Origin of the sequence: Primorskyibacter flagellatus, assembly GCF_900176485.1 — a bacterium.
Lineage (GTDB): Bacteria > Pseudomonadota > Alphaproteobacteria > Rhodobacterales > Rhodobacteraceae > Primorskyibacter > Primorskyibacter flagellatus.
Map to the genome: position 1 here is coordinate 1 of NZ_FWYD01000020.1, position 57,671 is coordinate 57,671.

Consider the following 57,671-nt stretch of genomic DNA (forward strand, 5'->3'; position numbering starts at 1 on the left):
GAGATCATGTTCGGTCGCCTGAAAGATTGGCGACGTGTCGCGACGCGATACGACAGATGCCCGAAGGTCTTCCTGTCAGCCATCGCCCTCGCAGCAACCGTCATGTTCTGGCTATGAACCGACAACGAGTCCTGAGCCTAGGTCCAACTTATGACGAGGCCGTCGAAGCAATCAATGATCGGGGAAAGATAGACTTTACCTGCTCGGATGTGGAACTCGGTGATATCGGTTAGCCATTTCTCATTTGGCGCTGCCGGCTGGAATTCTCGGTTGATGATATTCTCAGGTGCAGGGCTAATCTCTCCCAGATATGAGCTGTAACGCCGCCGCTTCGGCTTTGGGACGATCAGAGCTTCCTGTTTCATCAGGCGCTGCACCACTTTTTCGGAGATCGAGATGGATTTCCGCGTCATATATGCTTTGAGGCGACGGTAGCCGTAGCAGCGATGGTTGCTTTCGAAAGCCTCCTTCATGGCCTGTCGAATGGGAAGATACTTATCTTCCAGATTCATGCGAGCGCGGTGGTAAAAGTAAGAGCTGCGCGCGAGACCCAGCCGAGCCAACAGCGCTGGTGTCTTATACCGATTTTTTAGGGCGACGATGAGCATGGCCTTTTCCCGATTGCTCAGGTTCCGCAGATCGCCGCCAAGTTCCTTTTTTATCATTTCACTCGCAGTCTTGAGCAGATCATGCTCAATCTGTAGTTCGCGGATGTCGCGCTGCAGGGCTTCACGCTGACGCTCCAACTCTTCAAGCTCTGGGTGAAGGGCGCTCTTCTTGCGTTTCATCATGGCAGGAGCCTCCGGGCCAAGGATCTGAGTTTTCCAAGCATAGAGCGTCGGCCGACTAACTCCGAACTTTTTGGCCAAGGCCTGGGCACTTTCTTGACGACTATATAGCCCGACCACGGCAGCCTGCTTCACGGCGTCAGAGTGATTTCCTGGGCCATATGTCGCATTGGAGATCGTCATCGTGTCAGGAAAGGCCTCGCGCACCCAAGCCGTCAGGGTGGCTCGGCCAGGATAGCCCAAAGCGCGCAGCGTCCATGAGATGCAGCGGCCATGGGTTGCATAATGCTCTAACGCCACCTGCTTCTGTGCCGCCGAAAACTTAGGCGTGCGCGGCGCCGATCGTATCGGCAAGTCCTGCAGACGTTCGTATTCACGATGCCACCCTTTCAGGGCGTTCTTCGTTGGATACCCCAATTCACGGATGGTGGCCTGCACGCGCTTGCCGAGCTTGATATAAAGCTTAACCGCGCGCAGTCGCTCTTCGTAGCTGTACATGGACTATCTCCAAAATAGTCCAACTTTTCGTCCGCACCCCCACCGGGTCAGTTCTCTGTGACATGCAACACCTTACAGGTCACAATTGCTGAACCAGCATTTGGAATATCCATCTCGGATCGCTAGGTTCCAATGCCTGATCTCGACACCACACAGTGCGGGCTTTGTCGAGTTTGCGGGCATAGCGGGCGGCTTCGCGTTCGGCAGCTTCGCCCACGAACTTTCCAGAACGAAGGTCGCCCCTGACTCGGCAGGCGTCGATGATGGCGGATTTCACGCGCTCGAGCTGTAGGTAGACATCCACCTCTTTCCTGATGTCACCAGGCGTCAGGGTCAACGGGCTTCGCTCGGCGTAGGCTTTGATGAATTGCGCCTCCTGATCCGGGGTGAAGCGTGTCTTGTGGAAATGCACGGCGATATCGTAGACCGGATCGCCCACAAGCACCAACTCCCAGTCGAGCAGGGTGAGGGTCTTATCGCGTGGTCGGATCAGAACGTTCTTGCGGTGAATATCGCTGTGGCAGAGGCAGAACGGTCGGGTGCCGATCGCGACGGCAAGTTCGTCGAGGCCAGCAAAAGGTGCATCCGGGATACCCAGGCTTCGATATATGTCCGCCATCTCAGGGAACAGACGGGCATGTACCGAACAGTCAAATTCATAGTGTGCTCGAAAGAAGGCCCCGCAATCGGGGGAAGCACCAAGATCGGCGCAAGCAGCGGCGAAAGGCTCCGGGTCAAAGCGATGCAGCGCCGCCATTTGCCGGGCGATCTCACGAGGTATCCAATCGGACATTTGTTCCTGGTCCGGATAGACATCGTTGAGCGACACGCCATCGATCCAGTCGTGGAGGAAGAAGCCTTCCGCGTCCGATTGATACAGCAACCGGGGGGCGTCGAAACCGACGCTTTCGAGAAAGCGCAGCACCGGGACTTCCGAAATGCAACGCAGGTCCATCACCGCGCTGTTCGGGATCGGTTTGCGGTAGAGATAGACGGTCCCGCCCTCCTCGACCCGGTAGTTGTGGTTGTAGTATCCCTCCATCCGGGCCCCAGAGCTCAGGTTGTTCGGGTCGATGCGGTCCGCCCAGGCAAAAGGATGATCTTCAACGGTCATGGCAGTCTCGTGATTTCCTGCTACCGGAACAGTTACGTATAGCTGAGACGATTGCCAATGTAGAAGTCGAAGACACTGCCAGGGATGGTCGAGGCTGCTTGATACAAGCGACAGGGGTTCAGCAGATCAGCTGTCGATGGCTTTGGCGGCCACAGGCGGCCTCCTTGCCCCGGTCCACAATGGAAGCCTCGTCATTCGAGTTCAATCCTCCGTGCTTTGACCTCTGTCAAGACATCTTCAGGAAGAAGTGAAACCGCCAGATCGAACAGCGCACGCCCTTTGGGTGTGCCTTCGCCACGGAACAGCGGTGCGCCAGGGGTCATGGCACCGCCTATCTTGATTTCTCCGCTCTCGTTGAAAACGAACTGATCGAACACGGGATAATCCTCAAGTTGCGGTGTAAGGTTTTCTCCTGTGAGAGAATGGATGGCCAGGCTCTTGCCGATATCGCCGCGGAGGTCCCGATAGGCAATCGCAGTTCCGTCGCGGACGAAATGCACATACCCGTCATGCCCCGTCGCAACAGCCCGCACCTGCCCGTCACCATCAAATATCACTGTCCGGTCATCGCTGGAGTCTCCATCTTCGGCAATGAGTGCGGAGCCTTGCCGTGATGCGTGCATGGAGACGGGCGTACTGCGCAAGCCGTCGGGATCGGACAGTATTTCGTGGATCGGTGTGACAGTCCTGCCATCGTGAATATACAATTGGGCCACCGGCCCGCCGCCCGGGGAGTGGATGGGCTCAATCATCACCAAGCGCCCGTCCGGCAGCCAGGAGGCATACGGTTTTGTCCGCCCTGGGAAGTCGAACTCAGCAACACTCCAATCCTGCGTCGACACAATGAAAAGAGCGTTGCGGGACAGGACGGCAAAGGCGTCTGCGTCATGAGAAAAGCCGACCGGGTCAAGCGTAGTAGAATAGGCGGAGGAGCCTGTGCCAACACCCGAGAATGTGATCGTGGTCACGATCGCGCCTGTCCGGCCGTCATGGATGTGCAGAACGGGCTGCTGGTTTTCTGCCAGCGCCAGAAGGTCGCCTGACGGTGAGAAGTGGGGATGGGTTGCCGAGACGTAGGTGCTTGCGTCGTCGCGCAGGAGCTGTGATATCAATCTGCCATCCGAGGTTGAATAGAGCGCCGGCGCTTCGCCGCTAATCGCCAGAACCTCGCCGGTCGGTGCAACAACCGTCCCTTTCGCCCTGTCCAATGGCAGGCGAAGTGTCCGAGATGCAACCGCCCGGTAGAGCAGGAGATGTGCGGCCTGATAGCGCACGAAATCGTCCTCCGCAGGGTCGGCAGGCAGACCTTTCAGCGCGGCGGCCATGGCTCCCTGACGGTCGCCGGATTGCAACAATCTCTCTGCCTTGCGGGCAAAATCCTCGGATATCTGAAGGGTGGCATCAACCTCAGGGTCCCCCTGGACTGTCGGTTTGCCAACCAGTGCGACCGCGGCCTCATGCAGATCAAGACCGGAGGGGCTGCTGATCCCTTCATAGGGTGAGCCTTGCATCATATGGCTGAGGGTACCGAGAATCTGACCGGTTGGTCCGTACAGGAATTGTTCGAATACCGCATGATCGGAAGGTTGTGTGTCCAGTCGGGTTCCATCGAGCGCGTAGGTCTCGACCTGCATATCGGAAATCCGCTCTGACTCCGGCCAGCGCGGAATGGCAACGACTGTTCCATTCCGGACAAAAGTGGCTCCGCCCGAGGCTGGCGGCAAAGTTGCCCGCCGCGTGCCGGTGATTTCAAACAGGTCCGTCCGTTGCTCGGATTGGATCAAGAATGCCGACATGGTGGGTGAAGCGATCACCCTGCCCATCGTAATTTCCTGATCATTGGCGATCGGATATTCTTCACCGGACGTATTGATCACCATGAGGCTGGCGCGGGCATTGAACGATATGTCGCCGGAGGGGGAGGCGACAACGAACTCCGATCCCGAAATCCAGGCCAACGACGAGTGGGGTGGCAATGACGTTTCAAAAACCACGGCACCGCTTTGCGTATCTCGAACTTCCAGGAGATGCGGCGCATTTGACAGCGATCCGGGCGGTACGGCGTTGAAAGCGATGGCGTGACTGTCAGGTGAAAACGCACCCCGGGAACTGATCGCCGGGAAGCTGGTCAGGATCACCCCGTCTGCGAGCCTGACTATATGAGTGGTCTTGTCGCCGACGAACGAGATCGCGACCAGTCGTCCGTCTGGCGAAACCGAAAGCCCAGCCGCCCCGATAAGGCCGCCGGGCATTGGGTTTTGCGACAGGATCGGAACACCGACCACGCTGCTGGTCAGCGGGTTAATGATTGTCGCTGACTGGCGCGTATTGGGCGTGATCGGATCAGACACCTCCGGGGAAACCACCGCGCGGATGCCGTCCGGGCTGAGCGCACCGAAGGTGGGCGTGGCGCCTGTCAATCTGATGCTCCGGGACGCAAACGCCCGCCACAACGCCGACCAGGCTTCTGGATAAGCTTCGAGATCGGTGTTCTTGGGCGTGCCGGGCAAGCCGCGCAAGGCTTCCTGAAGTGCTGCGAGACGATCACCCTCTTCCAACAGCAGTTTCAGAGCCTGGCGCGCATGCTCGCGGGATTGAACTTCTGTGGGTTGGGAATGAGCGGCCATGCCGATGATTGAAGCGACAGCAATACACAAGAACGCAAGTGTAATTCTTGGAACGGGCACGATAAATCCCCAGTCAATGAAATAGAAAATACCATTTCGACGTTACAAGATTTGTTGCTTTCGATCAAGGCAACCAGCGACGCCCCTACCGGATGCCGGTTATCTGAAACCGCCGGTCACGCTAGGGATGAACTGTCAGCGACAGCATTATTGTTGATATGTAAAATGAGCCGTACGAGGCGGGCTTAGCGCTATGTCAGCCCGCTTCATCGCCCGGCCATCCAGAAAACTTGACTGGTGCGTGAAACTACAGGACGTTGAGGATGGAAGCTTTTCACTAGAAAAGTGGCAAACCATATTGAGAAGGCATGGCTATGAGAGCGACTTTGTTTGGTTGTGCCGTCGTCGTGGCCCTTGCCGTCCCGGCCGCAGCACAGCATATCATCGCGGTTTACGACGCCAGGCTTGGCCCTCTGGACAGGGTTAACTCCAGTGGCCGACCTTTGGGTGATCTGTGTGCCGTGATTCAACAGGATCGGGCCAATTATCACCGTTTCGGCAAACGCGACAGGGTTGATGACTTCGACCCGATATTTGGTGACCCGGCAATGAGGTCGCTGATCCCGTCGAGTTGTCGTCTGGAATCGGGACATGAGTATTTGCGAGACGCTGTTTTCAACAATCAAGGATTTGGCATAATTGTGAGAGTTCGCGTTCTCAATAACAATGGAGCGCTACAACTCCTGGTCAGCGAGCGTGCCGGATAATCTCTGCCCTGACAAAGCGATCCTGCGCAAGAGTCCTGCAAAGGCTTCGGTCATGTTTCGCGCCGCAACATGCGCGCAGCGCCAACCGCGCGCCCAACAAGGCGTGGTGCACTTCACCTCTGCCCAACACAACATGCAGTTGCGCCAGCGCCGCGCCCGACAAAAACGCCACATCTTCAGAGGTTTCCGTCCGGGCAGTGGTGACCCAGGACGGCATTTGAGGTAGTGTCTCAAGGCTGTCTCAGAAGGTTGCGGGCACCCACCTCTTGCCACGGCACTCTTTCACAACGGCGCTTTTATCCAGATTATCGCCCCAATAACCGCCCCACCATTCCGTTCCCTGTAATGTCCGATAAGTTTGCCTTATCGGACATAATTGAAGGAACTGCAGGACAACTTCTGTCGCTTTAGGTTCATGGGCGGACTCAACCAAAATCAGCCTTCTCTCGCTCGAAGTTTCCATTCCATCAGTGGACTGGGCTCTTGCTCAATCTCTGGACTCGGTCACAGCAAGAGAAAAAAGCGATTACGAACAAAACCTTCCGCATGCATGCAGCATCGACAACTCGAAGCCATCATCTAAGCCCGCTCGACCGGCCAAGTTCTTGAATCCACCGATGAACCGAAAGTCCAAGAATTTAACAAGAACATGAGCGCAATGTTATCAATGCGTTAGAGTCCACTCATGGAACAAGAACGACAGACAAAAAAGGGGTCTGATGCCGGAGGGGGCAGAATTGTACGCTAAGGAGCTTTGTTCATCTTTTTGGCCACCTGTATTCGCCGGTGAGGAGGATATGGGCCCAACCGAGTGGAGAGATGTGTGCCAGAAGGTTGGGTGAGCAATCCAAGGTGGCGCAACGGCGCTCGGCGACAGCCTGACCGATGTGCTTGGTGTTCCAGTAAATGATGATGGCGGCCAGCAAGTTAAGCCCGGCCATATGGAAGTGCTGCCCCTCGGTTGTTCGGTCACGAATTTCGCCTTGGCGTCCGATGCGCAGGGCATTCTTGAGGGCGTGATGCGCCTCTCCTTTGTTCAGGCCGATCTGGGCGCGACGTTGCATGTCGGCATCAAGCAACCAGTCGATGATGAACAGCGTCCGTTCGACCCGTCCAATTTCCCGTAATGCCACCGCAAGTTCGTGCTGCCGGGGATATGCCGCGAATTTTCGCAAGAGTTGGCTTGGCGGCATTGCGCCGGCCACCATGGTGGCCACGCTGCGCAGAATGTCGGGCCAGTTCGAGCTGATGACGGGTTCCTTGACCTTGCCGCCGATCAAGCCTTTCAGCTCTTTCGGGCTGGATGCCGGATCAAAGAGGTAGAGGCGCCTGGATGGCAGATCCCGGATGCGGGGAATGAACTGGAAGCCCAGAAGGGCGGTGACTGCGAAGACGTGGTCGGTGAAGCCGCCTGTATCGGCATACTGCTCTTTGACCCTTCGCCCAGCTTCGGTCATCAACAGGCCATCGAGAATGTAGGGCGCTTCGTTCACCGTGGCCGGGATGGTCTGGGTGGCGAAGGGACCGAACTGGTCGGAGACATGGGTGTAGGCTTTCAGTCCGGGTTCATGGCCATACTTGGCGTTGATCAGATTCATCGCCTCGCCTTGGCGCGTGGTGAGGAAGAACTGCCCGTCACTGGATGCGGTCACACCTCCGCCCCAGAACTGGGCCATCGGCAAGGCAGATTGTCCCTCGATCACCATGGCCAGGGCGCGTGCCATCGCCTCACTTTCGACATGCCATCGCGATAGGCGAGAGAGCTGGAAATAATCATGGGTGTTGGTGGCCCCGGCCATTTTTTGCTGAGGCCAAGGTTCAGCCCTTCAGCCAGCAGCACATTCAGCATGTCGACCCTGTCCTTGCACGGAACACCCGTGCGCAGATGGGTGAAGGCCTCGGTAAAGCCGATCTCGTTATCCACTTCGAGCAGGAGGTCGGTGATCCTGATTTCCGGCAGGCGGTTGTAAAGGTCGAGCACCATAGCATCCGCCTCTTCGGGGACAGCGGCAGTCAGCCGATCTATTTTAAGGGTGCCGTCTTCTATCGAAGGAGAGTACCGTAAAGTGTGGGGCAATCATGCAGCCATTTCGGTTTCGGACGAAGGCTTCAACGCCGGATGCCATTGCTCGAACTTGGCGCGCAGGGTGCCATCGAGGGCTCTGGTTCGGGTTTGCAGCATGAGGTGCGCGCCTCGTTTTGACCAGCGCATTTGCTGCCGCTTGCCGAAGCGCTTTCCAACAACGGTGTTGACGGTGCTTTCGACAAAGCCGGTTGAAACGCGTTCACCGTACCGTCGTCTTTCCGCATAGTTCGGGATCATCAAGGCGTTGTTGGCGATGTAGGTCTCGAACTCGGACGCCGCCTTCCGAAGTGCCTTGATGCTGGCATAGTCCGTCTCGACAACTTCCAGATCGATGACAAGGTCTTCGATCGCTGCCTGACCATTGTGAAGGTTGCCATTCCAAAGGAACCCTTTGATCTGGCGCAGCAGGCGGGCAATGGCTTCGGCCTCTGCGGGATTGTGATGCGCAAGCCCTTTGACGTATTGCTGCATGACGGTGATGCGCATGGTGATGTGGAACCAATCCAGGATATGCTCAGAGGAAGGTGCCATGTGTCGCGCCATGTGGATGACGGTGTCTCCACCGTCAGTCATGAATGTCACTGGATGGTTTTCCTGCCAACCCTGATCCTTCAAAACTTCATGCAGTCGCCGCTTGGGCTTGTCATCATGACTTTGGACAAGCCCAAGATAGCGGCTCGGGCGATCTGTGGGGATGGATTTGCCGACGGTGACCTCGAAATGCGACTGACCCGCGTCGCGAGACCGAACATAGCCACCGTCGATACCGACGGTGATTTGGCCCTCAGGGTTGGGAAGCTGGGCGCGCTGGTGGGGACTGGTTTCAATGAAACTGTAACGCTCATCAGAAAGTTCGGCCTCCATCCGCGTGGCCACACGCCCCAGATGTCTGCGGATGGTGTCTGGATTTAGCCTCATATCAATCGGCAGGACATCTTTCAGCAGGTTAGTCGTGACCCCGAAAGATACAAGCGAAGCCCATTTCGTCTCAAGCCAGAGCAACTCCGGGGCGATATGGTCGGGCAAAAGTTCGTTCAGAGGACTGAAAGTTTTGGCTGGACCATTGTGGCACTGGCAGGAATAGAAGCGCGGACTTTCAACGGCGATGTCACCGAAGACCGTCCGGTATCGAATTTGCCGGCGCCCTTTGCCACGAAGCTTTCGATCACAGCACGTACAGCGGGCACGTTGGATACAAAACGCTTCGCATTGCGCGGCAACAACTTTCCGCTGGATGCCCAAAAGAACGGCTTTGCCTTCCTCTATGGACAGGCCGATGTCACCAGCAGCCTCAATGCCCTTGGAGAATGCGGCGATCCTATCCGTGTGAGCGGTGCCATCTGGCGCAGTTATTGTGACGCTGATTTCGATATCCATCTTCGGGGTCTGCCTGCTTGATTATATTGGTTCTGAATCTCTCGCCCGCATGATTGTCTGCCGACTGGTGCCCATTTCGCGTGCGATGGAGGAAACTGTCGCGCCATTGGCAATCTTTTCGCGGACCAACGCCTGCTGATCAGCCGAAAGGGTTGATGGGCGCCCCAGTGTTTTGCCTTGCGCTTTCGCACGCGCCAGCCCCGATTGCGTGCGTTCGATCAGAAGGTCTCGCTCGAACTGGGCAACTGCGTTGATCACACCCATCGTCAGCTTGCCCGCAGAACTGGTCAGATCCACGCCGCCCAAGGCGAGGCAATGCACACGGATGCCCAAGACTTCCAGCTTGGCCACGGTCGTACTGACATCGATCGCATCGCGCCCCAGCCGGTCCAGCTTAGTCACGACAAGAACATCGCCACGCTCCATCTTGTCCAGAAGACGCGCAAATCCCTTCCGCTGTGCGATGGCCTGTGAGCCGGAAACCGTTTCGGTAATGATCCGGTGTGGCTCCACCGCAAATCCTGCGGCAGCGATCTCCCGGATCTGGTTTTCGGGGTCCTGTTCGACGGTCGATACTCTGGCGTAGGCGAATGTTCTGGTCACAGCATTGCAATTCTGTCCGGAAATGTTGTCCAAAATAATACGCCTGTTCGATACAGGTTCAAGATAATTTATGGACAGATCATTACGCCCTGTCCGGAACCGAACCATTTCGGACGGCCCTTACCACATCTGCTGGCGCATCAGGTCGCGATGATCTCCGGATCGAAACCGCTTGTTCACAGCACCCCGTGAGAATTTCCCGTCGACGAACGGCTTGCGAGCAACCATCCGTTCCATCGCAGCTTCCACCTCGTCAGACATGAAATCAGATACCGGCCGATTGGGGGCGTTCGCTGCTACAACATCTTCAAGGAAACCAACCATGACGCCCATGTCATTCCAGGCATCATAGCCGTCAGCCTCATCCCGCCGTTCAAGATACCCATATACACCACCGCAATCTTCAGGCGGGCAGGCTCCGGAACCGCCTATGCAGGCCGGATAGGTTTTCTTTGGTGGCGGATTAATCGCTTCAACACGAATTTCGTGTTCCCAGTTATTCCCCATATCGTAAACGTAGGAAAATCGTTCGTTCTCGCGGAACCCAAACTGCTGCAAGGATACATCCGGGTTTCCAGCATGCAACTCCAACGAGCCGTATTGTACCGCGTGAACCTCGAAGAGGAACAGATGAATGCCCTCCCAGCCCATCGCAACCTGAAGAATGCCGTGCAGTTCACGCAGTGTCGTCGAATCCGATACCAAAACACGCCGCCAGATCATCGGGCTCAACCCAAGAAGGCGTACCTTTAGCTGATAGATTGGAGAAGCGGATGACATCCAAAATCCTTGCCAGCATCAATCCCAAAATTCAACTGCCCCACACTTTACGGTACTCTCCTCGAAGCTCCCGGAATAGCACCGGCCCTGGCCGCGCGGGCCAGTCGCTGTAGGCCATCGGCCAAGCGAGATTTCCGATCGGCCAGCCAGGCTTCTGGTTCGAAGGGCATGGCCAGTTTTGGCGTGGCGCGGGCGACTTCGGTAGGGACCAACGCGTCCTTGAGATCGCCATACCGGCGGGAATGTGCGAGCCAGATGTCACCAGATCGGAATGCATCGCGCAGGTGGCACAGGACTGCCACCTCCCACAGCCGGTTCCCGTCGTCGTCCTTCAGGTGCCGATGCCATTTTGAGGAGCGCCGCAGAAAGGTCAGTGGCCGGATGGCCGTCGTTTCCGTGCCCGCAACGATACTGGCCGCGGCCAGCAACGGCTCAGCCACCGGTGCGCCGTGAATATCGAGCGCCCGCAGCATGAGCGGCGCATAGCGCCGAAAGCGGTGATACCCGTGCACAACATGTGCCAGCGGATCGGCGGTCAACGTATTGGTGAGTTGGGCAGCAGTAGCGACAAGCCCCTTAAGGGATGACCAGCCGCCAGCGTTTTGAACGGCGTCGCTCAGAGGCGCCTGATCTTCATGCGCTTCCAGCAGCGCTGATCCGAGATTTGAGAATGCCTGCAATGTGTCCTTCAACGCAGCCTTCGCGTCATCCACCCGGGCATCGCATGCGCGTTTCGCCTCGCGCCATGTTTTTCCGACAATACGGTCATGGGTCTCGACCACCGCATCGGCAATGGCGCTACGCCATTCCAAAGTGCAGACCGCGAGGATGGCAAGGCGGCGGTCACCCGAAATGTCCCGCAGATCACCGGCGAAATACCGTTCCCCTTGTGGTCGGAGGCGGGCAATGCGGTGGGGTGGCACATGGGACAGGATGGATTCGTCCAACGCTATGCCTCGCAAGAATTCCAGCCGGTTGAGCAGGCGGTTCATGTCGGCTGAGTTCTGGCCCACCTCAAATTGGCGCAGCCAGACAAATCGGGTGACGGAGCCCGCCGCACTTTCGGTCAGCAGGGCATCAAGCTGGCTGCGCATATCATCATCAAGCTGGTCGGCAACCCGAGCGTCGATCCGTCGCTCAGCAGCAACAAGTGCATCTGCGCAAAGACGTTCGATAACCGTGATCCCGGGCAGAATGGTCTGGGTCGCCTGGCACTGCTCCACAAAGCGCCGCGCCAAGTCCTCGTTCGACCGAGCAGTTTCGGCTTGGCTCTCCAACCACGCTTTCAGAACGCGCGACCCTCTGCCTGTGAACATCTTGTAGCCGTAAAAGTCACGCAAGGCTGCCAGGTGTTCACGGCGTGTTTCGTCCCGTGTCGCATAGTCCACCAGATCATCGGATCGCAGCCCAAGTTGTGCAGCCAAAAAGCGCGTTACTGCCGCAGGGATGACCTCACCGGGTGCCAGCAATCGACCGGGGTATCGCAACACGCAAAGCTGGAGGGCGAAGCCGAAACGATTACGGGGGCGGCGACGGGCGTGGATGATTTCCAGATCATCGTCCGCCAAGGTGTAGTGGCGCAGCATGTCTGCTTCGTCGGTCGGCAGATCAAGCAGCGCCGCCCGCTGGCGGTCAGTCAGCATTATCCGGCGGGGCATGTGGTTCCTTCCAAGATCAGGGAGACGACTGTCCGTCCGTAAGAGGATCGATCAGCGGACGGTTTTGGAAACGGATCCCTGCTTCGTAAATCAGGCCTCAAACCCGTCTCATATAAATGGTACGGAAAGATTTGCAAAAGGGGAGCCTTATACGTACACATCATCCGATGAAAACTACCCTCATCGGATATGCCCGCTGCTCCACAGACAAACAGGACCTGTCAGCCCAACGGCAGGCTCTTTTGGAATTGGGTGTTATGGAGGATCGCATTTACACAGACCACGGCCTCACCGGCACCAACCGTGCACGTCCCGGCCTCGATCAGGCTCTTGCTGCCGTGCGGGACGGTGACACATTGGTTGTACCAAAGCTCGACCGCTTGGCACGATCCGTCCACGACGCCCGCGCCATCGCAGATCAGCTCCAGGGGAAGGGCGTGAAGTTGGCGCTCGGGGCCACCGTCCACGACCCCACAGATCCGATGGGAAAGATGTTCTTCAACATCCTGGCCACATTCGCCGAGTTCGAGTCCGACCTCATCCGCATGCGCACCCGGGAAGGCATGGCCAACGCCCGCGCTAAAGGAAAACTCCGTGGAAAACAGCCAAAATTATCTGAAAAACAACAGAAAGAACTCGCGCGCATGTATGCCACCGGTGACTATTCCATCAGCGATCTGGCAGAGTTGTTCGCGGTCTCGAGACCAACGATCTACAGAACCTTGCACCGTACAGGGGCAAAGGTCAGCCCTTAACGTACTATTCTGCCCCCTCCGGCATCAGACCCCTTTTACGTTTAGCTATGTTGGCCTCCTATCAGGCTAGGGTGGACGCGGCCCCGGCATGGGTGATAGCCTGCCGGGGCTGAATAACAAGTCAATTGGCTTATTCGACCTCAACCTCGATACGTTACAATAGGTCGAGTGAGGTACGCGCACGCGGATCAATCAGCAAAGCCAGCACCCAACCGATCAAGAAACCGCCGAGGTGGGTCTGCCACGCCAGTTGCCCGTCCATGGCCCACCACAGAACCAGGTTGAGCGTAACCAGCATCGCTGCGGCGCGTAACACCGGCCAGAGCGTTTCCTGCAACGTGTAGCGATCCACATAGGCCCAAGCGAGCAACCCGCCAGCCAGCCCGAACAGCGCCCCCGAGGCACCGACCATGGGGGCCGGACCGGTGGCCAGCGCCGCAAACCCGGCGCCGCCTCCGATCATCGCGCCAAAATAGAGAAGCGCGCAGCCCCAGTTTCCGACCCGTGCAATGACTTCGCGGCCCAAAGACCACAGCGTAACCATGTTGACGGCCAGATGTATCAGTCCGCCATGCAGGAACCCGTAGGTGAGAAACATCGTATAGGGCTGCGCGGCGTAATTGGGCTGCCAATTCCTGAGAAGGCCTGCCCAGAACCCGCCGTTCTCATAGGCCGTCGCGCGCAGACGAGGGCCGAGATCAAGCCAGTCTGCGATTTGCAGGGTGGCCTCAACGCCGCAGCACAGTACGATAATCGCAACAAGAAACCACAGGTTCAGAATCTGGCTCCGGTGAAAGCGTTCTGGCCATAACATGCAGAAGAAAGACCTTGTTTCCGGTGGCGTGGCAAGCCGAATCAAACGGGGCCGTCCGGACGGGTCAGGCGGTCCAGAGCGGCGCGCGGTCCTCTTCGATCTCGGCCACGGCGCGCGTCTTGCCCACCATCAGGGCGCGCCGTTGATAGGTCCGGATGAAGGCGCGCAGTTCGGCATCGCCGTGACGTTCCTCCCCGCGCAGCATGGCGCCAAGGTAGCCCTGAACGATGGCCAGCCCGCCCAGAACATAGGGTTTCTGGCGCATCTTGTTGACCGCCGAAGCCAGCAGGAACAGCGGCCCCGTTCCCATGTAATACTGCCCGAACCCGTGCCGCCGCCGTCCGGTGTATATGCCGGTCTGGCTTGATCCCATGGGGCGCAGGTGGTTGAAGCGCAGCTCGGGTACATCCCAGCTGACCGCCTTCCAGCCCAGCATACGTGCCTTGTGGCAGTCGATCCCGTCCCACATCACTTCGCGCACGAAGCCCCCCAATGCCTCGAAAGCGGCGACGCGGTAGAACTTGGTCATGCCCAGGGACATGTCGTCGGAGATGTTTTCCGACACCATCTGCCCGTCTTCATCCTCGAAATAGGCTTTGCCAGAGCAAGAGGCGATGCGCGGATCAGCCTCCATGCGTTCCATCAGCCCCTCGAAATAGCCATGCGGCAGATCGAGATCGAGATCGAGCTTGCACAGGTAGGTATAGTCCGCAGGTGTGATCGTGTCATAGCCCGCGTAGAACGCCTCTATCACGCCGGGGCCTACGGCGCGGTGGCCGCGGTCGGGCTTGGGAACCACGGTGATCCAGTCGTGCTGCGCGGCATATTCCGCAAGGATCTGCGGCGTCGCATCGGTAGAGCCGTCATCCACGATGATCCAGCGTGTCGGCCGGGCGGTCTGGGCCACGACGCTGTCAAGCGTACGGCGCATGTAGTCTGCCTCGTTCCGGCAGGGAGAGATTAGCACGTAGGTACGAGGATCGGGCATGGTCGGGAGGCTCCGTTTCTGCCAGTCTTACGGTCGCCTTGTGCCCAAACCATGCTCGCGCCGCAAGGGTGCTGGGCGCTGGCTTCTTATTTTGCTAAATTACCGATCAGTTATTTGTCTTACGTTCTAAACCTGCTAAAGCACCGCACGTGTATGTGGCACCGTAGCGCGTTGGCAAAGACATGACCGATTTTTTAAGGATAGGCCAACTTCGGTGAGCGATGTATCACACGGATCTTACCGCCCTGAAATTGACGGACTGCGAGCCGTGGCGGTGCTGCCCGTGGTGCTGTATCACTTCGGAATGCCGGGTCTGAGTGGCGGTTTTGTCGGCGTCGATATCTTTTTCGTCATCTCAGGTTTTCTCATCGGCGGCATCCTTTGGGCCGAACTCAACAGGACCGGCAGGGTGCGCCTTGGGGCATTCTTCCTCCGGCGGGTCCGGCGGCTGGCTCCGGCTTATCTGGCTATGGCCGCGATCACATTGGCCTGCGCATGGTTTATTCTTCTACCCTTCGATTTTCGCGAATTCGGACAGGAATTGGTGGCTGCGACAGTTTACCTGGCAAATGTGCACTACTTTGATAGTGCAGGGTATTTTGACCAGGCAAGCGATCAGAAGTTGCTGCTCCACACATGGTCTCTGGCGGTAGAGGAACAGTTCTATATCGTATTGCCGTTGCTGCTAATCGTGCTGGCGCGCTGGCGTGCGCATTTGCCTGCCGTTCTGGTTGGTCTCGGGGTACTGTCGCTGAGTGCGTGCCTATGGATGATGACAGTTTCTCCACCGGCCGCCTTCTACCTGTTCCCCTTTCGCGCATGGGAACTTCTAGCTGGGGTCTGCCTTGCGATCACGGGATATCAACGCGGGCTGAGTTGGCAGGTTCATCCGGCGCTGAGCTGGGTGGGGATCGCACTCATTGCGGTTGCAGTGTTCCTGTTCGAAGCCGGAGACCATTTCCCCGGCTTCTACGCCCTTGTGCCGGTTTTGGGCGCGACGCTGATCATCGCCAACGGCCGAGACAAAAATATAATCAACCGCGCCCTGTGTAGCCGTCCAGCCCTGTTCTTCGGCCTGATCTCTTATTCGCTATATCTTTGGCACTGGCCGATAGTGACACTGCTGCGGTACTATCAGGGCGAGCACGACCTAGCAGCTTGGCAGATCCTGCTGATGCTGGCGGCGGCAGTGGTCGTATCCTGGATATCCTGGCGGGTAGTCGAAACCCCCTTCCGGCGCGGGGTGTTACCCGGATGGCAACTAGTCGCAGGCTATGTCACGGCGGCCATGATGTTGGCGGGCGGCGCACTTTCCTTTGCCTTTTCCGAAGGCCTGCCCGGCCGCTTCACTCCAGAATCTCACCCCTATATCGCTGCAACGCGGGATTTCAATCAGGACTGGTCGCGCTGCACGCAACCCGTGACTGGCGTCTGGGGCGGTATCGAAATTTGCCCGATCGGTCCTGCCGGTCCACCGAAGGTTCTGATCTGGGGCGACAGCCATGCGCGCGCTTTCAAAGAAGGGATTGAGCGCGCCGCCTTCGAAGCCAATCAACCCGGGTTGCTTATCTGGCGCCCTGGCTGTCCGCCGCTCATTGGGGTGCTGAAGGATGAACTCGTCTCCAGCCCTTCCGAGGAAGCCGCCTGCGCAAGCTCGGTGGAGGTTGTGCTGCAGGGATTAGCCGCCACGGCCTCCATCCAGACGGTGCTGCTTGTAGGGCGCTGGAGCTATTACGCCGAGGGGACCGGCATCGGGGCAGATGATCGTAACCGGATCGAACTCAAGCCGGACCCCGCCGGTCCGCTCACCGTGAGGGACCGACAGAAGGATCTCTTCGCTGACGCACTTGCACTCACAGTCACGCGGCTCTCGCAACTGGCCAAGCAAATCTTCGTTCAACAGCAGCCTCCAGAAATCTTTGACTACACAGCTCGTAAGGCCGCACAGGCACTGGCCTATGGACAGATTGACCCGGACGTACTTCGCAATGGCTTGGGTACCACGACCCGCGAGGCCCTCCGGGTTCGCTTTGCCGGCGCCGATGCAGCACTCGCACGAGTGACCAACGTCCCCGGCGTTCGTGTGATTGATCTCTGGACCCGCATGTGTTCTCAGACAGCGTGTTCGGCTATCTTCAATGCCACACCAATCTATTTCGACAACAACCACGTAACCAACGCGGGAGCCTTGGCCTTGCGCGATCTTTACGCTCCGGTATTTGAAGGAGGGTAATTCATTCCACTTCCACGACTTTCACTGTCCGAAGCAAAATCCGGCATTTGGGACGTCATCATCATCGGTGCCGGCATGGGAGGCGGGCTTCTGGGGCGGAGACTGACCGAACATGGCCTGCGTGTTCTCTTCGTGGAGAAGGGGCCTGCGGGCTTTGATATGGATCGTCATTCTCCCCAGCATACCCCGCACGCGCCCCACGCGCGCCAAATCCGAGGGATGTGGCCGAAGCCGGTTGAATCCCGGCTTGAAGGTGTGGCGACGCGCTTCTTCGGGCCTTATGGCAGCGGTGTTGGCGGGTCCTCAGTTTTTTATGCAGCAGGGCTGGAACGGCCCGAACGCCATGATATCGACGACGCCCCTAATATACCGCACCCGACAGGTGGCTGGCCCGTGAGCTTCGATGAATATCGGCCATACCTTGATGAGGCGACAAAGATTCTTCGTCTGTGCGGCACGCCCGACCCACTCTCGCCGGAGGGACCTCAGGATGGGTTGAACACGCCTTTACCCGCCTCCGCCGCTGATGAAACTCTCATGCAGGAGATGCAAGCTCTCGGCCTGCATCCTTACCGATTGCATCTCGCGGTGCGTCATCCCGAGACATGTCGCAAGTGTTTCGGATCAAAATGTCCTTGGGGATGCAAGATGGATGGCCGCTCCGCCGGGGTCATACCTGCGCTCGAAACCGGGCGCGCAGCACTTCTGGATAATTGCGAAGTTCAGGAAATCCTAGATGACGGAACTCGCGTCACAGGCCTGCGTGTCAAGCATGATGACATGGTGGCGGAATTACATGCTTCTACTTACGCTTTATGTGCCGGATCTCTGGCGTCGCCCCGCCTGCTTCTGGCCTCAAACAGTCGGTGTCCCGAAGGCTGTGCCAATTCCAATGGTTGGGTTGGTCGCGGGTTGATGTTTCACGTCGATGAGATTTTTGTACTATGGCCGAAGGATAATTTGGCCAAGAGGGGACCTTTCGGAAAGTCGATCTCGCTTCGGGATCTCTACAGCCCGCAGGGTGAGCGTTTTGGGCTTGTCCAGTCTATTGGCCTCGACGCCAGCTACGGTAACATCGTCTATTACATGGGCCGGATCTTTGATCAGTCACCGCTGCGTCGTTTTCGCAGGCTGCGTGGGCTCATACGGTTTCCGGCCTTTGCGGCCAGCCGTCTTTTTGGCAAAGCGGCCGTCTTCGTTGGAATGATGGAAGATTATCCCTACAAGGACAATCGTGTGGTGCTCAATTCAGAAGACCCCGAGATTCTCACCTTTGAATACCGTTTCCACGCCGAGTTAATGCAACGGCGCAAACGGTTCCGGCGCATGATCTATCGGGCGTTCAAGGGGCACTGGAGGTTTCTTGTTTCGATGCGTCCAGTACTCAATTTCGGCCATCCGCTAGGCACGTTGCGTTTCGGGACGGATACGAAGAATTCGGTCTTACGCCCCGACTGCCGCACCCATGATCTCGACAATCTCTATGTTGCTGACGGCGCCTTTATGCCAAGTTCCATGGGTGTCAATCCAAGCCTCATGATTGCTGCCAACGCACTTCGCGTCGGCGATATCATCGCCCGCGTTCAGAACGAGACGGAGAAAACACAGCATGCAGCAGCAGAGTAACGCTTCTCCCCAAGTCGCTGTTGTAACTGGAGCTGGCCGGGGGTTGGGCCGGGAAATGGCGCTGCAGTTGGCAGCCTGCGGACTGCATGTGGCAGCGCTGGGGCGTAACAAAAAGGATCTCGACGAACTCGCCGCAGAGGCTGTCAGTGGTAAGATCCTAGCGTTGCAGGTAGATGTCGCGGATACGAACGCACTGCACGCCACGTTCAACCGCATCGACACAGAACTCGGGTCACCAGACATTCTCGTCAACAATGCGGCTGTCTATCCGCACCGGGATTTTCTTGAGGAAACGCCGGAGAGCTTTCGACAGGTGCTGGAAATCAATCTCGGCGGCATGGTGACATGCGCAATTCTTGCTCTTGAGCGCATGGTGGAACATGGCCAAGGACGAATTATCAACGTCGCCACGTTCGCGGGAAGTCGGCCTGCCCCTCTTGCCTCAGCCTATTCCGTTTCGAAGGGCGCTTGCCGTATTCTGACGCAGGCGATCGTTGAAGATCTGAAAGATCGGTTCCCCGACATTGTGATCACTGACTGGGTTCCTGGCGCTCTGAATACGCAGATGGGTATTCCCGACGGCATCGCGCCAGAGACAGCGGCACAATGGGGGGTGGCACTGGCACTTTGGCGCGATCCGGACCTCAACGGGGCAACCTTCGTACAGGATCAAGAGCACCTATCCACCTTGTCGCTGAAACGGCGTTTGCTGAACAAGCTAACTGGGCGGGCGAAGGCTCCAAGGCGTATCCTTCCAACTTCCAGAACGTGATCGTAAGAGAAAAGTGTCAAATCTGACCGGCGTTGAACTGATTCATGAGAGCGGCGCGGATGTGGATTTCGTTAGTCAGTGTTCTGCACCAACACCCCACCGTCGCGGTGGTCTGTCAGAAATTGCAACCACGCGCCCGGCTCAGAGCGGGACAAACCGAGGCAAGATGCCTTGAAGTTCCTCTAGAGCATCCTGCAGACGCTCCTCTGCTGCGGCATCTGGTTCGCCCGACGAAATGACGGTCGTCAGCCGCACCAACGCGCCGTCGGTTCGGCCTGTTCGGATGCCGTCCACCATCAGCCAGTATTTCGCGGCGAAGTCCCAGGCGATGCGTCGGCCTTTCTGTTCGAACCAGTAATAGACCATCATGCGCAGCTCACCCTTCTGGATGATCGCCCGGTTGATGTTGAATGGCATCGCGCTGTTCATTTGTGCGGTGATGTCTGTCCGTTCCAGCCAAGCGATTTCCCAGCCTGCCCCCGGCAAGCAGATCTCGGGGGAATGCACGCCATTTTGGCTCTGGTCGTTGTACCAGGCCATGAAAAGCCCAATCGGGGGGGTCGCATCGTCACGCACCAGATCGATCTGCAGGTAATCATCCGCCGCCAAAGCCTGCTCGACCCCCGGAGACAGGAACTGCCGCGGCCCCTGCTGCTGCCAGTCTCCCAGTTGTTGGGGAAATACTGCGAAACTGTCACGGGCGGCAAGCTGTTCTCCGCGCGACGGCAGCACCTGCCAGGCACCGGCCGCGACCAGGAAAATCAGCGCCGCCGAAATCAGCGCGGCAGAGGGCTGCACCAGGCGCAGGCGCATGGCCTGGGTGCCCAACCCGTGGGTGTCGAGGTCAAGCGCATCGACGAGCGTCATCCTTTTCCGGTTGAACAGCAGCATGATCCGGGCCAGCCCGAACAGCAGCAGGATGCAGATCAGGAAAATCACCCAGCCTTCGAAGAAATGGCTGAACCCGTCCACCCATTCCAGGCCCCAGGTGTTCACGATATACCCGGCCACCGCGATCCGGACGGAATTCATCAGCACCGTGATCGGCGCGGCAGAGATCAGCAGGATCGCCTTGTGCCAGGTGGGTCCCCGGTAGAGCACCGCAAAGACGTAGGAGAAACTGAGGATCGGAAACAGGTAGCGCAGCCCCGAACAGGCTTCGGCCACATGCAGTTTGGTGACGCCCAGATCGATAATGTTGCCGTCGAGGAAAACCGGAATCGCCAGGAGTTTGAGAAACCAAACCCCCAACTCGGAGGACACGAACTGCAGCCAGGTGGTCAGCTTGTAGTAAAGAACCCCCGGCAGCGGCAGCATGTAGACCAGATGCAGGACCGGCGGCCAGAAATGTTTGCCCGTGGACCAGCCGAAGCTGATCAGCAGCACACCGCCCACCCACAGGATCATCGCATAGGCCACAATGTCGGAAATCGTGGCGAGCTTGCCCAGAAGCCCAAACAACAGGGCGATCACGACGAGAACAACACCGATCCAGCGCCGGTCCGCAGAGCCATGATTTTCCGGCACTGTCTTCAATTGCCGCAAAAACAGCAACGCGGACAGGACGGGAATAAGAGGGCCATGGCTGTATTCGGGCAGTTGCCAGGCATCGAGAAGTGCCCTGACCCCATCGTCAAAAAAGACCAAGGCGGCAAGCGTGGCCACGATCAGCCAGAACATGCCCCAATTCACGAGACTTCCGAGCCTGATTTTGGAATCTGTTGCACTATCTGAAAATGACATACCTGAAACCCATAATGACCAATACTGCAGGCGATTGATCTGTACAGAGGCGTTTCATCCAGATCAAGCTTTCCAACTGACGAGTGCGTGAAAACCCGATAGTGATGTAAACCCCAATTATCGTTTTCTAGCCCCTGAACGAGGATAGTAGAACATGTCGAAACGCAGGAGCCGAGTGCTGGCGCCGTGCATCTGGACCACATTCTTCGCCAGATACTGGACCGTGATAATTTTCGACATGACTGCTCTTCTTTGTGAATCGTTGCGGGTCCACCTTGGCACACCAATACCGTCGGGGCCCGTCTCATCACCAAAGCCGCATCCCATACGAAAAACCTATTGTGCTCTCTCCAAAATAGGTCACAATGCTAAAGTCATATTTAATTCACACTGCTTTAGTGTTTCCATTTAACGGCATTGCAAGATGGGGTTTTAGCTGCCCAATGACATTATATATGTGACTCGCCCGACGCTACCCTCGCGCGAGGAGGTGCTTCCGTTTCTGGATGAGATCTGGAACAGTCGCTTCGTGACCAATCGTGGGCCTGTTCACCTGCGCTTTGAGACTGCCTTGGCGACCTATCTGGATGTGCCTTACGTCACCGTGACGGCAAACGCCACACTGGGATGTATGCTGGCATTGCGGCATCTGGGCGTCACTGGCGAAGTGATCACTCCCGCATTTTCTTTTGTAGCGACGGCGCATGCAGCAAGCTGGGTCGGGGCCGATCTGGTCTTTGCCGATATCGACCCGGAAACGCTGAGCATTGATCCTCAGGATGTCGAGCGGCGCATCACCCCGCGGACCCGCGCCATTTTCGCGGTCCATTGCTATGCCAATCCCTGCGATACGCAGGCTTTGGCAGATATTGCCAAACGCCACGGGCTGGCGCTGATCTATGACGCGGCGCATTGTTTCGCAGCAAAGGACGAAGGTGGCAGCCTGCTGCGCCATGGCGATCTGTCGGTCGTCAGCTTTCACGCCACAAAGGTCTTCAACACGCTTGAGGGTGGCGCGATCATCTCCCATGACCTCGAAACAAAACAGGCGCTCGACCGGCTGTGCAATTACGGGATCGTCGACGAAAACAACATCGAGAGTATTGGGCTTAACGCCAAGATGAGCGAGATGCACGCCGCGGTGGGCCTCGCGCAACTCCCGCATGTCGAGCACGACATCGCGCGGCGTGGGCAGGTGGTTCAGCGCTACTGGGACCGGCTGAAGGATATGGATGGGATCCGCTGCGTCTGCCCGCCCGATCGACCGGGTCGGAACAACTATGCTTTCCCGATACTTGTAGGGCCGGAATACGCGCTGTCCTGTATGGCGCTGTATGAGCGGCTAAAGGCGGCTGGAATCCATGCGCGGCGCTATTTCCATCCTCCGCTTTCGCAGCTTCCCCTGTATCGCGATCTGCCTTCGGCAGATCCGCGGGGCCTGACCTGTGCCATCGAAGCTTCCGAGCAGGTATTGTGTCTGCCACTCTACCCTGACCTCGCGCCGGAGGATCAGGTCCGTATCCTTGACGTGATCTGCACCCCATGGCGGTGAACACGGCTTATTTGGCTTGGGGAATACGTCGGCTTCTTGCAGGTCGAGCGACAGACATACGCGACATGGCCACGCGCAGCTGGGAGGTTTGCGCCGCCGAAACGTTAACCTGCCCGTCCGCGATCCACCTGCCTGACGCGCTCGACCGTGTCACCGCCTTATCACCTTGGCGTGATTGGGAAACCGAACGGCTCTATATTGAGGGTGGTCCCGTCATGCACGCAGCCACACGCGCCCACCTGATTCAGAATGTCGATATTAACGGAGCTTTTCTCTACTGCGGAGCGGCGAAATTACGGGCGGGCTTTGGCCCACAACAGCTGACCCACAGACACGCTGCGCCCAGACGGAACCTCCCCGAGGCACATCTCGTGTCGGACTGGGCCGGAAGCCACTATTTTGGCCTGTTCCTGCGTGCTTCTTTGCCGATGGAACTTCTACCGGATGCAGCCGAAAATATGATTTCCTTGCCAACGAAGGACTATACCCACGAGGCTGGCTACCGCAAAATACTGGAGCGGCCCCGCCCGCCCTGTGTGACCGCAGCGCGGGTCAACCGCTTGATCCTTTACAATGATTTCGGTCACAACCCCTCGAAGGCTGCGCGTTATGCTGAACTGCGAGCGGCCCTGCGTAGAAACCTTGGCGGAATCGCGCCACAAGGTAAAACAGGGGTTTATCTCAAGCGTGGTACCACCGGAGAACGCCGACGCCTTGCCAATGAGTCGCAAGTCGAGGCGACCCTGACAGCGCTTGGCTTCGACATCGTCGAACCGGCAGCCCTTGATGCCCGGACAATTGCGCAACGACTGCTTGATGCCCCCATTGTCGTCAGCGTGGAAGGCAGTCACCTATCGCACGCCATTTACTCGATCGCAGAAGGGGGCACCCTCCTCGTGTTGCAGCCACCTGATCGGTTCGCGATGGCTTTTAAGGAATTCACCAACCGAGGCGGGCTGAATTTTGCTTTCACGGTTGGTCATGCCGCCCCCGACGGATTCACCGTCAATCCTGATGACATTAAACGCACGTTGGATCTTTTGTCATGACCATAGGTACGCCACGGGAACTTATCATCCTGCCAAGCCTCAAGGCGCGTCAGGGAGCGCAGGGCGGGCTGGTCATGACTCAGAAATACCTAGACGGCGTCGCCGAATATGCCCGAACCTGGCCCGGCCCTGTCACCTCTCTTGTCTACATCGACACTCGCCCGGGCATCGATATGGATCAAGTCGAGACAGGGCCTGAACTTCCGACATCCAAGCTGGAATTGCGCCCCGAGGACATCAAGGCGTTAGCCGCGCATCTTGAACAGGCCGCCATCGTGCTGGCGCTTCTCTCACCCTACGAAGCCGAGACCGCAGCTATCTGCCACCGGAACGGTGTCCCTGTTGTATTCGTCAGCGAATACACGCCCCGGACCGAAATCCAGATCATTGATGCGACGACACCCAATCCGTTGCGCAGGCTGCGACGCAGATTTTATATCCAAGGGGTTGAGCGAAGGCGCCGCCAGATGCTGCGCGATCTTGCCGCCGGGCTGCAATGCAGCGGCACGCCGACTTACGATCTCTACAATTCGATCGCACCCAATCCAATGCTGTTCTTCGACAACCGGGTGCCGGCAGCGGATGTCATCGACGACGGCGCCCTGAAGGTTAAATGCGCCCGGATGGCCTCGGGCGCGCCTCTGCGGCTGGTCTTTGGCGGACGGATCACGGCAATGAAGGGCGTGCTTGAATTGCCGCGCGTGGCCAAGGCGCTTGACCGGCACGGCGTGCCCTACCAGATGGATATCTACGGCAGCGGCGATCTGGAGGAGGCGCTCCGCCGCGAGATCTCACAGGGCGCGCTGTCGGATCGGGTGGCCTTGCATCCCCCGATGGATTTCCGCAGCGGCTGGATTCCCCTGCTGAAACGGCAGGCCGATCTCTTCGTGTGCTGCCACCCCCAGGGCGACCCCTCGAGCACCTATCCCGAAGTCATGTCCTGCGGCGTGCCGATCGTCGGATATGCCAACGAAGCCTTTTCCGGAATCGTGCGCGAATCCGGTGCCGGCTGGAGCGTGCCGATGCGTGATGCAACCGCGCTCGCCGCCCAGATCGCCCGGCTTCACAGTGATCGCGGTGCGTTGCAGGATATGGCCCGGCAAGGGCGTGGGTTCGCGCAAGACCATTGCTTCGAGGCCACTTTCGAAAAACGCACCCAGCACCTGATCAGGGCCAGTCGGCTGCCCGAGGCCGAGAAGCCCTTGCACATCGCGTGACCCGCAGGAGAACCGCATGATCAGATCCCTTCTGGTGTTCATGACGACCCCCTCGAATTTCATGGTCCTGCTGGTCGTGGCGGGCCTCGCCCTGTTCCTGCTGCGTCTGCGCCGCCTGGGATTTTCGGCCCTCGTGCTGGGCACAGCGGGACTACTCGTCTTCGGCTATACCTCGGCAAACGAGTTGCTGCTGGCTCCGCTGGTGTCACGCTTTCCAGCCATGGCTCTGGAAGAGGCGCCAGAGCCTTTCGGCATCGTTCTCGTGGGCGGCGGTGTCAACGAGGTGCATGCTCAGCGCACGGGTGCGCTGATGGAGTTGACGGAAGACGGGGATGCGATACCTATTGCCGCCCTGCTGGCCCGCCGCTTTCCCGCTGCGCGGATCATCGTAAGTTCTGGCAGCGGCGCCAGCGGCCCCCCTGCCCCGCTACGCCAGGCCGACGGGATGCGACGCATCTTGCTGGAATTCGGCGTTGCGGATGACAGGATCGACGTCGAGGGCGACTCTGGCAGCACGTTCGAACGCGTGCGCAATTCCATCGCGCTGATCGGGGAGGACAAGGACGAAACATGGTGGGTTCTGAGCTCGGCTCACCGGATGCCCCGCGTGATCGGCACTTTCAGGAAACTTGGGATGGACCCGGTGCCCTACCCGGTCGACTTCCGGTGGATTCCGCCATTCGATCCCTTCTACACCTATCGCTTCACCGACGGGCTGCAGCTGACGGACCTCGCAGTCAAGGAATGGCTGGGGCTGGCATCCTACTGGTATCAGGGCAGGACGGCGTCCTATTTCCCCGCCCCCTGACCCAGTGAAATCGACAATCCGCCCGGCCAAGTCGGGCGATATGTTCGGTGCTGCCACAAAAGCGTGCTCCGGCCTCGTGCCTTTGTTTGCGCGAGCGGCGCAAACAAAGGCAACGTATGACCACGCATTTCGCACGCGAAATTTTTAATATTATAGCATTGATATAAAACGTTATTTTGAGATTCTTGGCGGAAACCTTAAAGCATAAGCTAGAGTTCAGCACGCACTGCCACGTTTCTTCACCCAGCCCAGAAAGGCGCGGTCGGGGGATTTCAGGCGGGGTGCGCCGGAGGCTATCCAGACGGCCTGCCATTGGGCCTCAAGCGCATAGACATCAAGACCGGGCATGAGCGTGCGCGCGACCGCAAGCGTCTCGGGGGCAAGCTGCGGGGCGCGGGCGGCGGGTTCTATCACGGTGGCCATGGGCCGCACGCAGATCATGTCACCCTCTTCCTCGGTCAGCGTGTAATCGGGCAGGTGCGCATCGCGGATGATCTCGCGCAGCATCGCGCGGAACACCCTTCGCGGGCTTGCCGAGCCGGACTTCTTGCACAACGTCTCGACCGACACCCGCCATTCCGGCTGCCGTCCGCAATGCTTGCGGCAAAGCTCGTAGATCCGACGTTCCAGCGGGCGGCGCAGGGTGAAATAGTCCCGGCTGAGCGTCAGCACGGATTTCGACAGCACCGCGCGGTAAAGCCATTCCGACAGCGTCACCGCCACGCTGACCATGCGGCCCCCACGGGTGCGGCGGACGATCTCCCAGCTTTCGATCAGGCCGAAACCGGTGGTGACTTCAAAAGGGTCCGTCTTTGGCCCGGTGGTGATATTGGTGGTGACGCGCGTGCCGGCCAGCCGCTCGAACGCATCGCGCAGCCGCCGGTAGCCATCACCGGAGGTCTCGCGCCCCGTGGCCAGCAGCAGATCATGCGCGGTCAGCGTCAGCGTGCGATGGGTGGGCCGTCCGGCATTGAGCGCCGCCATAAGCTGGGAGATACAGAAAATCAGGATATCGGCATCGAAGATCGTCGCCCTGCCCTTGACCGAGGGCGTGACCGTCACTTCGATATCGTTGTGGCGGTATTCGATGATGCGGCGATCGGGGCGCGTGGACAGCGAGAACAGCGGATGCTCCATCGAAGCAAGGTCGTGTTTGGGGACCGCCGCGAAAAAATCGCATACGAAAAAATCACCCGCCGCCTGTGGGGATCCGGTGTTCACCGCCGCCTTGCCGCGCAGTCGCGACTCCGGTTTTCATCTGCCATGCTCTGCTCGCTCTCGTACCTGGCGCTTTTTTCCCGTGGTCCGGAAACCTAGGGGCGCTCTTCGGTGTTTCAGTGACACCCACATTAGAAAGACCGCGCGATTCTGTCCACAAGCACGGCCGCCGGAATCGTGGGACCGGAGTCACCTGAGCGTGGGATCAGAGTCGCCTTTTCGTGGCATCAGAGTCACCGTACCTTTATCAGAGAGGCAAAACTATCTTTAAAACAGGGGTTTACGGTAAACCCTCTGATCCTGTAACCTATAAATAACCAAATAATAACTAAGAAGCGCCTTTAAGCGGTCCTGCTCATAGTTGGGACACACCCAGGCAAGCTATTGAATTTGCATAGAACCCCTGTGGATGAGCAATGTTTTCTTGCATGTAACGTGTTTTGCGGTATCTTGTAGAAAACACGGCATATCGAGAGGGTCATGAGCAGTACATCCTCCCCCCCACCCTATTTTAGAATCGCACCGGATGCTGCGATGTCGGCAATGGAAGACCCGGTCAGAACCACGGATTTCGCCGAGATCGCCGAGGCCTGCCTGCGTGGACGCAGCGACCTGGCCGGGCGCGGCATGAATCCGGACGGCTCCAAAACGCTACGGCTGTTTTCCACATGGGAGATCACCAAGTATCTCATCCCCGTGGCGCCTGCGCATTTCCGGCGCGTGCTTCGGGCCCATCCCGAACTGCCCCAGGGCCAGTCGGAAACCGATGGCGGCGCCAAATGGTTCACCTTCAGCGAGGTGTTGCAGCTTCGGACGCATTTCGGGGCGGAAGGGTCCAAGGCCAAGGAATACCTGCCCTACCGACCCAAAGGGTTGCCGGCCAAGACCGTTGCAGTGGCGAATTTCAAGGGCGGCGTCGGCAAGACATCCACTGCGGCGCATCTGGCCATGTCGGCAGCGCTGGACGGGTACAAGGTGCTGGTGATCGATCTGGACAGCCAGGGATCGATGACCTCAATCCTGAACGGGCAGGTGGCCGATGAATGGCAGACCGTCTTTCCGATGATTGCCAGGCATTACGCGGAATACCTGCGGGCCGAGAACCAGCGACGCCTTGACCGCGGAGAAGCCCCCCTGCCCCTGGACGACACGCTGAGCGAGGCGCTGGACATAGATCCTGCCGATCTTGTCCGGCCCACGCACTGGCCGAATATCGACCTGATCGGCGCACAGCTCAATCTCTATTGGTCAGAGTTCCAGATCCCGGTCTGGCGCATGGCCGGGCGCAGCTGGAAGCTTTGGGATGCGCTGAGCGAGACGCTGGAGACCAGCGGGCTGCTCGACAGCTATGATCTCGTGGTGCTCGATACACCGCCGGCACTTGGCTATCTGACGATCAACGGGTTGGCGGCGGCGGATATCCTGATCGTGCCCACCGGTGCCTCTTTCGTCGAGTTTGACAGCACCGGACGGTTCTTCGACATGCTGCATGCCGCCTTTCAGTCGATCGAGGAAGGCGAGAACATGGCGGCACGCGCCTTGGGGCGCCCCGAACTGCGTTTTGAATGGGATGCGGTGCAAACCGTGATCACCCGCTTCGATTCCAGTCAGCAGGCAGAGATGGCCGGGCTGATGCAGACCTATCTGGGCCACCGCCTGTCGCCTTTCCGGCAGGATTATACCGCGTTGATCGGACAGGCCGGCGAGCGGGTCCACGGGATCTACGAGGCCGATTACCGCGACTTCAACCGTGACACCTATGCGCGGGGGCGCGCGGCCTTCGACGAGACCTATGCAGCGTTCAAGCGGCTTCTTGTGGGCAGTTGGCGTCGGGATGAACTGGCCCGGGAGAAAGAGGGCAGGGCGGCGCGGGATGCGGCTCTGAACGCGGGTTAGGGCCTGCATATACAGGAGGAACGGGATCATGGCGAAACGCAGGCGGCTGGAACCGGCCAATCCGGCAATCGGGCAGCAGGGGCTGGAGACCAAGGGCTACGTGAATGGCTGGGCCGGGTCGCGACGCCGGGCGGCCCCGATTGCCGATGTTGCGGATGATGCGGCGGGGCAGGCGGCCTTCGAGGAGGTCGCAGGCGCGCTGCAATCGGCACGCGAGGAGGGGCGGCTGATCCAGCACATTCCTCTGAACGAAATCCGGCGCGATCATCTGCTGCGCGATCGCCTTACGCTCGATGAAGAAGAAATGGCTGCGCTGGAGGCGAGTATCGCGAGCCGGGGCCAGCAAACCCCGGTGGAACTGGTGGCGCTGCCTGCGGGTGGTTACGGGCTGATCTCGGGGCTGCGACGGGTCGAGGCGCTGCGCAGGCTGGGGCAGGGGACGGTGCTGGCGCTGGTACGTGCGCCCGAAAGCTCCGAAGCCGCCTATCTGGCCATGGTCGAGGAAAACGAGATCCGGGCCAACCTGTCCTTTTACGAACGCGCCCGGGTCGCGGCAGAGGCCGCAGGCATCGGGGTCTACCCCTCGCCAAAGGCCGCGGTACAGGCGCTTTTTGCGCATGCCAGTGCCTCGAAAAGATCCAAGATCCAGTCTTTCGTAACGCTGCATGAGGCGCTAGGACCCGCTTTGCATTTCCCGGAGACCATCCCCGAAAAGCTGGGCCTGGCGTTGGTCAAGGCCATCGACACAGTGCCTGCCTTCGGGGTGCGGTTGCGCGACAGTTTGCGCAAGACCGCCGCGACAGATGCTGCGGCAGAGCGAGCGGCGCTGGAACGTGCGCTGACGCGGGCCGAGGGCAAGGCGGCAGACAGGAAGGCTTCTTCCGGCCCGCGAGGCGAGGAAGTGGCGCAGGGTCTGTTTCTCGAAGCTGCGCGCGGAAAGATCGTGCTGCGGGGGGAGGGGCTGAATGCCGGCCTGGTGGAAGATCTGCGGAGTTGGCTGGCTGAACGCGAAGCCTGAATTTCCCGAGAAAATTCAGAAAAGTTAAACAAAAACAATATTTTGAAATATGGTGTTTCGCGTGCGAAACGACAGATAATCCGGTCGCCGCTTCGCTGCGGCGACCGGGTCTGACGATCAGACGAGGAAATCGGCGAACCGATCGTAGATCAGGTCCGAGGCCGTGCCGAAGATATCGCTGACATTCTGTTCGACCTCTGCCATGGTGACGTCGCGAAGCAGGATGTAATTGCCATTGTAGGAAATAACGGCATCGTCGTCCCGCTCAGAAAGGGTGATGCCTCTGAACCCCCGGAAGCCGTTATCGACATCACCAAGCACGAGCTTGTCCGTGCCAACCTGGAAGTCAGTGATGACATCGCCCCAGTCGCGCCCGTCAACGGCGAAAACGAAGACATCCTCGACATTGGCACCCGCGCCGCCGGTCAGGGTGTCTTCGCCCCATCCACCTTCGATCTGGTCGCTGTCTTGCCCGCCATCGATGACGTCATCGTCACTGCCGCCTCTGAGCCAGTCCTGGCCGGTTCCGCCCAGGATCGTGTCATTTCCAAGCCCGCCATATGCCAGGTCCCGGTCCGCTCCGGTATTGATGACATCGGCGCCTTCATGGCCGCAGGCGATGTCGATGCCAAAGCCGGTCCGGATGGTGTCCTGCCCACCGTAGCCTTTGATCAGGTCATGGCTTGCACCGGTGATAAACTCTTCGCCGATATTCGTGCCATTTATCTGGTTAACACTGTTCTCGCCCACCGTGCGTATAGAGGTGCCCGTGCCATTATCGATCTGAAACTCCACCACGTCGGTGGTGTAGTTGATGGTCAGGGTGGCGCTGCGATTGTTGGATAGCCCAATGACGTCGAAGGAATCGATGTTGCCGGTGATTTCATCGGCGCTCATCAGCGTGTATGTGCCGTTGGACAGGCCAGAGGTTGCGGACAGGTCGACGACCATATCCGTCAGGGCGAGTTCGATATGGGAATTGACGCGCGGGGCGTCCCCATAGGCGCCGGAGCGGAACTCGGAAATCGATCCGAGACCGGTGTCGTCGCTCATGAAGACCACTTCGGACCCGGCATCAAAGCTGATGACGCCCAACTGATTGTTGTAGCCGTCAAAGCCGACCTGGGCATCGGCCCCACGCACCACCAAGCTCTCTCCGGCGCCCAGAGTGAAGTCGCCCCCATCGGCGCTGAGAAGGGCCTGACCGTCATCGACGAACAGGTCGACATTGCCAGTAATGGCGCCGGTATTGGCAAAGCGCCCGCCATCCAGTGACACGTTCAGTGTCGCGGCACCGATATGGCCTGTGCCGAGCCAGAATTGGCCTGCGGAGCTCAGGTTTATGAAACCGCCATCACCGTCCGCGTAGGTGCGTGCTTTGACATCGAGCCGCCCATGCGAGATGTCGAGTTGCCCGCCATCCCCAAAGCCAAGCGCGCGGATTGTGTTGGTGCCACCATAGACCACCCAGTTGCCGCCCAGATCGACGCCGTCGCCAGCCACTGTGCCAGGCAGATCTTCGGTGCTCCAGTTGATGCGGTTGTCCCAACGCACCCCATCGCCAATTTCGTTGGGAATGAAGCGCAGCGTCGTCGCGCTAGCGCGCGTGCCATCCGATACACCGAAGGCCTCTTGGAAATAGGCGTTGAGCTCGTCGGCTGTTGCCTCATTCTCCTTCAGCCAGTCAACCAGCTCTTCGATTCCGGCATTTGGGTCGTTGAGGACGATCTTGGCGAGATTGGCAGCGGTGGTCTGATCCAGAAGATTGGTGTCTAAGCCATCGACGTTTTGGTTCTGACTGTCGACAGTGCCGTACAGAAAGTCGCGCGCACTGTTCCACCCGTAGATGGTGGTATCGTCGTAGAACGGATCTTTTTCGTGTAACACTGCGCCGTTGTTGAATATCTTGTAGTCTAGTTCTGAGGGATCATTGGGATCGGTCAGATGTGCGACGATGTTGCCATAAAGGGACGAATCCGCGCCTCCATTTCTAATGCCGAGAGACAGGGCGCCGATCAAGTTAGCGTTTTTGTACGCCGCAGACGTCACCACATTACCAGACAGCAGGGAAAAACCGCCCACCGGACCTTCTCCGTTATAGTCGCCCCCCCTGACGGTAACGCCCGCATTGTTGTCGAGGAACAGGTTATCCTCAATAAACCCGCCGCTACGTAGCTGCCCACCAAAAGATGCTGCTTGCGACGATATGTTATCCCGGAACGTCATGTCAGCTACGCGCGAGCTGACATAGATATTGTGAGTGTACATGCTCGGTGCTTGCGAGCTGCTTCCATCGTGATTGAAGTCATACCCTTCCTTCCAGCCGATCTCGGCAAAGGTCGTATGCTCAACCAGTAACCCGTCCACGTCTTGGGCAAAGACTGCAAATGTCCGGTCTTGGTGCGCGCCCCAATCTTCCCCGTACTGAGGTTCTTCTTCGCCGATGCTATAGAAGTTCGAGTTACGTACTGTTACTCGATCAACCTGCTGGATCGTGATGGTGCCTTGTTCTGTTCCCGTGATTGTGTCGAGGATGACGTTGTTGCCGCCTCCCCCGCCACTTCCCTCATACCCAATGATCTCTAGGCTGTCCTTGATGTGCAAATCGTGCATTACAATATCGGAGAAGGTATCGCGATGGAGTAACTGCCGTGAATCGATCACCGGCTGATCGCCTTCGCCATAGGAGGTGATCACCACCGGATGCAGAGGATCTTCCCCTTGAAGGCTGCGCGGGAACAGTTCGTCGCCGTCAATGTTGTCGTATGTGTATCCTTTCTCGAACCGCAGCCAGTGCGACGATTTCTGTTCACTGGTCAACTCTGCCCACAGCATCATGCCGACATCTTCGGCCAATGCCATGTTGGGGTTCGACCCGTATTCGGGATGGTCGACCAGCCATTCGCCGTCAATTGCGCCGATCGAAATTCTCTCAAGCGCTGCAATGTCGGACAATGTCAGGGCATCTTCGGAGCCCGAGACATAGACTTCACGGTGATTGTCGCCGGTTTCGATGACCAGTTCACCATTGGCATCGGTTTCCAGCATGTAGTGGTCCGCACCGGTGCCCCAGCCTGCCTCCTGTGAGGGTTCGGTGACTTGCAGATTCGCGGTCTGGCGTGATGTGGATCCATTCGCCGCGGTGATTTCGACGGTGAAGGAGAGCGAGCCGGTATAATCGCTTCCGGTCATAACCAACGCCAGAGAGTTGTCGGGGTTGACGGTGAGATGTCCCTCGTCCGGGGCGTCGATCACGCTGACATTGCGTGCGGTTTCGTAATTCCCGGGCAGAAGTGTTGTGACCCGTCCCCCCGAGATTTGGGCATTTCCGAGATTGAGTAGCGAAAGTGGCATGTGAGCAAGCCCCTAGGTTTTCATCTTGCGACAGATATCTGTCGACAAATCTGTTTCAGGGGTATGCAGAGCATGCCCCATTCGGCGCGCAAACGGCCTGTGCCAGAGCGCGGATGTAAACTTTAAACGGAGATACGCTCTCCTGTTCCCTCGTGACTTTTTACCGTCAGACCATGACCGGGGAGTGGCCGGGGAGTGTCCGCTTTAAGGTCTTTTAGGGAAATAAACGTTGCCGACAAGTTAACGAGCAGCGGAATTCAGCGCGAACCTTTGCGCCCGGCAAGATTCGGCTGATCAGTCGGCATAATGATGCAGAAACGAGCTTAGTCTGGCCGCTGATCTTGTAAAACAGGGCGGATTTCCGCTCCTGCGCGGCCCGATATCAGCAGTGCCAGCCTCTTTGCCTCACCGGCCACATCGAATTCTGCCAGCACCTTTTTGCGGCCTGTCTGTCCCATGCGGTCGCGTAACGCGGGGTCATGCACCAGTGTCTCGATATGGTTGCGGAGCGTTTTCACGTCGCCTGGTGGTGCGATCAGGCCGCTGACACCTTGCTCGATCAACTCGCTTACGCCTGCTACCTGCGTGGCAATGACGGGCAGGCCGCTTGCCATGGCCTCCATCAGGATCACTGGCACGCCCTCGGCGAAGCTGGGCAGCACGCAGATGTCGTGTTCAGCCAGCGTTTCGGCCACCTCCGCTTGCGACAGGTAGCCGGTAAAGCGTACCCGGTCTCCCAGTCGTGCAGCTTCGTGTTCCAGCCTGGCGCGGTCGGGGCCGTCCCCCACGAGTGTCAGCCGCAGATTTGGAATGCGCATGAAGAGATCGTCGAGCGCCTCGAACAGGACCCGAATGCCCTTCACCGGCGCCAACCGCCCCACGAAGATCAGCCGGATTTCCTTGTCATCGCGGGGCGTGCGTTCCCCGGCATAAAGGGCCGGGTTGACGCCACAGTGGATGATCCGAAATCGGTCCCAGTGTTCGGGTGCGGAAAACAGCATCAACTGGCTGCGGGCATAATGACTGATGGTTGCCACGAAACGCGCCTGTGCCGCTTTCTCGCCCAGCCGTTTGCCCTCGGGGTCATACAGGTCAGACGGCCCGTGCAGGGTGAAGCTGTAGGGCACGCCGGTCAGGTCCCGGGTCAGCATGGCCACTGCGGGCCCGTTGGTGGAAAAATGGCAGTGAATATGGCCGATGTCCTTCTGGCGGACGAAACGCGCCATCATCGTGGCCTCCAGAAAATAGGCCAGATGTGCCACCAGTGATTTCAGCCCCGGATTGCGCAGCCCCAGCGCCCGGCGTAGCGCGGTGAAGTAACGCCCGGGGGTGCGCAGCGCGGCGATCTGAGCAGAGAGCAGCGCCACCGGAGAACGGGCCGCGCGCAGCAGATAGTGGGTATTCCGCGCCGCCTCTTGTTCCGGAGCCCCGCTGAACTGATCGGCTGAGACAAAACGGCAGGAAACGGTTTCGATCTCGGCCCCAAGCGCTCGCAGCGCTGCGATTTCGCGCTGGATGAAGGTCAGTGATACAAGCGGGTAGATCCCGGTCAGATAGGCAATGCGCGGCATGCGGCCGGGGGTGTCCATGGCGAGGGAGGTCCTTTCTTGGGCCGACTTCAAGAGGCCGGAGGGGCGATCAGTTCCAGACGAGCTGTCTCTGTAGCCCGATGAAGACCGTGTTGGAATCGCGATCGGCTGTGCCGTCCTCTTCGACGCGCACCATGGAGATGCCGCCGGTGAAGTCCCAATCTTCTGTCACAGCATGCCGGTAGGTCAGGCCGAGATTGTAGCTGCGGGAGTCGGTGCCGCTATCGGCGCGCTCGTCGCTGTCACGCATGACAAACTCCAGCCCGAACCCGCTTCGGGTTGTCAGGTCCTGCTGGTAGCTCAACGACAACTGGCTGTTGACGACTTCTGCGTCATCGGTATCCGTTGTGGCAACCTGTTCCAGGTCGACGGAGACCGCTCCACGCGGCAATTCCCGACGCCAGGACAGCCCGAAGAGTGGCGCCGGGTCCAGATCTTCTGTCTGAGAGACGCCCAGCGAGTAGCGCAGGCTTCCAAGAGGTCGTTCAAGGCTGTGGATGAAGCGCAATTCGTTGCGCCGCCCGTTGGAGGTGATGCGCGACTGTGTCTGCAATTCCATGGTGGACCGGGGCAGTGCCTGGGTCAGGGACGCATCAAAAACCAGCCCATCCCGGGTAAGATCGCTGGTGCCGCTTTGCTCGATTTCCTGCCATCCCAGCCCGATGCGGCTGGTCAGTCGCGGGGTGACGTCCAATTCGAGATAACTTTCAACACGGGACGTGACAGTGTCGAGATCGCCCGGGCCTTCTTCGTCGAAATCCGTGTAGGCTGCGGCCAGGCCAAGGGTGATCCGCGGATCGAGTTCGAAATGCAGATCACCATCGAAGGACAGGCGGTCGGCATCCTGCAGGTCGGAGTCGGATGTATCGACATAGCGGACCTGCCGTTGCGACAGCCGGTAGCTGCCGCCGAACGGTGCCTCGATGCCGAAAGCGCCGGTCAGCGACAGATTGGCGGTCTGGCGCGCGCCGCTGTCCACGGTGATAAAATCGGTGCTCTGGGTGTCTTCGTCGAAGGTTGTGCTTGTGGTGTTGCCAAGCTCGACTTCGTTGAAGTCGAAGGCGGCGCCGATCTGGGAATGGCCGACATCACGCTGCCAAGCCAGAGACAGGCTGGGGCGCTCGAAGCCCGTGGCGTCGTCATTGGACACTTCCAGATCGCCGCCCAGCGAGAACGAAAGCCGGTCGATCCCGGTGCGGCGTTCCAGCCCGAAGCGCAGGCTGGTGCGTGCCAGCAGGCGGTCCTCGCCGTCAATCGCGAGATCGGGGTTGTCGCTCCATTCGAGGCGTTGTGCGACGTCGAGAGTGAACTGCCGGGCGCTGGCAGGGGTTTCCTGTGCCAGCGGCGTGCTGACACTCATCAGCACAGCCAGGCCGGCGCCTCCTGCTTTGTGATAAGCCCGCCAGTTGCCCGGGCGCCGACGAGGCTTACTCGAACAGGCGGCGTTCTGGAACAAGAATAACATCGCCATCCCTAAGTATGATATCCTGGCGGAGACCTGCGCCCTGCGACATGGCCCGGTAATTGATCGTACTCACGCCTTGGCGACCGGACCGCGGATCGGTGCGGCGCAGCTGGATGCGCTTGGTGGCGGCAAAGCGCGATGGTCCGCCGCCTATGGCGATCGCATGCAGGATGGTGCTGCCGGGTTCCAGTTCGACAAGGCCCGGCGCGCCGACCTCACCCAGAAGATAGACCTTGATCATCTCGGGTTCTTCGGGTTCTACCGGTTCACGTTCGAGCGGCTGAACCGAGACAAAAACGGTCGGCGGGTTGGCGAAATTGCTGGCGATGGCGCCGCGGATGGCGGATTCGATCTGCGAAACGGTTCGTCCGCCGGCACGCAGCGTGCCGGCATAGGGAAAGCTGAAATTGCCATCGGGCAGGACCGCGGTCGAGCGGTTCAGACCGGGATCTTCAAGCACCTCGATTACCAGCATGTCGCCCTGCTGTACCCGGTAGCTGGATTGTGCGTTTGCAACTGTAGCTATGATGAACAGGCAGGCGGCGCACAGGCCGGATAGAATAAGACGTATCATGATGGAAAAGACCCATGGTGACCGAGTTTCGATGACTGTCTAAAAGACGTTGACCTGACTGGTAAACAATCAAACACCTGAAGATGTCAACTTTCTGGTGGCTTGTTCTGTATTTGACACGCGCTGGTGGCACTGGCGAGAGATTACTTGACGTAGCGTTCCATTGCCGCATCCATCCGGCGCCGTGCGGGCTGTCCGAGCGCGGGCCAGCCCAAATGGCGCGAAAGCTTGTCTAACACCGGGTCCCGTAGGCCGAAGCGCTGGATTTGGACCGACCAAGTAGCCCGGCGTTGGCCAATCGCGAGACGTAGTCTTTCAAGGGGGCCGGGTACGACCGGGGGATGGTCGCTTTGTGGGTAGCCACGGGTTATTAGCAACTCACCCAACTGCGCCTCCACGAGGCCGATCTCGCGGGGGGTCTGCTTACGGCGCCACTGATAGGTTAACGATGGATCGGGTTTGGAATAGGTGCTGCTGCCATCATATTCCAGCATGCTAGAGGTGTAGGAAACGCCGAAGAAGTCGCAGATCCGACCAAGGGTTTCTTCGGGCGCCTCGATCAGGGCCTCGTACGTCACTTCCAGCACCTGCTCGGGCGCGAGACGAGGTGCGCAGGCGGACCATTCTCTTTCCGTGTCGAGCCAGTGTCGCACGCCGTAATACGTGGATCCAGCCCAGCCCATACCAATGCTGGAGCGGGCCACATCACGGGGGTCGCGGATCAGATGCAATATTTTCATGTCGGGTAGATGGGTCAGGGCAGTCTCGAGACTGCGGTGCAGCATCAGCACCACGGTGGCGTCTTGTGCCGCTTTCGGACCCTGCATTGTTTCCATCATCCCGTGCATGGTCTGCGGCGCAGACGGATCGAGCCCGAACTGATCGCAGAAAACACGGTAGATCCGGTTGTCGGCCATCGCCTCGACATCAAAGACGGGATCGCCCGGCACGCCGCCGGACACATGGTCAAACATGTAATCGGTCTCGCCGGGGCACGCTAGCCGGTCGTGCTCGTCGAGCATGAGGCGCAGCAATGTCGTGCCAGATCGCAATGCGCCGAAGACGGCGACATGTTGCGGTAGGTTCTGAGACATGCGGTTGTTTCCTTCGTGCATGCAGGGCATCGCAGAAATGCTTGTGACAGCGTATAATGATGTCCCCGTTTTTTCGCAATCACCGGGGATCATGATGGCCATTTCGATTGAGGCGGTGTATCCGACGCTGGAAGTGGCGAATACACTGTTTGTCGCGATCTCTGTCTGGAAAGTGCGCTGTTGGCTTGCACGACATAAACTTCGACTGTCGCCAGGTTAGCACCAAATAGCTGTATTAGCGGAGCACGGCACCCCAAAATAAACTAAGGTTTGGGTAAAGCGGCTTTAAGCAAAGAACAATTAAGACTATATTCAGGCATGGTGTGGGGGTGTAGTGACGCGTATCGCGTGACGTTCACTGCGGTGAGAAGTTTCACGTTTGTATTTGAGGTTAGTGTGAAGACGGATCTGTACCTGCAACATTTCGGTTTTTCGGAGCGGCCTTTCACGCTGTTGCCGGATCCGGATTTCATGTTCTGGTCCAAGGCACACAAGCGGGCGTTCTCGGTGCTTGAATACGGGTTGATGACCCGCGCGCCCCTGACGGTCGTGACCGGCGAGGTCGGTACCGGCAAGACGACACTTTTGCAGGCGATGCTTGCCGATATGAGCGAGGATGCCGTGGTCGGGCTGATTTCGAACGCGCAAGGGGGACGGGGCGATCTGCTGTGTTGGGTGCTCAACGCCTTCGACCTCGCTGTTGCGCCGGGCGCCGATTATGTGACCATGTTCCAGCAGTTCGTCGATTTTGTTCTGGAGCAATATGCGCGCGGACATTTCGTGGTGCTGGTGATCGACGAGGCGCAGAATCTGACGCCGGAGACACTGGAAGAGTTGCGGATGCTTACCAATGTCAATTCCAACAAGGATGAGCTTTTGCAATTCGTGCTTCTGGGCCAGCCGGAACTGCGCGAGATGATCTCGCAGCCGGAACTGCGCCAATTCGCGCAGCGGGTCAGCGTGAGCTATCACCTGACGCCGATGGATCGCGCCAATACAGGCGACTATATCCGGTTTCGTCTGCGCAGCGTGGACGGCACCGGGGACGAAATTTCCGGAGAGGCCACCGACATGATTCACGAGATCAGCGGCGGCGTGCCGCGGATGATCAACAAGATCTGCGATCTGGCGCTGGTCTATGCGGCAAGCGCGGAGGTGGGGCAGGTGGTGCCCGACATCGTCCGGGAACTGATGGAGGATGGCGTCATCCTGATTTCGCGCCCTGATCCGCTGGTCCTGTCCAAATCCTTCTGTATTCCCTCGTCGGAGGCTGCCGAGTAATATGTTGCCGATACGGTTTTACTGGATGCTCGTGCGGCGGCGTATGCCGCTGATGGTTGGCTTGGCGATGGTCTGCTCTGCGATCGCGGTCTATGCTGCGCTGGCGCTGCCGCCGGTTTATTCCGCCACGGCCCGCCTGCAGGTGGAGGCGCAGCAGATTCCCGACGACATGGTGGCCTCCATCGTGCGCACCGAGGCGTCCGAGCAGCTTCAGCTGATCCAGGAACAGCTGATGACGCGGGCGAACCTGCTCGAGATTGCCCGCAAGTACCGGGCCTTCGCGAACATGAACGAGATGACGCCCGACAGCATCGTCGATGCGATGCAGCAGAACACGCGTATCCGCCGGTCGAGCGGACGCAACGAAGCCACGCTGATGTCGATCACCTTCACCGCCGCGCGCGGGCAGGTCGCGGCGGATGTGGTCAACGATTACACGACGCTGGTGCTGGAGGCCAACGCCACCTTCCGGCGCGAGCGGGCGCAGAACACGCTGACCTTCTTTCAGCAGGAAACCGAGCGTCTGGCCGACGAGATCGACACCCAGAGCAACCGGATCATTGCCTTCAAGAACGAGAATGTGGACGCGCTGCCCGAAGATCTGAGTTACCGCCAGAACCGGCAAGCAGTGTTGCAGGAACGGGTGGGACGGCTGGAACAGGAACGGGCCGGGGTGATCAACCAGCGCAACGAGATGGTGTCGCTTTTCGAGGCCACCGGGCGGCTCGACCGGCCGTTGGCAGAACTCTCTCCCGAGGAGCGCCGCCTCGAAGATCTCAAGCAGCAGTTGCGTGAGCTTCTGGCGGTCTATTCCGAGACCAACCCGAGAGTCGTGCTGGTGCAGAACCAGATTGCCCGGCTGGAAGCCAACATGGTCGAGACGGGGGCCATCCCGGGTGATGACGACGCGCCCGCGCAAGAGGCGTCGATCATCGACGTCACGCTGGCCGAACTGGATCAGCGGGTGATCGAGATCGATCAGGAAGTCACCCGGGTCAGCGACGAACTTGAACGTCTGGCCCGCGCCATCGCGGCGACGTCCACCAACTCGATCACGCTGGAACGTCTGGACCGCGACCTTGAGAGCATCCGGATGCGCTACAACACCACGCTCAACAATCTCAACCAGGCACGTATGGCCGAGCGGGTCGAGGTCAACGCGCAGGGCCAGCGCATCAGCCTGATCGAGGGGGCTGTCGTGCCGCAGGATCCGTCCGGGCCGCCGCGCAAGAAGATCGCCGCGGCCGGCGTGGGTGGCGGGCTGATGCTGGCCATCGGTGTCTTCGTGCTGTTCGAGTTTCTGAACCAGAGGGTGCGCCATCCCGCCGAGATCCAGTCGCGCTTCAATATCGTGCCGATCGGGGTTCTTCCCTACCTGGAGACGCGAGGCGAGCGCTTGCGGCGGCGCAGCCTGCAGGTTTTGGCGCTGGTGGCGGTGCTCACGCTCGTGCCGGCAGGGCTTTATTATGTGCACACAGAGTTCATGCCGCTTGAGATCCTCGCCGATCGTGTTCTGCAAAAGCTGGGATTGACCTGATGATGCGGGTTGGCGGACTTCCGGAAGGACGGATGTAGAATGGAAAAACTTCAGGCCGCTCTGGCCAGGGCCCGAAACCAGCGTGACGGGCGCGAGGATCAGACCAAAGCCCCCCGGCGTCGCCAGACAGGCTTGCCACAGACCGTGCCAGAGCCTTGGGAAGCGCTGGAAAAGGTCGATCTGTCCCACGCGGGTCTGCGGCAGCACCGGATCGTGGCACATGATGCCGGTCGTGGGGCGACGAATTTTGACATTCTGCGGACCAAGATCCTGATGCAGATGCAGCAGAACGGCTGGACCCGCCTGGCGATCACTTCGCCGGTCTCCTCAAGTGGCAAGACGACCGTCGCCTGCAATCTCGCGCTTGGTCTTGGACGCCAGGGCAACCTGCGCACGATGCTGTTCGATTTCGATCTGGGCGACCCTTCGGTCCATGAGTATCTGGGCATCGAACGGTCGCAGCGCCTTTCGGATGTGCTGTCCGGGCGGGTGCCGTTGGGCGACCATGCGATACGCGTGCGCGACAATGTAGCGGTCGTGACGTCACCAGAGCCGGAGCCCGATCCCACGCAGTTCATCCTGTCGGATCGGATGGAGACGTTTCTCAACGCCACGCAAGAAAGCTACCAACCGGACATCATGATCTTCGACCTGCCTGCCGTTCTCAGCGGGGACCGGGCGCGGGCATTTCTCAAGACAGTCGATTGTGCGCTGATCGTGGCGCTGGCGGGCCGGACCAAGTTCAGCGATCTCGACGCCTGCGAGCGCGAAGTGGCCGAAAGCACGAATGTGCTGGGTGTGGTGATGAATGGCTGTCATCCCAGCGCCATGCCCCGCGAGGACCTGTGATCCGTTTCAATCCCGCCACCGCCGCGTCGATTCAAACGTGGACAACCGCACCTCCCCGATCATAAACAGAAACCATTCAAAGAAAGGTTTTTCATGGTGAAGATGACTCCGGTGCTTTTGTGTGGTGGGTCCGGCACACGGCTCTGGCCACTGTCACGCAAATCGTATCCCAAGCAGTTCTCCTCCCTCATGGGCGCGCAGAGTCTGTTTCAGGCCTCCACTCACCGGTTGTCAGGCGATGCGTTCGCAGCGCCACTGATCGTCACGGGCGAGGATTTCCGCTTCATCGTGTCCGAACAGCTTGCTGCCATTCATCAGCAGGCACAGACCATCCTGATCGAACCCGAGGGGCGCAACACCGCACCCGCCGTGTTGGCCGCGGCGCTGTGGCTGGCGGAGCATGACCCCGATGGGCTGATGCTTGTCGCGCCCTCCGATCACGTCATTCCCGATGCGGAAGCTTTTGGCGCGGCCATCGCCGCTGCCGTGCCGCGGGCCGAGGCCGGCGATCTGGTGACCTTTGGCATCGCACCCACCCGGCCCGAAACGGGATATGGCTATCTTGAGCTTGCGCCCGGCGCCGATACGTCGGTCTCCACGCCGCAACCATTGGCCCGCTTCGTCGAAAAACCCGATGCGGGGCGCGCGGCAGAAATGCTTGGCGCAGGTAATTTTCTTTGGAACGCGGGCATCTTCCTGTTCTCGACCAAGGCCATCCTCGCCGCCTACGAGGCGCATGCCCCCGAACTGATCGAGAGTGCGCGCGCCGCGGTGGCCGGATCGGCGCGGGATCTGGGCTTCACCCGCCTGGCCGCAGACCCTTGGGCAGAGCTTGCCGATATCTCGATCGACTATGCGATCATGGAAAAGGCCGACAATCTCGTGGTGATGCCCTATGGCGGCGACTGGTCGGATCTGGGCGGCTGGGACGCAGTCTGGCAGGAAAGCGGGCCGGATGCGGCGGGAAATGTGGCGTCCAACAATGCAACCGCCATTGATTGCCGGAACACGCTTTTGCGCAGTGAGGCCGAGGGGCTGGAACTGGTGGGCATCGGGCTGGATGACATGATCGCCGTGGCCATGCCGGATGCGGTTCTGGTGGCCCATAAATCCGACAGCCAGCGCGTGAAAGAGGCCGTCGCGACCCTGAAGGAGAAAGGCGCCAAACAGGCAACCACCTTCCCTGTAGATCATCGCCCCTGGGGCTGGTTCGAAAGTCTCGTGCTCGGCGACCGCTTTCAAGTCAAGCGCATCGTGGTGCATCCCGGCGCGGCCCTCAGCCTGCAAAGCCACCATCACCGTTCCGAGCATTGGATCGTGGTGCAGGGCACCGCCAAGGTCACGGTGGATGACGAGGTGAAGCTGGTGACCGAGAACCAATCGGTCTACATCCCGCTGGGCGGTGTTCACCGGATGGAAAACCCCGGCAAGGTCGACATGGTGCTGATCGAAGTGCAGACAGGTTCCTATCTGGGTGAAGACGACATCATCCGCTACGAAGACGTTTACGCGCGCAATTGAAAGTAACTTCGGATGATCAAGTACGGATTTGCCGTGGCCGACAAGGCTTTTCTGCGCGACCTGTTTGTGGCGTCCATATGATGGGCATCATACGGCCCTGCCGCCCCTACACCCGGCATGCGTCATGCTAGGGGTCATCCGAACCAAACTGTCGGGGGACGGCTTGGGTGCGCGCGTCATGCGCGGCTCGGCCCTGACTTTTATGGGCTTCGGCACCAGCCAGTTTCTGCGGCTGGGATCGAACCTGATCGTGACGCGACTGCTGTTTCCTGAAGCCTTCGGCCTGATGGCGATCATGACACTGTTCCTGACCGGGCTGCAAATGGTTTCCGATATTGGATTGACCACCGGGATTGTGCGATCCAAACGCGGCGACGATCCGGTGTTTCTCAACACGTGTTGGACTCTACAGATCATTCGTGGCGTGCTGCTGGCCGCGATCTGCTGTATCATCGCCGGCCCGGTTGCGCGTTTTTATGGTGAGCCGATCCTGCATGAACTGATGTACGGGGTTGCCTTCACGGTTTTTGTGATGGGATTGCGTTCAACTCGCATTGCCACAGCGACCCGGAAAATCCTTCTGGGGCGACTGACGCTGCTGGATCTGGGAAGTCAGGTCTTGTCGATTCTGTCCATGATCGTGTTGGCAATGATCTGGGAATCTGTATGGGCGCTGATGATTGGGATGATTGTTGCGAACATGTCCAAAGCGGTTCTTTCCCATGTCATGCTGCCGGGTCACCCCAGCCGCCTCACACTCGAGCGTGCCGCCGTGCTCGAACAGTACCATTTTGGAAAATACCTCTTCGTCAGCTCCGGTCTGACCTTCGTGATCGACAATGGTGATCGGATTCTGCTGTCGAAGTTTCTTAGCCTTTCCAGTCTTGCTTTTTACAATATCGCGTACTTCTTTGCTTCCGTGCCACTGATCCTCATGGGAAATTTCGTAAACCGGATTGTCTATCCGCTTTACAGTGCTCATCCGCCAGCGGAGTCGGAGGCTAATCGCCGTGCTATTTCAAAGACGCGTTTCGCTTTGACGGGGGGCATGTTCACGCTGCTCTTCGGATTTGGGTTGCTGGGACAGTGGTTGATCGAACTGCTTTATACCGAGAATTACTGGCAGGCCGGGCCGATCCTTGTGGCGTTGACAGTGTCGCTGATGCCCAATTTAATCGTGCAGGGATATGCCTTCGTTTTACTCGCAAATGGCAAGTCCGGGACTTATACGGGCTTTCAGTTGTTCCGGGCGGTTCTCCAAACCACTTTATTGACGATCGGACTCATGCAATACGGCCTGATCGGCGCCTTGGTCGCGCAGCCGGTGGCGGTTTTGCTCACTTATCCGGTGCTGGTCTATCTGATCCGTCCCTACAAGGCAGAAGATCCGCTGCATGACATTGTCTTTACTGTTCTTACGCTGCTCTCTGCAGGGATCGTCTTCTGGCTCAATGGCGACGCATTGTCGTATGTGATCAACGTGTCCATGTCATGACCGGTTCGAAGCCGCTTACTTCTGCGACACCCCGCTCGGAGAATAGGCCGTCACGACCCGCCAAACGGTTTCCTGCATCGCGCGGGCGGCCTCTGGTCCGGGATCGGCTGCGGGCGTGCCGCTGGTCTTGTCCAACGCATGCGCCAACCCCTCTGGGGAGCGACCATAGAGCACCGCGTAATGGGTCAGCGCCATCAGGTAAGCACCGTAATCGTTGAAGTGGATCTGATCCCCGAACAGGTCCTTGCGGCTCTGGATCGGTCCGATCCCGCCCGCGGCCTCAAACTGGCGCACGAAGGCCGCCATCACCTGTCCGCCGGGGATCACGTAAATCGGCCGGGTGACATCGTCATGGGCCAGCGTGCGGCGCAGGATCTCGCCTTCCCAATAAAGACCCAAGTCGCGGTCGAGCCTGGCCAGCCAGCCTTCTTCATCGTCAAGCTGGTGCCATGTCTCGTAGAGATAGACCCGTGCCTCGGGGTTCCCGTCCCAGGCGGCCTTGGCCCATTTGCGCAAGTATTCCTGCGAATCTTGATACTTGATACTGTCGCGGATCTCGACGGTTTCGGTCAGCACCACCACGTCATATTCACCCGAGGCCAGCGCCTCATGTGGATCGCGGAATTGCGCATGGGCGTTTTCCTGTTCGAACCCTTTCACGGGAATATCCGGTTCCCAGTGCTCGCGCAGATTGGCACCCCAGCCCAGTTGGCTGTTGAAGCTGTGACCGTCCTCCGCCAGTTGCGCCAGCATCACCGGCATGTCCTTGCCCACAAGGCTGTGCCCCAGATGATAGACCCGGAGCGGGGCCTCGGGCGGTACCAGAGGCTTTTCGTAAAGCGCGTCGAAGGCGGCTTTATCGATCGGCTCGGGTGGGCCTTCGCAGCGGGAAGTCAGTCCGCAGGCGGACAGGAGTAGCAGGAGGAAAGCGGTGGACTTTCGTTTGAAGCGATGCAGCATGCCATACTCCTGGATAGAAAAGCGAAGCTCGCGATAAGGGTTTCAGTCCTCAAAGCGTGTACGGTGATCATTTTCGACACGGCAGGCGGATCAAGAAGAAATTCTGCCTGAAACTCGGTCGAATTCGGTGTGAGGAAGACCGCGTCGAAGCCGAGAACGCGCCCGGTCAGCGGGTATTGAGCCTTGTAGACGGCCTCCTTGGCGGAAAATATTGCCTTGGCGTGTCGTCCGCGGGTTGGTTCGGGCTGGCACATCAGCCAGTCCACTTCTTGCGGCGTCAGAATGTCGGGCCAGAGATCGGCGTCCAGCGGTGTGTCGTCCTCGATGTCGATGCCGAGTGTTGCAGCCCGGTCAAGCGGCGCGACAACCGCGACGGCGGCGCCGGCGCAATGGGAGATCGATCCGCACAGGCCTTCTGGCCAGATGGGGGCACGGTCCGCCCCCATGGGGATGGCCACAGGCGGCAGGCTCAGTTCCGCCATCGCAGCACGCGCGGCGGCGCGCCCGGCTGCGAACTCCCTGTGGCGTTTTTCGACCATCTTCCGGGTTGCCTCTGCCTCTTCCGCAAAGAGAGGGGCGGACATGCCACGGGGGTCGGTCACACCCACGCCGATACCGGGGCCCACGCAGGCACGCAAGGCAGCGGCCAGCGCGGGCAGGTCGGTCATTCGGGCTGCCGGGACCTGCGGGCGCGCATTTCCCGGCGCCGCGCCATGGCATCGGCGCGGGCATTGCCGGTTTCAGGTGCAGAGCCCTCGGTCGGACTGGCCGGGGTTTGTGTCATGGGTTTGGCCGGTTTGGCCGGTTTGGCAGGGGCGGCGCCACCGCCAAGCTTGCCTTGCACAGCTTCGGCAAGGTCACCCAGAACGGGGAACCGGAAAATATCGGTGATCGACAGCTTGGTGACACCCAGACGGGTGCGGATTTCCCGGTGTGTCTGGACCGCCAGCAGCGAGTGCCCGCCCATATCAAAGAAATTGTCCCGTGCCGAGATATCGCCCACGCCAAGCGTTGCCGCCCAGATGGCCGCGATTTCGGCGGTGACCTCTTCCAGACTGCGGGTTTCGCCCGCTGGCGGCGCAGCACCGTTTCCTGCGGGGGCAGGTTGCGGCGCGGGCCGGGGCGCGGCTGCACGAACCGGGGTCGCGGGCACGGGCAGCGCCTTGCGGTCCACCTTCTTGTTGGGGGTCAGCGGGAAGGCATCGAGCGCCACGAACCGCGCCGGGACCATATGCGCAGGCAGATGCTCGGCGAGAAGGGTCTTGAGCTTGGCTTCCTCCACCGGGTTGTCGGTCAGCAGATAGGCCACCAGTTGCTGCACGCCGGGCTGGTCCTCACGCGCGACCACAACCGACTGGCGGATGCCGTCCAGCGTGTCGATGACGCTTTCAATCTCGCCCAGTTCGATCCGGTAGCCACGCAGCTTGACCTGGAAATCGGTCCGGCCAAGGAAATCGAGCGTGCGGTCCATGCGCCAACGCATCAGATCACCCGTGCGGTAGAGCCGCGCGCCTTCGCGGTCCGAGAAGGGATCGGGGATGAAACGGTCCGCCGTCAGGTCGGGCCGCTCCCAATAGCCGCGTGTCACCCCGTCGCCGCCGATGAAAAGCTCGCCCGCTGCGCCGATGGGAAGCGGCTGCAGCTTGTCATCCAGCACATAGACCTGCGTATTGGCGATGGGGGTGCCGATGCCCACAACGCCAGCGCCGGCCGCGGCCGTCTGGGTGGTGGACCAGATCGTGGTCTCTGTGGGCCCGTACATGTTTTCGATATGGGCGCGGGTCAGGCCACCCAATTCGCCCACCAACGCGCCGGGCAGCGCCTCGCCGCCCACCATCAGGTGCTTGACATGGGCCAGCGCATCACTGGCTTCATCGTTCATCACCAGCATCCGCGCCATCGACGGCGTGCATTGCATATGGGTCACGCCATGCCGGACGATCTGGGCGGCGATGGAATAGTCATCCTCGGCCGGGCCTGCGCCTTCATTGGCGATGCGCAGCACCTCGGCCAGCGGTTCCAGCCCGGCAAGGATCGTGTCCACATCGATGCCGTAATCGATCAGACAGGCAATCTCGGTCACGCCGAAGCTCTTGACCTGCGCAACCCGCGTCAGCGCGTCCTCGACCGTGCCAAACAGCCCGCTATCGTTGAAATAACGCTCAAAAGCGAAATCGAGGATGCCTTCCAGTTCTTCCTCTGTCAGCGATCCCAGATCCAGCTGGAAAGCATTGTCCACGCCCTTGGGTTTCTTGAAGGCGGGAAACGCCCAGGCATATTGCTTGATAAGCCCCGCAGCCGAGCGCAGGTAATCCTTCATCGGCTCGCGCGCGATTTCGCGGGCCTCGTCGCGGGTGTCCGCCAGGAAGCTGTGCAACATCAGCGTCACCTTGAAGCGGGCCGGATCATGCCCGGCTTCGCGCAGCGTCTCATGGTAGAGCTTGATCTTCTCGCCGACCTCTTCGACGGACTGGCCCAACAGGTGGGTCAGCACATTGCAGCCGTTGCGCCCGGCTTCTTTCCAGGTCTCGGGATTGCCCGCCGTGGTCACCCACAGATCCGGGGTTTTCGAGATCGGCCGCGGCTGGGTGATGACGGCATGCATCTGCCCGTCCTTGCGGGCAAATTCCACCGGCTCGCCCGCCCAGAGCTTGCGCAGATCGGCGATCTGGCGGAACATCGCGGGCTTGTTTTCAGGCGGGGTGTTTTCGGGGCGCAGCACAAAGTCATCCGGCTGCCATCCGCTGGCGATGGCCAGACCCGCGCGCCCGTTGGTCAGGTTGTCGATCACCGCCCATTCCTCGGCGATACGCGCGGTATGGTGCAGCGGGGCGACGCAGGACCCGGCCCGCACACCGATATTTTTCGTCAGCCCGGCCACAGCCGCGCCGGTGACCGAGGGGTTGGGATAGGGGCCGCCGAAGGCATGGAAATGCCGTTCGGGCGTCCAGACTGCGCAGAACCCGTTTTCATCGGCGAATTTCGCGCCTTCCAGAAGCGAGCGGTACTTGTCCCGGCCCACGCCATCGTCATTGCCCCAGTAATAGAGGCTGAATTCCATGCCGCCGAGGCCCGCGCCCGAAGGGGCATCGCCGGATACCAATGCGCGGCTTTCATCGCCCGACAGCACCAGCTTGAATCCCCGCGCCAGTGTCCAGAAAATCTCCAACACCGAAATGTCGAAGGACAGCGAGGTGACAGCCAGCCAGACCCCGCCGGGCTTGTGATCGATCCGGTCGTCCATCCCGGCAAAGAAATTGGCCACGTTGCGGTGTTCGATCATCACCCCCTTGGGCCGCCCGGTCGAACCGGATGTATAGATCATATAGGCCAGATCCGCGCCCGTGACCCCGCTGTCGGGGGCGGTTTCCGGCTGGGCGCTCATGTCGGTTTCAATGTCGAGGATCTGCGCGGCGCTTTGCGGCAGGGTGGCGGCCAGTTCGGCATTGGTCACGATCACCGCCGCGCGACTGTCTTCGATGTAAAGCGCGGTGCGTTCGGCGGGGTAGGCGGGATCCATCGGCAGGTAGGCCCCGCCGGCCTTCAGGATGGCAAAGGCGGCAATCACAAGCTCTGCCGAGCGCGGCAGGTGCAGCCCGACGATGCTGCCGGGTTTCACCCCCAGCGCGATCAGCTGATGCGCCATGCGGTTGGCCGCCGCATCAAGCGCGGCATAGCTGAGGGTCGTGCCCTCGAAGGCCAGTGCCTCGGCTTGCGGGCTGCGCGCCACCTGTGCCTCGAAGGCCTGATGCATGCAGAGAGCGGCCTCGTAGGGTTTGTCGGTGGCGTTCCAGTCCACGACGACCTGCTGGCGTTCGGCATCGGGCAGGATCGGCAGGGTTGCCGGATCGTCGCTGCCCTCCAGATGCGCCAGAAGATGTGTCAGCCGCGCGGCATGAAGATCAAGCGCCGCGTCGCTGATCCGGGACTTGTCGGCAAAAAGCATCGCCGCTCCGGACCCTGTCGCGAAGGTCAGCGCGGTTTGGCCCACGAGGCCTGCTTCGGGGTCTTCGGACAGGCCCAGAACGGGCAGGGCGGGGGGCTCGGCACCGGGCAGGCGGGCGATCAGGTCGGCGGCAAAGGGTCCGCGGGCGCGGGCCTCGGCCATGGCGGTGTCCAGCGCAGAGGCCATTTTGGCAAAACTGTCGCCCTGATCGACGCGCAGCGGCAGCCAGTCGGCAATATAGGCTGCGCCGGGGCCTTGCGGGGCTGGTGCATGCAGCGCCAGATCGACCCGAAACGCCCCGGATAGCCGCGCGCCCAGAAGGGCAAAGGCGGCACGAGCCTTGTCCTGCGGCAACCCTTCGGGCAGAGCCACGGGGCGCGCGATAGGCTGGTGCGGACCGTCAGCGGGCTGCAAGAGGGGCAGGTCGAGCGGGTGTATACCCTCAAGCGTGGCGCGCCATGCGGGATCGGTGGCCGCAAGTGGCGTCAGCGCTTCTGTCAGGGCCGTTTTGGTCTGGGCCGCAAGCGCGGGCAGGATCGCCCCAACCCGGGTGATGTCCTGCGGCGCGGCAGGCGCGCCGTTGCAATCGGTGATCCGGGTCAGGACCAGATCGCCCGCGCCGGTGGCGATGGACAGCATATCGGCATCGGCGGCCAGCACCGCGCCGGGGGCAGCGCCGGATGTGCTGGTGGCCACATGCGCCTCATGTGCCAGCCAGACCCGCCCGCCGGCCTCGAACTTGGAGATGCAGAGCGGATTCCAGTAATCGCCATGATCCAGCGCCCGCACCATCCGCGCCAGATCGGCGGCGGGCCGGGTGAAATCAAGCCGCGCGCCTGCTTCGGGTCGGTCATCGCGGGCGAAATAGCTGCGCCGGGACAGATCCTGAGCCTGCCTTGCAGGATCCGGTTTTGCCAGTTCCGCCACCACGTTGGGGAAGCTGTCGATGGCTGCGGCATAGCATTTGGTGTTGAGCGTCAGCGCCGTGTCAGCATCAGAGACGGGGAAGCGCGCGGTTGCGATCAGGTCGCCCTCGTCCACGCCGCCCTCGATCATGTGCCAGCTGATGCCGTGTTCGGCCTCGCCCGCCAGCGCCGCCCAGACCGGCGCATTCAGCCCCGCATAGGCAGGCAGTGGCCCGTCATGGAAATTCACCGCGCCGCGTTTGGGCATTGCCAGCACCGCCTGCGGGATGATGTCGAGATTGGCGATCGACAACAGCCAGTCGAAGTCTTGCCCCGCCAGCCGGTCAGCCAGACCCGGCCCGGTCGCCACCACATTCAGACCATGCCCTTCGGCCCAGGCGCGCACATCGGCGTTGCGGGTGACGACGCCGCGGATCGGGTGATCCCCTTCCAGAAGCAGTTCACCGCATTGAATGACAAGGCTTTCGTTGCCGATAATGACAGAGCTAAATTGGGACATGAAAAACAGGCTGCCTTTTGAGAGTCAGGACTGGGAAATGGTATCGCGGCTTTCCTGCACTTGGGACGCGGCGGGCCGCCGCATGAGGGCCCGCATATCGTGAACGACCATCGTGGTCAGGAAGCCGGGCGTCACTTTGCGTTCGCGACGGGTGACAAGGCAGCGCAAATAATGCAGCCCACCGCCCAGAAGATGCATCGCGGTGGCACTGGCGGCATAGGCGCGGCCGTAATTCTTGGAAAAATAATGCCAGCGGCTGTCATACCAGTAAGAAGGCATGCGTCTCCACTCTTTCATCCCGGTGGAAACCGATCCGATATGGGTCACCTTGCTGGCGGGAAGGTAATCGGTCCTGTATCCGGCGCGTGCCGCGCGCAGGCAGAGGTCGGTTTCCTCGAAATAGAGAAAAAAGGTTTCGTCGAAGAGACCGATTTCATCCAGCACGCTTTGACGCATCATCATGCTCGCGCCGGCCAACCAGTCCACAGTCTGCGTCTGGGTCGGCGTCTTCACCGGCACCCGGTAATTTTTCAGAAACCGACTGACCGGGCCAAAGCGGACCGACCCCTCGAATTCGCTGGCGATCGAGGGAAAGCGAAAGCTCGTCAGATGGGTGTCGCCCTCGGGGCCGTGGATGTAGCTGCCGGCAAAGCCTGCCTTTGGCGTGGCCTCCAGGTGGTTTAGCAGAACGCGGATCGCGTCCGGGGCAGGGAAGGCATCGGAGTTCAGCACATAGACGTAATCAGGGGAGGATCCGTCCGGCAGCCCTGCGCGAATGCCGACGTTATTGCCGGCCCCGAAACCGCCATTGAGACCCGCCTGGATCACCCGGACCCGGGCACCAGCATCCCAGCCCTCGCTGGCGACATGCGCCGAGATCGTCTCGAACGAGCCGTCCTGGCTGTCATTGTCGACGATGATGATCCCGCCGGCGATGCCCTCCATCGCGATGCGCGCTGCGGCGACGGATTTCAGGGTCATTTCGGCGGTCTTGTAGTTCAGCACGATGGTCAGAACCGTCGGCGCTGAAGGGGCGGCAGGCGTCGTCATTCGGCGGCTTCCTTGTAATGCGGCGCTGCCCCCGGTCGGGCGGTTGCCTCGGCCCGTTCCAGAACGCGTTTGATCCGGTTTGCCAGAACCCGCACATTCGGTTCCAGCACCATGGAATCGTGATCGCCCGGCACTTCGAAAATCTCGATGTCAGGGACGTAGCGCGTCCAGTCATTATCGGGGAACATGTAATGCTTGTGCTTGTCCACAAGCCGCCCCGGTGCCACTTCCCAGCGGGCCAGAAGCGGCGGACGGAAAAGCGTGAGCGGCGCGTCCGAAGACGTGACCTCGTAGCTGCCCACGCTTTGCAGGAAGGCAGCCTCGATCGCGGCGTCGTGGAATTGCGGACCCGTGTTGTCTTCCTCATCCGCCTCGCCGCGGCGCTTTTTCAGCTCCCACGCGATGCGGTTCTTCGCCCAGGTAGTGATATAGCCCAGCCCTTCCTCGCGGAAATTGAGCCAGTTGATCATGATCCGGTCCCGACGCGTCAGAGGCGGGCGCACCGGCAGCGGGGTATCCAGCAGCACGATGGCGGCCACCTCCTCGCCCGCGTCCCGAAGCTGGCGCGCAATCTCGTAGGCGGTGATCCCGCCGCCAGAGAACCCGCCGACCATATAGGGGCCCTTGGGCTGGACCTGCCGCATCTCGGCGATATAGTCGCGCGCGGCCTCGGGAATGTTCCGGTGCGGGTCTTCATCGCCGTAAAGCCCGCGCGCCTGTAGCCCGTAGAAAGGCCGGTCCGTGCCCAGAAGATGCGCCAGATGCCGCAGGTTGAGAACATTTCCGAACATGCCCGCCACCAGGAAGAAGGGCGTGCGCGGCCCCCCTTCGCCGGAATGCATCGGCACCAGATGGGTGAACCGGCGTTCGGGCGTTGCGGTCTCCGCGGCAGAAGTAGCGCCCTCCTGCCCGGACTCCGCGACGACACCGCGTTCGGCGATCAGGGCTGCGACCTTGCGGATCGTGGGGGCCTCGAACAGGACCGAAATCGGGAATTCCACGTTCCATATCTTGCGGATCTGCGCAAACAGCCGCACCGCGATCAGGGAATGCCCGCCAAGATCGAAGAAACTGTCCTCTGCCCCGATCTGCTCGACACCCAGAAGCTCGCGCCAGAAACCGGCAAGCGTGGTCTCGATTGCGCCTTCGGGTTCGACATAATCACTGTCGAGATCCGGGCGCTCGAAGGTCTGGCCACCGCCGCCGGTCTGTTCGGTCACGCCTGTCTGCGCGATAAGGTCGGGCAGGTTCAGTGAACTGACGATGACCTGCGGCGCGTCAAGCGCCAATGCGCGCAGGAACAGATCGCCCCCCTCTTCGGCGCGTATGCCCTGAGAAAGATTGTGGCGCAGCCGTTCCTCGGCAGGCGAAAGCGGGCGTGGCGCCTCTGACGTTGTGGCGGCCCCGGCCTGTGCGGCCTCGGGCGCGGTGGCAAACCCTGCGCTGCTTTCCATGCGGCGGATCGAAAAGCCGGCGATCTCGACGCAGACCTCGCCTTCGGGGGTGGCGAGGGTGATGTCGAAACTGGCGATCTCGCCATCTGCGCGGTTTTCGTCCGCGTTGCGCACCCAGCTCAGTACCCGAGGGGGCAGATCGCGGTAGACCCGTACCGATCGATAGGACACCGGCACCCAAAGATGGGAGGGGGTATAGCCTTCGATCAACTCCATCGCCCAGCCGGTGGCCAGATCCATCAGCCCCGGATGCAGCCGGTAGCCTGCTTCCGGGTCAGCCTGGGCCGCCTCTGGCAAGGCCAGTTCGGCAAGCCCTTCGCCTGTCCCCAGCGCTGTTGATTGCAGCACCCGCCAGCGCGGGCCGAATTTCAGATGCGCCTCTTGTGCGCCGCGGATCCATCCCCCCGGAGTCGCCTGTTTGGGGGCGCCGCAGCGCGCCGCAATGGCGGCGGGATCAATCGGTGCGGGTGCTGCCATGGGCAGAAGCGACAGGCTGGCCTGTGCGTTCATCTCGCGCGCGCCTTCCGGGCCGCTTTCGATCACCATGTCATAGCCGGTGCGGCTGCGCGGCAGGCGCAGATGCACCTCGCGCGTTTCGGCATCGCTCACCGCAAGCGGGCGCAGGAAATAGAGATCGCGAATCTCGAAGGCCGCAGTTTCCCCTTGCGCCGCGAGCGCCTCGGCGGCCAGTTCCAGATAGCCCGTCCCCGGCAAAAGCGCATCTCCTGCCCCGGTGCGGTGGTCCCCCAGCACCCAGCGATCGGCCACGCTATACTGTGCAGTGAACAGCCGGTTGCCATCCGCGTCGAAGGTCTTGTCATCCAGAAGGGGCACTTCGGCGGGCAGCACAGGCGCTGCGTCGCGCGCACCGGTGCGGGTGGCCATGGCGTCGGCGGCCATGCCGGTATCGGACCAGATGCCCCAGCCCGTGGCCAGGACCTTTGTCTTGCCGCCCGCGCGGGATTTCGCATAGGCGTTGAGATATTCGTTGGCCGCCACGTAATCCACCTGTCCCGCAGGTGCTGTGGCGGTGGAGCTGGAGGAGAACAGCACCAGCCAGTCGAGCGTGCCGTCGGGGAAGACCTCTTCGAGCACCTTGGTGCCATGCAGCTTGGGGGCGAACACATCCTCGATCTCGGTCATGCTCTTGGTCTGGATCAAACCGTCCTCAATCACGCCCGCGGCATGGATGACCCCGTTCACCGGGCCAAGGCGGGTTTCGACCTCGGTGCGCAGCTCGCGCATGTCCTCGACATTGCTCACGTCGCCTGCAAGGCACAACACCTCGCCGCCTGCGGCCTCAAGCGCGCGCACGGTCGAAATCCGGCGTTCCAGCGGTTCGCCCGGTGCTGTATTCTCCAGCAATTGGTCCCAGTCGGTGCGGTCAGGCAGGCCCGAGCGCGAGACCAGCACGATGCGCGCGCCCACCTCGTCGATCAGGCGCCGGGCCAGCGTCAGTCCGATGCCGCCAAATCCACCGGTGATCAGGTAGATCCCGCGGTCTTTCAGCATCGGTTGCGCGGCCTCGGGGGCGGGCAGGGGCTGCGCCCGATAGCTCATTTCAAATCGTTTCGGACCACGCAGCGCCGCGGTAAGGGCCGCAGGTGGCGCAAGGATCTCTTCCAGCACCGGCGTGACAAAGCCGGACAGATCCACCTTTGCCCGCGCGCCGCGCCCCTTGGCCTGCGGCAGATCAAGGTCCAGCGTGGAAACGGTGACATTGGGGAATTCGCGCCCGATGACACGGGCCGGACCGACCAGGGTCGCCTTTTCGGGATAGGGCAGCGCCTCGTCCGTCACCTGCGCCGCGCCCGAGCTTAGCACCGTCAGGTGCATCGGATGGCTCAGCCCTTCGTCGCCCATGGCCTGCATCAGGAAGAGCAGACTGAAGAACCCCTGTTCCAGATTGCGGTGAAAGAAGCTTGATCCGGGGCGGAAGCTTTCGCGCGAGGTGGCCAGCCAGCCATGCAGGATGCGGGTGGGAAGGATCTCGCGTGCGACCAGATCGGCGATCAACGCATCATAGCTGTCGCGGCCGCGTTCGGGCGACAGGATATAGCCGGTCTCGCCGTCGCGGGCGAAGGTGTCGCCCGAGCGCACGGTCAGCACCGTGTGGCCCGCGTCCCGAAGTCGCGTGGCAACCTGATCGGTCAGCCCCGCTTCGTCGGCGAAGACCAACCAGGTTTCCGGCGTGATTGCGGAAAGATCGCCCGTCACATCGATATCACAAGCGGCATAGGAGGGACGCCACGCCGGACGCCAGCCCCAGTGATCGGGATCCTCGTCGCGCATCAGCCACTGGCTGGTGGTGTCGGTCTGCGTCTTGGTCGCCGGTTCGATGAAATAAGCGCTTTTCTGGAACGCATAGGTTGGCAGCGGCACCCGCAGACGCCGGGCCTCGCCCCAGTATTGCGACCAGTCAAAATCACCGCCAAGCGCCCAGACCCGGCCCAGCATGGCCAGGAAATAGGCGTCATCGGCGGTATTGTCGTCGGGATGGCGCAGCGAGCCGATGACCTGGTTGGCGTCCACATCCGAGTGCTGGCCCGCCAGTGAGGACATCGCTTTGCCCGGTCCCACCTCGATGAAGATGCGGTTCTTGTCGGCCAGCGTGCCGATGCAATCGGCAAAATGCACGGTGCCGCGCAGATGGCTGACCCAATATTCGGGATCGACCGCCTGTTCGGGCGTGATCATCTGCCCGCTGCGGTTGGAGGTGAAGGGGATTTGCGGCGCGTTTAGCGGGATCTGTCGCAGGTAATCGCCGAATTCCTTCAGGATCGGTTCCAGCATCCGCGAATGTGCGGCAATGTCGATCTGGATGCGCTGGCAGTCGATGTCGCGCGTGTTCAGCTCTGCCTCGAGCCGGTCAAGCGCCGCCTGCGGCCCGGTGGCCACGGACAGACCCGGCGCGTTGACAGCCCCCAGATCCAGATCCTCGCCCAAAAGCGGGGTCAGTTCCTCGGCCGAAAGTGCCACGGACAGCATGCCGCCGGCAGGCACCGTGTCGAACAGCCGTCCGCGCAGATGCACCAGCCCGATGCAATCCTCAAAGGACATCACGCCCGCCACGCAGGCGGCGGTATTCTCGCCCATGGAGTGACCAACCAGGGCTGTGGGCTGCACCCCCCAGCTCATCCAGAGCTGCGCCAGCGCGTATTCGCAGATCATGATCAGCGGCAGTTGTACCGAAGGTTTCTGCAGTCGCGCATTGGCCGCGTTTTCCGTGCCTTTCTCGGGCAGCCAGAGCGCGCGAATGTCGTAATCAAGTTGGGGCGCGAGAATTTCCAGCCCCCGGTCCACCCATTCGGCGAAGACCGGCTCGGTTTCATACAGGTCGCGCGCCATGCCGGCATATTGCGCCCCGCCGCCGGGGAACATGAACACCGTATCGGGCCGGTCGAGCGCCACATGGGAGAAAACCCGGCGAGGATCGTTCTCTTCCAGCAGCGCAGCAGCCTCTTCAGGGGTTTCCGCCACGGCCACGCGTCTGCGTTCAAACGCATGGCGGCCTTCCTTCAGGGTCCAGGTCACATCGGACAGGTCCTGATCGGGATGCGCGCGCAGATGTGCGGCAAGATTGGCGGCGTTGCCTTCCAGCGCAGCCTTGGACCGTGCCGACACCGTCAAAAGCTGGAACGGCCAGTCAGAGGGTTCGGAAGCCGCGCGTTCGGGGGCTTCCTCCAGGACCGCATGGGCATTGGTGCCGCCCACGCCCAGCGAGTTGATGCCGGCACGGCGCGGGCCCTTGTGGCTTGTCCAGTCCGACAGCCGGTCGTTCACGCGGAAGGGGGAGTGTTCGAAATCGATGGCGGGATTGGGGGCCTCGTAGCCCAGCGAAGGCGGGATCTGCCGGTGATGCAGCGCCAGCGAGGTCTTGATGAGGCTGGCCACGCCCGCCGCGGTATCCAAATGCCCGATATTGGTCTTGACCGAACCCAGCTTGCAAAAGCCGGTCTCCTCGGTGGTCTCGGAAAAGGCCTGAGTCAGGGCGGCAACCTCGATCGGGTCGCCCAGGTAGGTGCCGGTGCCGTGGCATTCCACGTAATCGATCGTGTCGGCGCTTACATCCGCCATTTGCAGCGCTTCT

At 60.2% G+C, this 57,671-nt stretch carries 36 protein-coding genes and 4 pseudogenes (1 of these 40 running past the window's edge); 17 read left to right on the forward strand and 23 right to left on the reverse strand.

All coding sequences use genetic code 11. The annotated features are described in order from the left end of the window. Nucleotides 1–117: pseudogene (locus tag B8991_RS21215) on the forward strand (IS5/IS1182 family transposase); the annotation flags it as partial. 23 nt (nt 118–140) lie between these two features. Here B8991_RS21215 and B8991_RS16980 read toward each other — a convergent pair. The 3 genes and pseudogenes from B8991_RS16980 to B8991_RS16990 form a co-directional block, all read right to left on the reverse strand. After that, nucleotides 141–1,286 (reverse strand): annotated as a pseudogene (locus tag B8991_RS16980) (IS3 family transposase); the annotation flags it as partial. Nucleotides 1,287–1,365: 79 nt separating this feature from the next. Next, nucleotides 1,366–2,400 carry a phosphotransferase family protein gene (locus B8991_RS16985; RefSeq protein WP_084354139.1) on the reverse strand — a complete coding sequence of 345 codons (1,035 nt, stop codon included), beginning with the start codon at nt 2,398–2,400 and terminating at the stop codon, nt 1,366–1,368. Between the two features lie 191 nt (nt 2,401–2,591). Continuing rightward, complete coding sequence (locus B8991_RS16990; RefSeq protein ID WP_143514651.1) at nt 2,592–5,027, reverse strand: WD40 repeat domain-containing protein; 2,436 nt, start codon at nt 5,025–5,027, stop codon at nt 2,592–2,594. Between the two features lie 374 nt (nt 5,028–5,401). Between B8991_RS16990 and B8991_RS16995 the strand changes: the two genes are divergently transcribed. Then, nucleotides 5,402–5,794 carry a hypothetical protein gene (locus B8991_RS16995; protein WP_143514652.1) on the forward strand — a complete coding sequence of 131 codons (393 nt, stop codon included), beginning with the start codon at nt 5,402–5,404 and terminating at the stop codon, nt 5,792–5,794. On the opposite strand, the gene B8991_RS22345 is transcribed toward B8991_RS16995, so the two are convergent. The 6 genes and pseudogenes from B8991_RS22345 to B8991_RS17025 form a co-directional block, all read right to left on the reverse strand. Continuing rightward, nucleotides 5,775–6,011 carry a DUF1403 family protein gene (locus B8991_RS22345; protein ID WP_084354142.1) on the reverse strand — a complete coding sequence of 79 codons (237 nt, stop codon included), beginning with the start codon at nt 6,009–6,011 and terminating at the stop codon, nt 5,775–5,777. The two genes, B8991_RS16995 and B8991_RS22345, sit on opposite strands and share 20 nt — an antisense overlap. A 541-nt stretch (nt 6,012–6,552) precedes the next feature. Beyond that, nucleotides 6,553–7,844, reverse strand: a pseudogene (locus B8991_RS17005) (Tn3 family transposase); the annotation flags it as partial. A 27-nt stretch (nt 7,845–7,871) separates the two neighbouring features. Then, nucleotides 7,872–9,257 carry an ISKra4 family transposase gene (locus B8991_RS17010; RefSeq protein WP_037239053.1) on the reverse strand — a complete coding sequence of 462 codons (1,386 nt, stop codon included), beginning with the start codon at nt 9,255–9,257 and terminating at the stop codon, nt 7,872–7,874. A gap of 21 nt (nt 9,258–9,278) precedes the next feature. Further along, entirely contained in the window at nt 9,279–9,860 is a 582-nt protein-coding gene (locus B8991_RS17015; protein ID WP_037239051.1) for a recombinase family protein, read from the reverse strand. A 120-nt stretch (nt 9,861–9,980) separates the two neighbouring features. Continuing rightward, on the reverse strand, nt 9,981–10,640 hold the full coding sequence (locus B8991_RS17020) for a plasmid pRiA4b ORF-3 family protein (RefSeq protein WP_037239049.1): 660 nt from the start codon (nt 10,638–10,640) through the stop codon (nt 9,981–9,983). A gap of 62 nt (nt 10,641–10,702) precedes the next feature. After that, nucleotides 10,703–12,298: pseudogene (locus tag B8991_RS17025) on the reverse strand (DUF4158 domain-containing protein); the annotation flags it as partial. 167 nt (nt 12,299–12,465) lie between these two features. On the opposite strand from B8991_RS17025, the gene B8991_RS17030 reads away from it, so the two are divergent. Further along, a complete protein-coding gene (locus B8991_RS17030; RefSeq protein ID WP_084354143.1) occupies nt 12,466–13,053 on the forward strand; it encodes a recombinase family protein in 588 nt (195 codons plus the stop codon). A 154-nt stretch (nt 13,054–13,207) separates the two neighbouring features. On the opposite strand, the gene B8991_RS17035 is transcribed toward B8991_RS17030, so the two are convergent. Both B8991_RS17035 and B8991_RS17040 read right to left on the reverse strand, forming a co-directional pair. Next, nucleotides 13,208–13,867, reverse strand: coding sequence for a rhomboid family intramembrane serine protease (locus B8991_RS17035; protein WP_084354144.1), 660 nt, complete (start codon nt 13,865–13,867; stop codon nt 13,208–13,210). A gap of 64 nt (nt 13,868–13,931) precedes the next feature. Then, nucleotides 13,932–14,855: a glycosyltransferase family 2 protein gene (locus B8991_RS17040; RefSeq protein WP_084354145.1), complete on the reverse strand. Its 924-nt coding sequence runs from the start codon at nt 14,853–14,855 to the stop codon at nt 13,932–13,934. 214 nt (nt 14,856–15,069) lie between these two features. Here B8991_RS17040 and B8991_RS17045 point away from each other — a divergent pair, with 214 nt between their 5' ends. The 3 genes from B8991_RS17045 (at nt 15,070) to B8991_RS17055 (ending at nt 19,486) form a co-directional block, all read left to right on the forward strand. Further along, nucleotides 15,070–17,088, forward strand: a complete 2,019-nt coding sequence (locus tag B8991_RS17045) for an acyltransferase family protein (protein ID WP_084354146.1) — start codon at nt 15,070–15,072, stop codon at nt 17,086–17,088. Nucleotides 17,089–17,163: 75 nt separating this feature from the next. Continuing rightward, entirely contained in the window at nt 17,164–18,714 is a 1,551-nt protein-coding gene (locus B8991_RS17050) for a GMC oxidoreductase (RefSeq protein WP_235866672.1), read from the forward strand. Beyond that, on the forward strand, nt 18,698–19,486 hold the full coding sequence (locus B8991_RS17055) for an SDR family NAD(P)-dependent oxidoreductase (protein ID WP_084354148.1): 789 nt from the start codon (nt 18,698–18,700) through the stop codon (nt 19,484–19,486). The genes B8991_RS17050 and B8991_RS17055 overlap by 17 nt, the downstream gene beginning before the upstream one ends. A 141-nt stretch (nt 19,487–19,627) precedes the next feature. Here the strand turns inward: B8991_RS17055 and xrtD are convergent, their stop codons facing one another. Further along, nucleotides 19,628–21,166 carry a VPLPA-CTERM-specific exosortase XrtD gene (xrtD, locus tag B8991_RS17060; RefSeq protein WP_235866673.1) on the reverse strand — a complete coding sequence of 513 codons (1,539 nt, stop codon included), beginning with the start codon at nt 21,164–21,166 and terminating at the stop codon, nt 19,628–19,630. A gap of 520 nt (nt 21,167–21,686) precedes the next feature. Here xrtD and B8991_RS17065 point away from each other — a divergent pair. The 4 genes from B8991_RS17065 (at nt 21,687) to B8991_RS17080 (ending at nt 25,855) form a co-directional block, all read left to right on the forward strand. Next, complete coding sequence (locus B8991_RS17065; RefSeq protein WP_218673244.1) at nt 21,687–22,781, forward strand: DegT/DnrJ/EryC1/StrS family aminotransferase; 1,095 nt, start codon at nt 21,687–21,689, stop codon at nt 22,779–22,781. Between the two features lie 65 nt (nt 22,782–22,846). Beyond that, a complete protein-coding gene (locus B8991_RS17070; RefSeq protein ID WP_179141529.1) occupies nt 22,847–23,830 on the forward strand; it encodes a glycosyltransferase 61 family protein in 984 nt (327 codons plus the stop codon). Further along, nucleotides 23,827–25,047 carry a glycosyltransferase gene (locus tag B8991_RS17075; protein WP_084354152.1) on the forward strand — a complete coding sequence of 407 codons (1,221 nt, stop codon included), beginning with the start codon at nt 23,827–23,829 and terminating at the stop codon, nt 25,045–25,047. The genes B8991_RS17070 and B8991_RS17075 overlap by 4 nt, the downstream gene beginning before the upstream one ends. Nucleotides 25,048–25,063: 16 nt before the next feature. Further along, entirely contained in the window at nt 25,064–25,855 is a 792-nt protein-coding gene (locus B8991_RS17080; protein ID WP_084354153.1) for a YdcF family protein, read from the forward strand. Between the two features lie 216 nt (nt 25,856–26,071). Here B8991_RS17080 and B8991_RS17085 read toward each other — a convergent pair whose 3' ends face one another. After that, the gene (locus tag B8991_RS17085) at nt 26,072–27,076 is read right to left on the reverse strand and encodes a replication initiator protein A (protein ID WP_235866674.1); all 1,005 of its coding nucleotides are present in this window, start codon (nt 27,074–27,076) and stop codon (nt 26,072–26,074) included. A 477-nt stretch (nt 27,077–27,553) separates the two neighbouring features. On the opposite strand from B8991_RS17085, the gene B8991_RS17090 reads away from it, so the two are divergent. Both B8991_RS17090 and B8991_RS17095 read left to right on the forward strand, forming a co-directional pair. Next, on the forward strand, nt 27,554–28,969 hold the full coding sequence (locus tag B8991_RS17090; protein ID WP_084354155.1) for an AAA family ATPase: 1,416 nt from the start codon (nt 27,554–27,556) through the stop codon (nt 28,967–28,969). A gap of 28 nt (nt 28,970–28,997) precedes the next feature. After that, the gene (locus tag B8991_RS17095; protein WP_084354156.1) at nt 28,998–29,987 is read left to right on the forward strand and encodes a ParB/RepB/Spo0J family partition protein; all 990 of its coding nucleotides are present in this window, start codon (nt 28,998–29,000) and stop codon (nt 29,985–29,987) included. 117 nt (nt 29,988–30,104) lie between these two features. On the opposite strand, the gene B8991_RS17100 is transcribed toward B8991_RS17095, so the two are convergent. From B8991_RS17100 to B8991_RS17120, 5 genes are all read right to left on the reverse strand, one after another. Beyond that, a complete protein-coding gene (locus B8991_RS17100) occupies nt 30,105–33,341 on the reverse strand; it encodes a calcium-binding protein (RefSeq protein WP_084354157.1) in 3,237 nt (1,078 codons plus the stop codon). Between the two features lie 323 nt (nt 33,342–33,664). Continuing rightward, nucleotides 33,665–34,930: a glycosyltransferase family 4 protein gene (locus B8991_RS17105; protein WP_084354158.1), complete on the reverse strand. Its 1,266-nt coding sequence runs from the start codon at nt 34,928–34,930 to the stop codon at nt 33,665–33,667. Nucleotides 34,931–34,979: 49 nt separating this feature from the next. Next, complete coding sequence (locus tag B8991_RS17110; protein WP_143514653.1) at nt 34,980–36,386, reverse strand: porin family protein; 1,407 nt, start codon at nt 36,384–36,386, stop codon at nt 34,980–34,982. Next, entirely contained in the window at nt 36,358–36,969 is a 612-nt protein-coding gene (locus tag B8991_RS17115) for a polysaccharide biosynthesis/export family protein (protein WP_084354160.1), read from the reverse strand. Before B8991_RS17115 ends, B8991_RS17110 begins: the two co-directional genes overlap by 29 nt. 143 nt (nt 36,970–37,112) lie before the next feature. Beyond that, entirely contained in the window at nt 37,113–38,063 is a 951-nt protein-coding gene (locus B8991_RS17120) for a sulfotransferase family protein (RefSeq protein ID WP_179141530.1), read from the reverse strand. A gap of 396 nt (nt 38,064–38,459) precedes the next feature. On the opposite strand from B8991_RS17120, the gene B8991_RS17125 reads away from it, so the two are divergent. From B8991_RS17125 to B8991_RS17145, 5 genes are all read left to right on the forward strand, one after another. Beyond that, complete coding sequence (locus B8991_RS17125) at nt 38,460–39,344, forward strand: ExeA family protein (protein ID WP_143514654.1); 885 nt, start codon at nt 38,460–38,462, stop codon at nt 39,342–39,344. Nucleotide 39,345: 1 nt separating this feature from the next. Beyond that, on the forward strand, nt 39,346–40,881 hold the full coding sequence (locus tag B8991_RS17130) for a GumC family protein (protein WP_084354163.1): 1,536 nt from the start codon (nt 39,346–39,348) through the stop codon (nt 40,879–40,881). 39 nt (nt 40,882–40,920) lie between these two features. Then, nucleotides 40,921–41,730: a tyrosine-protein kinase family protein gene (locus tag B8991_RS17135; RefSeq protein ID WP_084354164.1), complete on the forward strand. Its 810-nt coding sequence runs from the start codon at nt 40,921–40,923 to the stop codon at nt 41,728–41,730. A 93-nt stretch (nt 41,731–41,823) separates the two neighbouring features. Next, nucleotides 41,824–43,251, forward strand: a complete 1,428-nt coding sequence (locus B8991_RS17140) for a mannose-1-phosphate guanylyltransferase/mannose-6-phosphate isomerase (protein WP_084354165.1) — start codon at nt 41,824–41,826, stop codon at nt 43,249–43,251. A 124-nt stretch (nt 43,252–43,375) separates the two neighbouring features. Further along, complete coding sequence (locus tag B8991_RS17145) at nt 43,376–44,746, forward strand: oligosaccharide flippase family protein (protein ID WP_084354166.1); 1,371 nt, start codon at nt 43,376–43,378, stop codon at nt 44,744–44,746. A 15-nt stretch (nt 44,747–44,761) separates the two neighbouring features. Here the strand turns inward: B8991_RS17145 and B8991_RS17150 are convergent, their stop codons facing one another. The 5 genes in view from B8991_RS17150 to B8991_RS17170 are tightly spaced (at most 24 nt apart) and all read right to left on the reverse strand, a layout consistent with a single transcriptional unit that may run on beyond the window. Continuing rightward, nucleotides 44,762–45,706, reverse strand: coding sequence for a hypothetical protein (locus tag B8991_RS17150; protein ID WP_084354167.1), 945 nt, complete (start codon nt 45,704–45,706; stop codon nt 44,762–44,764). Further along, a complete protein-coding gene (locus B8991_RS17155; RefSeq protein ID WP_084354168.1) occupies nt 45,640–46,374 on the reverse strand; it encodes a 4'-phosphopantetheinyl transferase family protein in 735 nt (244 codons plus the stop codon). The genes B8991_RS17150 and B8991_RS17155 overlap by 67 nt, the downstream gene beginning before the upstream one ends. Then, complete coding sequence (locus B8991_RS17160; protein ID WP_084354169.1) at nt 46,371–51,077, reverse strand: MupA/Atu3671 family FMN-dependent luciferase-like monooxygenase; 4,707 nt, start codon at nt 51,075–51,077, stop codon at nt 46,371–46,373. Before B8991_RS17160 ends, B8991_RS17155 begins: the two co-directional genes overlap by 4 nt. A gap of 24 nt (nt 51,078–51,101) precedes the next feature. Beyond that, entirely contained in the window at nt 51,102–52,127 is a 1,026-nt protein-coding gene (locus B8991_RS17165) for a glycosyltransferase family 2 protein (protein WP_084354170.1), read from the reverse strand. After that, a protein-coding gene (locus B8991_RS17170) for a type I polyketide synthase (RefSeq protein ID WP_084354171.1) crosses the window boundary here: on the reverse strand, nt 52,124–57,671 show its 3' portion. It continues 902 nt past the right edge of the window; only the last 5,548 of its 6,450 coding nucleotides appear in the window; the start codon falls outside the window, past its right edge — the gene reads right to left on this strand; the stop codon is at nt 52,124–52,126. Before B8991_RS17170 ends, B8991_RS17165 begins: the two co-directional genes overlap by 4 nt.

Excerpts from the sequence above, each read along its gene's own strand:
- B8991_RS16985 (WP_084354139.1), bottom strand. The coding sequence starts at position 2,400 with ATGACCGTTGAAGATCATCCTTTTGCCTGGGCGGACCGCATCGACCCG.
- B8991_RS16990 (WP_143514651.1), bottom strand. The coding sequence starts at position 5,027 with ATGGCCGCTCATTCCCAACCCACAGAAGTTCAATCCCGCGAGCATGCG.
- B8991_RS16995 (WP_143514652.1), top strand. The coding sequence starts at position 5,402 with ATGAGAGCGACTTTGTTTGGTTGTGCCGTCGTCGTGGCCCTTGCCGTC.
- B8991_RS22345 (WP_084354142.1), bottom strand. The coding sequence starts at position 6,011 with ATGCCGTCCTGGGTCACCACTGCCCGGACGGAAACCTCTGAAGATGTG.
- B8991_RS17010 (WP_037239053.1), bottom strand. The coding sequence starts at position 9,257 with ATGGATATCGAAATCAGCGTCACAATAACTGCGCCAGATGGCACCGCT.
- B8991_RS17020 (WP_037239049.1), bottom strand. The coding sequence starts at position 10,640 with ATGTCATCCGCTTCTCCAATCTATCAGCTAAAGGTACGCCTTCTTGGG.
- B8991_RS17030 (WP_084354143.1), top strand. The coding sequence starts at position 12,466 with ATGAAAACTACCCTCATCGGATATGCCCGCTGCTCCACAGACAAACAG.
- B8991_RS17035 (WP_084354144.1), bottom strand. The coding sequence starts at position 13,867 with ATGTTATGGCCAGAACGCTTTCACCGGAGCCAGATTCTGAACCTGTGG.
- B8991_RS17040 (WP_084354145.1), bottom strand. The coding sequence starts at position 14,855 with ATGCCCGATCCTCGTACCTACGTGCTAATCTCTCCCTGCCGGAACGAG.
- B8991_RS17050 (WP_235866672.1), top strand. The coding sequence starts at position 17,164 with ATGGGAGGCGGGCTTCTGGGGCGGAGACTGACCGAACATGGCCTGCGT.
- B8991_RS17055 (WP_084354148.1), top strand. The coding sequence starts at position 18,698 with ATGCAGCAGCAGAGTAACGCTTCTCCCCAAGTCGCTGTTGTAACTGGA.
- xrtD (WP_235866673.1), bottom strand. The coding sequence starts at position 21,166 with ATGTTCTGGCTGATCGTGGCCACGCTTGCCGCCTTGGTCTTTTTTGAC.
- B8991_RS17070 (WP_179141529.1), top strand. The coding sequence starts at position 22,847 with ATGGCCACGCGCAGCTGGGAGGTTTGCGCCGCCGAAACGTTAACCTGC.
- B8991_RS17075 (WP_084354152.1), top strand. The coding sequence starts at position 23,827 with ATGACCATAGGTACGCCACGGGAACTTATCATCCTGCCAAGCCTCAAG.
- B8991_RS17080 (WP_084354153.1), top strand. The coding sequence starts at position 25,064 with ATGATCAGATCCCTTCTGGTGTTCATGACGACCCCCTCGAATTTCATG.
- B8991_RS17090 (WP_084354155.1), top strand. The coding sequence starts at position 27,554 with ATGAGCAGTACATCCTCCCCCCCACCCTATTTTAGAATCGCACCGGAT.
- B8991_RS17095 (WP_084354156.1), top strand. The coding sequence starts at position 28,998 with ATGGCGAAACGCAGGCGGCTGGAACCGGCCAATCCGGCAATCGGGCAG.
- B8991_RS17100 (WP_084354157.1), bottom strand. The coding sequence starts at position 33,341 with ATGCCACTTTCGCTACTCAATCTCGGAAATGCCCAAATCTCGGGGGGA.
- B8991_RS17105 (WP_084354158.1), bottom strand. The coding sequence starts at position 34,930 with ATGGACACCCCCGGCCGCATGCCGCGCATTGCCTATCTGACCGGGATC.
- B8991_RS17115 (WP_084354160.1), bottom strand. The coding sequence starts at position 36,969 with ATGATACGTCTTATTCTATCCGGCCTGTGCGCCGCCTGCCTGTTCATC.
- B8991_RS17120 (WP_179141530.1), bottom strand. The coding sequence starts at position 38,063 with ATGTCTCAGAACCTACCGCAACATGTCGCCGTCTTCGGCGCATTGCGA.
- B8991_RS17130 (WP_084354163.1), top strand. The coding sequence starts at position 39,346 with ATGTTGCCGATACGGTTTTACTGGATGCTCGTGCGGCGGCGTATGCCG.
- B8991_RS17135 (WP_084354164.1), top strand. The coding sequence starts at position 40,921 with ATGGAAAAACTTCAGGCCGCTCTGGCCAGGGCCCGAAACCAGCGTGAC.
- B8991_RS17140 (WP_084354165.1), top strand. The coding sequence starts at position 41,824 with ATGGTGAAGATGACTCCGGTGCTTTTGTGTGGTGGGTCCGGCACACGG.
- B8991_RS17145 (WP_084354166.1), top strand. The coding sequence starts at position 43,376 with ATGCTAGGGGTCATCCGAACCAAACTGTCGGGGGACGGCTTGGGTGCG.
- B8991_RS17150 (WP_084354167.1), bottom strand. The coding sequence starts at position 45,706 with ATGCTGCATCGCTTCAAACGAAAGTCCACCGCTTTCCTCCTGCTACTC.
- B8991_RS17155 (WP_084354168.1), bottom strand. The coding sequence starts at position 46,374 with ATGACCGACCTGCCCGCGCTGGCCGCTGCCTTGCGTGCCTGCGTGGGC.
- B8991_RS17160 (WP_084354169.1), bottom strand. The coding sequence starts at position 51,077 with ATGTCCCAATTTAGCTCTGTCATTATCGGCAACGAAAGCCTTGTCATT.
- B8991_RS17165 (WP_084354170.1), bottom strand. The coding sequence starts at position 52,127 with ATGACGACGCCTGCCGCCCCTTCAGCGCCGACGGTTCTGACCATCGTG.